Here is a 46208-nt window from a genome sequence, read left to right as displayed (position 1 = left end):
CTGATGATCGTTTTTGGTGTCTATTTTGTTCGCGAACGCACCCGGGCCGTTGAAAGTCTGCTGTTGACCAAGGCACGCAATCTGGTTCTGGTTGGTGCGACAACCATGGAGAAGCTTCTTTCCGAGGCGGTTAAAAACGGCGAACTGACCCATGACCAATTGTTTGATACCGATTATCAGCAGATTACTGAAGGTCCTTTGGCCTACACCGATCCTCCCAAGTTTCATACCCGCTATGATCGCTACTTTGATGAACATTTCCAGGAGATTCTTGATCGCTTTGCCATGGAAGACCCCTCCGTGGTATTTGCCATTCTGGCTGATCGCAATGGGTATGTGCCGACCCACAACCAACGTTATTCGCAACCGCTCAATGGTGAGGAGATCCATGACCGTGACAATAATCGCACCAAGCGGATTTTTGACGATCCTGTGGGATTGAAAGCGGTACGCTTCCTTGGCAGTGACCAGCAACCGGTGTTGCGGCAGATCTATGAGCGTGATACCGGAGAAGTGATGTGGGATCTCTCAGCCCCGGTGATGGTTGACGGACAGCATTGGGGGGCGTTTCGCCTCGGCCTGTTGCTGGCGGAGACGGAACAGTCCATTATTCGTATGCGTGAAACGATTTTCGTTTCAACGCTGCTGATGTTGCTGGTGTCGTCTTTGACCATTGTGCTGGTAGTGCGGCGCATTCTGCAGCCGCTGGTGAGTATGACTCAAAGCGTTGAACACCTTGCCGACGGCAAGATTTATCAGGGATTTCAGATGGATTCCAATGATGAGATCGGCAAGTTGATCAAAGCGTTCAACAAAATGTCGAGCCAGTTGCAGCAGACAACTGTGTCGCGTGATTACTACGATTGCATTGTTGAGTCGATGCGTGAAGCGATGATGATTATCTCCAGCGAAGGGTTGATTAAGAGTGCCAACCAGTCTACCTGCGCTCTGTTGGGTTATAGTTGTGAAGAGTTGGTGGACCAACCGGTCGAGGTGATCTTGCCGAGCAACTGGCAAAAAGGGGCATTCAATATCAACGATTTCAGCAAACCCACTTTGCTGATGGATAAGAATGATCGGGGATGTTTTTTTCTTATCGCCAAGAGCGGCAAGAAAATAGCGGTTTCACTGTCAAGTTCGCCGATGCTGGATGATGACGGCGGGGTTTTGTCGTTGATCTGGGTGGCTCAGGACATTACGCAGCGCCGTGAAATGGAGCGGCGTCTGCAGCAGGCGTTCGAGGAGTCCTGGGCGATGGCGGAGAACCTTGAGGAGCAGAATCTTGTCTTGTCGAAAAGTCAGCAGAAGCTCGAAGAGGCTTATGCGGAGCTGAAGGCGTCACAGTTGATTATCCTTCAACAGGAAAAAATGGCTTCAGTCGGTTTGCTGGCTGCCGGCATGGCTCACGAAGTTAATAACCCGATCGGCTTCATCAACAGCAACTTGAACTCATTGAAGAAATATCTCGAAAAGATGTTGTCTTTCATTGAGGCCCAGGAAAAAGCATTGAACGAATTCCCTGACAGTGAGGGGAAACAGGAAGTGGCTGTGCTGCGCAAAAAACTCAAACTCGACTTTTTGCTTGAGGATTGTCGCGAGCTGATTGATGAATCACTTAATGGCGCTGAACGGGTGCGCAACCTGGTGCAGAATTTAAAAACATTCTCGCGTGCCGACCAGGCTGAGGAGGCCAAGGTTGATCTGAATGACTGCCTGGAGAGCACCATCAGCATTATCTGGAATGAACTGAAATACAAGGTCACTCTCAATCGTGATTACGGCGAGCTGCCCTTGACGTTGTGTTATGCACAAAAGATGAATCAGGTGTTTATGAATATCCTCGTCAATGCGGCCCATTCCATTGACAAGAAAGGTGAAATTACCATCAAGACCCGTCATGAGGATGATCATATCCGTATCTGGATAACGGATACCGGCTGCGGAATTCCCGAAGAGAATCTCAAAAAGATCTTTGAACCGTTCTATACCACCAAAGAGGTGGGGACCGGCACCGGCCTGGGTATGAGTATTGCCTATGAAATTATTGAGCAGCACCAGGGTAAGATCTATGTGACCAGTGAGGTGGGGGGTGGCACCACATTTATGATTGATCTACCGGTGGCTGAGTAGTTGCCGGTGCGGTAAAACGGACCGTGAAAACGTAAAAAGCCGGATCGGGGAGGCAACCGATCCGGCTTTTTTGTGCTTCGTAGGAAGAAAGGAGGTCAACACCTGCCTGCCACAACAGGTCTTGATGGTTATGACTTTAGCAACAGGCGTCGACAAAAAACACCGTACAACACGCATTTAATTGACTGATATGTCACAGACGGCAACTGTGCATATACACAGTTGCCGTCTGAAGCGGTTTATTCCGCAATATCGGCCTGGAGAATTTTTACGCCCAGGGCTTTGCGTTGTTTGTCCGTGGTAACCGGGCCGATGCCGGTACTCAGTGTGCGACTCGCGTCGCGCTCTATGGTGCCGGGAATGCTGGTCTGAACCCGACGTAAGCGGGAACTGTTATCCAAAAACTGGATCTGTACCACCACAGTGTCAACCGGCAGCCCGCTGTTGTTGGTTAACGCCATTGCCAGGTAACCGCTGCGATCCAGTGCCAGGTCGATATCCAGATACTTTTCGGGATGTTCACTCAGATCAAGGCGAACAAAGTCGAGGCGCGCCTGCTGACCAACCGCTGAGCTGGATTGGGCGGCTGAGGCAAACAGTTTCTTGGCCAGGTTGCGGTCGCCACGCTGCAAGGCGAATTGTCCGAGCGCCGCCTGGGCCGGTGCCGTAGGCAGAAATGCGTTACTTTTTTCCAGATCTGCACGGGCTTCATTGGTTTGGCCCAACTGTTTTTTTGCCAGCCCTCGTTGCAGGTAATAATGGAAATAGCTGTCATTGCGGGTGATGGCGCGGTCGTAGTTGATGATGGCGTCGTCGTAACGTTGCTGTTTGAAGCGAATGTCGCCGCGCAACGAATGGAACAGCGCTTCCGCCGGCTGCAGGCGCAGGGCTTTTTCAGCTAATGCCAGGGCCAAGGGCGTGTCGCCATCGCTCAGGGCTTTGCGTCCTTCATCGTAGGCCTGGTAGGCCTCGCGGTCAGCCAACAGAGGTGCCATGGCCTGTTGGTAGCTTTTGATGCCAAGGGTGCCTCCTTGGGGCAGGGTTGCTGCCGTCTGCCGGTTAGCATCGACTCGCTCCTGTGACGGGGGATGACTGGCAAAAAGACCCGTGAGCCAGTTGCTCTCGCGTCCCTCGGAAAGACGGACAAATGTCTGTTGCAGTTTAATCGCTGCACTGGGGTCATAACCTGCCCGCGCCATATAGTGCATGCCGTAATAATCGGATTCACGTTCGGCGTCACGACCGTATTTCTGGTTGACAAGTTGTGCGGCAATCGATGCGCCACTGGTGGCCAAGGCCGAATATTCGCTGTTTTCTGAGGCGATGGATGCCGCCAGTACCGCACCCTGCAGCAACATGCCGCGTTCCATCCCTTTGGCACCGTGACGGGCAGCGGCATGGACGATTTCATGACCTAAAACCGCAGCGAGTTCCGCTTCGTTGTCCAATTCCACCAACAACCCGCGATTGATGGCAATCTTGCCGCCGGGCAGCGCCCAGGCGTTGGGCGTCGAGTCGTTGATCACGTTGAATTCATACGGCAACTGTCGATCACTGACTGCCGCAAGTTTCTGACCGACCTGCTGTACGTAGCGGGTTACCTGAGGATGGGTGGTATAATCACCACCCTGCATTTGTCGACTGGGCTGATAGTTTTGCACGCCGGTATTGATTTCGGTGGATTCGCCGATCAGAGCGAATTCATTCTTGCCGGTAACCGGATTAACGGTGCAACCTGTCAGTGTGAAAAGTGCAGCAATCAAAAAAAACGCGAGCCAGCGCATCATAACGGGTCCTTTGTGAAAAACGAACGATGGCGAGAGGTGATCCCGCTATCGACAAAAGATTGGAAACTTGTTACAAACGGGAAGGTTTTTTAATTTTTCTACAAATGTTCCCCGCCGTCAAGGGGCCAGGGGAGAATAAACCCTGTCAAGGAGAGAGCACAGATGCGTACCAGTAATCCCATTCTCAAAGAGCGTGCCTTTGCCGCAGCAACGACGGATCAGGTCATGACCATTCAGGGGGCGGTCAATAAGACCATCGTGCTGTTGGCCCTGTTGGTGATTGGTGCCGGTTGGACCTGGAATCTGTTTTACAATCAGGGCCATGAGGCGATGATGCCCTGGATGATGGGCGGCGTTATCGGAGCGTTTGTCGTTGCCATGATTACGGCGTTTGTTCCCAAGTTCAGTCCGGTTTGCGGTCCGATCTATTCCGTTTTGGAAGGTTTTGCCCTTGGTGGAATCTCCGCTTTTCTGGAGCAGCGTTATCCGGGCATCGTGATTCAAGCGGTTGGTTTGACGTTTGGCGTGCTGTTCAGCTTGCTGGCGGTGTACAAATTACGCCTAGTGCGGGTAACGCAAAACTTCCGCAGTGGTGTGCTGGCTGCAACCGGCGGCATTGCCCTGGTTTATCTGGTCGGCCTCGTTGGGCGCTTCTTTGGCTGGCAAATCCCCTACATCCATGATTCCGGACCGATTGGTATTGGTTTCAGCGTGGTCGTGGTGGTGATTGCTGCGCTCAATCTGGTGCTGGATTTTGATTTTATTGAAAAAGGTGACGGACGGGCTGCCAAATACATGGAGTGGTATGCGGCGTTCGGCCTGATTGTGACCCTGGCCTGGCTCTATCTGGAAATTTTGCGACTGTTGTCCAAATTGCGCAGTCGCTAATTTTTACTGTTTTTTTTATTAAGTAATTGCAGAGGCTTGCCGGTTTTGTCGCCTTCGCCCTTTGACAAAGGGCTTTTCCGGGGGTACTCTTTTTCTAACAACGGCAAAACAGCGTTGGAGTCAGGAGGGGTGTCATGGATGTCAACGCAACAAATAACGCCACCGGCGGTCTGGCGATACTGAATCGGGCCAACGATCAGCCCAAGCTGGCGATCGAGGTTCTGGAAAAATCGATTGAAGGGACCAGTCAATTGAAGGTCGATGAGAGTGCGCAATCCGAAATGGCCGCTTTCACCGGCAAAGGGCAACGAATCAACATAACAGCTTAACCACTAACCCTTTCGTTTTGGCCCCGTACTTGATGTACGGGGCTTTTTTTGTGCCTGTTTGGCAGGGGAGGACGGCAACGGATTGGGAAAAAGGTTGTGAGAGTTGATCTCGATTTGTTTTAATAGTTTTAATGTTGCTGGATTGCTCTCATGCACCTTTTCGGCAGCGGTAGTCATTTTTTGATGTTTTTCTTTTGCGATGAAATGGGGTGCCGATGTCTTTTCCCTCCCTGTCAGATACAGTCCGCCATTGGCTGCGAACGGTTCAAGGTGGTACCGGCTTTCGCCTATTGCTGCTGTCGGCGCTGGTGGGGGCGGTGGCCGGTTGTGGTGCCCTGGCGTTTTATTTTGCCACCAATGCCGTCGATCATTACCTTCTCGGCCAGACGGCGCATTTTCATCCTCCCATTGAAGGGCATCTGGCCACTCAAGAGATGAGGCCTGTCAATACGCTGCAGATGGATGTCTCCTGGCTGTTGTATTTGATGCCGATGGTTGGCGGACTGATCAGTGGCTGGCTGGTTTATCGTTATGCACCGGAGGCGGAAGGGCACGGCACCGATGGCGCTTTGGAAGCGTTTCATCGTCGCGGTGGTCAGATTCGTGGCCGGGTCCCGTTGGTTAAAACATTGGCCTCTATTGCCACCATCGGTACGGGAGGTTCGGCCGGACGCGAGGGCCCCATTGCTCAGATCGGAGCCGGATTCGGCTCGTTTGTTGCCACGCGGCTCGGGTTGACGGTGTCGACCCGACGTATTCTGCTGCTGGCCGGTATGGCCGGAGGGATTGGCGCCACCTTTCGTTCACCTCTTGGGGGCGCCCTGTTCGCCGTTGAAGTGCTTTACCGCGATCCCGAATTCGAACATGAAGGGCTGATCCCGTCGATCATCGCGTCGATCACGGCCTATTCCCTGTTTGGTGCCGTCACTGGCTGGGAGCCATTACTGGCAACACCGCACTTTAAATTTGAGCATCCAGGGGAATTGATTCTGTATTGTGCCCTCGGCCTGGTCTGTGCGTTGTTTGGAGCGGGCTATGTTAAGGTTTTCTACGGCTTACGCGACTATTTCAAACGATTGAGGTGTCCGGCCTGGCTGAAGCCGGCACTGGGTGGTCTGTTGCTCGGTGGTCTGGCCATGATGGTTCCCCAAGTGTTGGGTTCCGGTTATGGTTGGGTGCAGGCTGCCCTGTACGGAAAGATGGCTCTGTCGGTCATGTTGGTTGTGGCCGTTGCCAAGATTGTTGCGACCAGTCTGACCATCTCTTCCGGAGGGTCGGGTGGGGTGTTTGCACCCAGTCTGGTGATTGGGGCCATGTTGGGTGGTGCGTTTGGTGCCTTGGCGGAACAGTTGTTTCCGGCATTGACGCAGGACCCTCAGGCCTACGTGCTGGTGGGGATGGCTGTTTTTTTTGCCGGGGTGGCCAATGCGCCGATTGCCACGTTGATTATGGTCAGCGAGCTGACCGGTAATTACGGTTTGCTGGCGCCCTTAATGCTGGTATGCGTGGTGGCGATGATCGCCATGCGCCGTAATGGGATCTATGAGAAGCAGGTCAATGGTCGGATTGATTCCCCGGCGCATTTTGGTGATTTCGTCATTGATGTCCTTGAAGGGGCGCGTGTCGGGGAGCTGGAAAGTAAAGGACGTGAAGCCACCTTGATTCCTGTCGGTATGACCCTGCCGGATGTGCTGCAGGCGATTTCGACGGCAAAAAGTGCTTATTTTCCGGTGGTTGATGACGATGACCGTATGTTGGGAATCTTTTCCCTTAACGATATTCGCCGTATTCTCAACGAAGAGATTCCACCCGGACTGGTGGTTGCCGGGGATATGGCAACACGCCAGGTGATTTATGCGACACCGAATGAAGCGCTGACAGAGGTGATGAAAAAAATTACCTCGCGCAACCTCGAAGAGATCCCCGTGGTTAACAGTGCGCAGCCCGATCGGGTGCTGTACATGTTGTCGCGGCGCTCGGTGTTGGCGTATTACGCTGAACAGGTGGAAAAAACGCGGGGGCAATATCAACAATAACGCAAGGAGAAAAACATGGACTCTTTGAGCAAACAACAAGGGCTGTTGTCCGAGATGATGGTCTCCGCTGGTTTTAGTCTCACTGGCACTCTCCATGAATAAATCACAGAGGCAACGGATTAAGCGGAGGATTGAAGCACAGTTGACGTGCTTTGAACGCCAGGCCCGGCAGGGACAGTTGTCGCGCGGCGATCTGCTGCGCAGTTTTCGTTTGCGAAGTGCCTTGGCCCGCGTTGACAGTGAAAGCTTTGGCCGCTGTCTACGCTGCGAGCAGCCGCTTAATTTCGATCTTTTGCAAAACCATCCTGAACGGATGATCTGTGGTGAGTGCCTGAACCGATCATAACAAACTCAAATTCTCACGACAAAAGCCCCTTCTGCAGTGATTGCAGGAGGGGCTTTTGTCTTTTAGAGGACACCGTGCGAAAATTTAGCAGGGCTGCTTGGTCAGCATTTCGTCGTATTCGTCCAACACATCGATGCCCTCGCCACAGACAGATCTCATATGTTCAAAAAACTCTACGATCTCTTCTGAATCGCGTTGTCTGCGTTAAAAAATTTGTACAATTTATGGAGGCTTCTTAGGAAAAAACTCGTCTTTTCAGCGTGTTGACTCTTGGCTTTGTTTTTGCTCAACAAAATGACGGTTTGTTTATCTCTGTCATGCGTAATGTGCTGTTGATAACGCATTTTTTGCGAAGGAGTTTTTTGCTGTGGCGTTCTTGCTGAAATTTTTCCCTTTCCCTCGCTACAATAGCCGTTTTGTCCTGTTAACCCGGTTGTTGCAACTTCTGTTGGTGGTATTTTTTCTGTTACGCCTCTATCTGACCTGGGTCAGTTGGGTGGATATCCCTAAATCGCCAGTGACCTTGCTGTTGATTTTTGGCGGTGGTCTCGTACAGGATCTGGCTTTTTCGCTCTTTGCCATTCTGCCTGCGGCTTTGCTGTTGCTGGTGATCCCGCAACGTTTGTTGGCGTCGCGCCCACTCACTCTGCTCAGCCGTCTGGTCGTGTTCTTCAGCATGACAGGGCTGGCGTTTGTGGTTGCGGCGGAAGTGCTTTTCTGGCAGGAGTTTTCCACCCGTTTTAACTTCATTGCCGTCGATTATCTGATTTATCGTCGTGAAGTGACGCAGAACATCTATGAATCTTATCCGATGGCGATTATCATTCTGTATTTGGTGGTTGCCTCGTTGATTCTGTTTAAAGTGCTGTCCGCTGCATTGACATGCTCCTTAACCGCGACGGAACCCGTCAGCCACCGCATCACCCGGTTTTCGGGCTTGGTGATTCTGGCTCTTATTGCCGGGGTCGCCTTGCCGCATGGGCTCCTCAAACGTTCGACCAATAACTATGTCAATGAACTTGCCACCAACGGGCCGTATCAGTTTGTGGCGGCTTTTCGTAACAATACTCTCAACTACCGAACGTTTTACCACCTTGGCGACGACAAGGCCCTGTCACGACAGTTACGTCGGCAATTACATGCCACCTCACCGGCGCACAATCTGTACGATATTACCCGAACGGTTGATGGTGACGGGCAAGCCCAGCCTCTCAATGTGATTCTGGTGACCGTGGAAAGCCTCAGTGCAAAATATCTTGATCATCTGCCGGATTCTTCCTCCCACTACCTGGGGCGGACCCCGTTTCTGGACCGGTTGGCGACCCAAAGTTTGTTCTTTACCAATCTCTATGCGACCGGCACCCGCACCGCCCGCGGGCTCGAAGCCATTACCCTGTCGCTGCCGCCGACGCCAGGGCGTTCCTTGGTCAAGCGACCCGATAACGGTCCTTTTTACAGCCTCGGCGGTGTGCTGAAACAGCATGGTTACGACACCGCGTTTTTGTATGGTGGCCGCGGTTTCTTTGACAATATGAATGCTTTTTTTTCCGGTAATGGTTACCGAATTGTTGACGAAGGGGATTTTTCGGACAATGAAATCACCTTTAAAAATGCCTGGGGTGTGTGTGATGAAGACCTCTATGCCAAAACCCTCCAACAAGCGGATAAGGTGTCCGGCGAGCATCGTCCTTTTTTCTTCCACTTGATGACCACCAGTAATCATCGTCCTTATACCTATCCCGATGGGAAAATTGATATCCCTTCGGGCACGGGGCGTGAAGGGGCGGTGCGCTATACGGATTATGCTCTGGAAAACTTTTTCCGCAATGCCCGTCATCACGATTGGTTTGAAAATACCATCTTCGTTGTGGTTGCCGATCACTGTGCCGGAAGTGCCGGCAAGGTTGGTTTGCCCGTCGCCCGTTACCATATCCCGCTGTTTATTTATGCGCCGAACCACATTGCCGCGGCACGTTACACGAAGATTGCCAGCCAGATCGATCTGGCTCCGACCCTGCTCGGTTTGCTGGGGATCGACTATACCAGTCACTTTTTTGGCGAAGATGTTCTGGCGCCGGGATATCAGCCGCGAGCCCTTATCGGCAACTATCAGAAATTGGGACTTTACCACAATAACCGGCTGGTGATTCTTGAGCCGCAACAGGTGATCTCGCAGATTGACGATCCCTGGCACAGTGAATCTCTTGAACCGGGCGATCCGCACGCCGCAGATGTTGAGCTTGCCGAAGCGTATTATCAGGGGGCCGACTATCTGATTCAGCGCAATTTGCATCATCGTGACCATAAATCCCGGCCCATCCCAGCGCCACGATCAACAGCTCGCAGCACATCCGTTTCGAAGCTGAATGTCAAAGGTGTGTTGGGCCATCTGTTGTTCAAGGCGGTCTGTTGCGGCAAAAAGTAACGCCCATGAGAAAGAGCGTTCTCAATCAGCTTTTCGGCACCAGTATCGCAACTGGTGTTGGTGTACTGGGCAAAGAAGGCTCCCGCGAGTCGTCTCAACAACGTTTAAAGAGCGGGGCGTGATAACAGAGCGTTGATTTAAAACTCCGGGGCCGGTGTTTTGGAGAACAAAAAAAGCCCCTGTCGCTTGATGGCGTCAGGGGCTTTGTGGTGTGATACCGACACGGTTTTGTGTCGTGTGGACAAAACAAGAAACAGTGAATTAGCTGGCCTGTTTGTCCAGCTCTTCGCGGCGCTCGTCCATCACTTTGACGGCGCACAGATCGCCGCACATGGTGCAGGCACCGTGCTCGTCGGCGGCCTTGTTGGACTCACGGCGTTCACGGGCTTTCACCGGATCGAGTGACAGCTCAAACTGTTTTTCCCAATCAAGATCCTTACGTGCCTGAGCCATGGCGTGGTCTTTTTCAATCGCGCCGGGAACCTGCTTGACGATATCTGCCGCGTGGGCGGCAATGCGGCTGGCAATGACCCCTTCATGAACATCCTGAACGTTGGGCAGGCACAGGTGCTCGCTGGGGGTGACATAACACAGAAAGTCGGCACCTGAGGAGGCGGCAAGGGCACCACCAATGGCACAGGTGATGTGGTCGTAACCGGCAGCGAGGTCGGTGACCAGGGGGCCGAGGACGTAAAACGGTGCGCCGTGACAGACCTGCTTCTGCAGCTCGATGTTGGCTTTGACCTGATCCAGAGGCACATGGCCGGGACCTTCGATCATCACCTGAATGCCGGCATCCCAGGCGCGGTTGGTCAACTCGCCGAGGATCAGCAGCTCCTGAATTTGGGCACGGTCTGTTGCATCGTGCAGGCAGCCGGGGCGAAAACCGTCGCCGAGAGACAGCACGGCATCGTAGGGGCGTACCAGCTCAAGCAGACGATCAAAATGCTCATACAGCGGGTTTTCCGCTTTGTTGAACGCCATCCACTTGGCCGTGAACGAACCACCACGCGAGACAACATCCATCATGCGCCCCTCGCGGTCCATGCGGTCCAGGGTAATCTGGGTGACGCCGCAGTGAACGGTGATGAAATCAACACCATCATCAAGGTGCTTCTTGATGCCGTCAAAAATTTCATCCACGGTCATCTGGACCATGGCTTTTTTCTTTTTGGCAATGGTGTCAACCGCGGCCTGGTACAACGGAACGCTGCCGATACAGGCGTCGGTTTCGGCAATGATGGCGGCGCGTATTTCGTCAATGGGACCACCGGTGGACAGGTCCATCAGAGCGTGGGCTCCGGCGGCAACCGCGACGCGCGCTTTTTCCATCTCATTATCGATGCTGGTGTCGTCTTTGCTGGTGCCGATATTGGCGTTGACTTTGGTGCTCATGCCTTTGCCGACGGCAAGAGGCTTGCCGTTTTTGCGTTTCACATTATGGCAGATGCAGGCGGTGCCTTCGGCGACGCGGGCGCGCAGCCATTCGGCATCAACGCCTTCAATCTCGGCAGCCTGGCGCAGCGTGTCTGTAATGATGCCCTGACGGGCGGATTCCATAAGAGTCATAGTGGTGTCCTCACATAAATGGCGTTGGTTCAACGATCACCAACGAGGGTCAATGCAGCCGTATAATGATTTACCGGGCCATGTCCGTGGCCGATGTGCGGCGCGTCGGCAATGGCGTTGGTAATAAATTGTTTGGCCTGGGTCACGGCCTGCGGTAATGAAACGCCCTGAGCCAGCAATGTGGCAATAACCGAGGCGGTGGTGCAGCCGGTGCCGTGGGTGTGCGGCGTGTCGAGCCGTTTGCCCGGCAGGGTGATGGTGGTGGTGCCGTATTGGAGTAGATCGATCGGATCCCCTTCCAGGTGACCGCCTTTGATCAGGACATTGCGCGCACCCATGGTTTGCAGGGCTTTGGCCGCCTGCTCCATGTCCGAGACCGTGGCAATCGATAGCCCGGTCAGCGTTTCTGCTTCGGGGATGTTGGGGGTCAGCAGATAAGCCTGAGGGAGCAGATCGCGGATAAACGTGTCAATCGCCTCTTGCTGTAACAGAGCCGAGCCGCCCTTGGCGATCATCACCGGATCGATGACGCACAGGGCGCCGTAACTGCGAAAGCGTTCGGCCACGGTGGCGATGATTTCGGCACTGTAAAGCATGCCGGTTTTGATGATATCGGTACCGATATCGCAGAGAACTGCGTCCAGTTGTTGCTGGACAAAGTCAATCGGAGGAGCATGGATGGCCGTGACACCAAGGGTGTTCTGGGCGGTCAGGGCGGTGAGCACGCTGCTACCGTAACTGCCGAGCAGGGTGATGGCTTTGAGATCCGCCTGAATCCCGGCGCCGCCACCGCTGTCCGATCCGGCCACGGTCAGTACCCGACCATGGGGCAGGGGCTGGTTGCGCTGAAATTGCAGGGCCAGCTCTCGGCTGGCCACCTCGGGCTGCGCATCGGACATGATGGCGGAAACAACTGCGACACTGTCGGCCCCGGCGTCAAGTACATCAGGCAGACGCGCGGCAGTGATGCCGCCGATGGCGACAACGGGCAGCGAGACGCCGGTGGCAATGGTTTTTAAATCATCAAGTCCGATATGGACGGCATCCTGTTTGGTGCCGGTGGGGTAGACACTGCCGACACCGATGTAGTCGGCTCCGTCTTGCTCGGCCTGACGGGCTAACTCAAGGGTTTGGGTGGACACGCCGATGATGGCCTTGTCGCCAAGCAGTTGACGTGCTTCGCGAATATGACCATCGGACTGGCCGAGATGAACACCGTCAGCACAAACCTCGGCAGCCAGGCGGGCGCTGTCGTTGATGATGAACAGGGCTTGAAACTCATGACACAGGGTCCTGAGTCTTTTTGCCAGTTGTTGTTGCTCGTTCAGTGGACGGATTTTGTCTCGGTATTGGACAATGCGTGTGCCGCCGCGCAGCGCCAGTTTAACGTTTTCAAGCAAAACGTTTTCCGGGCTGTCATCGGTGATTAAATAAACGCCGCGCAAAGGGATGTGTTGTGGTGTTGTCTGTAGTGATGAAATCATAAAAAAACCGCAGCCGGATAGGGCGCGGTCGAACACCATACGGTGTTGTCAGGTCGCTTCCCTACGCCGGTATAATCCGGATCAGGTTCCAAGGGTCGCTCCAATCTAACAGAGCTCTCAGTGAATCACTCCCCCAGCAGCCATCTTCGTTGTGTTTATCAAACTTTGTTCGTGTCGAGTTTGAGCCTAGTGGATTCGTATACTCCTGTCAATGCCTTCTTTAGCCGGATGTTTCGCCGATGTTATTGTGTGTAAATCACATAAAGAGCAACCGTGCTTGCACTTTTGTAACGAATGAATAAAATTAGCTCTTTGCGCGTTATCATGAGTGTCTAGATGATTTTCATTGTGTCCTTTATTTAGATTAGTGTAGTGTTGACAGGTGGCTATATATACATATAGTGTTTTTTTTACCTCCCCACGCCACATCTCGTGGTTGTGGTTTTCTCCATTCTGAACAGGGTGGTTCTCACGGAGGGCAAAGTGCAATACGCAGATCTGTTAGAGAATAGTAACGATCTGATTCAGGTCGTCGGCTTTGACGGCCGTATTATTTATGCGAACCGCATGTGGCAGGAAACGTTGGGGTATGGCAAAAATGACCTGACTCAACTGAATTTCTTTGACCTGTTGCATGCGGATTTTCATTGTGACTGCCAGGACCGCATTCAGCGCCTGATGTCTGGTGAGACAGTCCCGCGCTTTGAAGTGGAATACAAAACACGCTACGGCCATAAAATTATTGCCGAAGGCAGTATCTCTTTGTATAAGGAAAATGGCGAACCCTGTGGCATTCAGGGGTTCTTTCGTGACATAACCGCACGTAAGAAGACTGAAAAAGCGCTGCAGACGTCTGAAGAACGCTTTCGGACGATTTATGAATCGTCCGTGGCCGGTATTGCCATGCTGGCTCCTGATGGTCATTTTCTTCAGGCCAACTCCGCATTCTGTAATTTTCTCGGTTACAACGAGGAGGAGTTGCTGCAGATGAAGATCACTGATGTCACCCATCCGGATGACATCGAAGATACCTTGAGCCGGCGCAATATCGCTCGTGCCAACCGCCTTCACTCCATCGTCTGTGAAAAACGCTATATTCGCAAAGATGGCAGTGTGTTCTGGGCTCAGCTCTCCTCAACCTGGTTTTTTGATGCCAACGGCAATCCACTCTATACAGTGCCGGTGATTCAGGACATCACCCGTCGCAAAGAGGCCGAAGAGCGTATTCGTGAATTGGCTTATTACGACAGCCTGACCGGGTTGGCCAATCGGACGCTGTTTAATGATCGCCTGGATCAGGTAATGGCTCGCTCACGGCGTCGTCAGAGTCGTTTTGCCCTGATGTTCCTTGATCTCGATCGCTTTAAAGGGGTCAACGACACACTCGGTCATGCTGTTGGTGATGCCATGTTGCGCCAGGCGGCCGAGCGGTTGAACGAATGTTTGCGTGAAAATGATACAGTGGCCCGCCTGGGCGGGGATGAGTTTGTCATCATCCTTTCCGATTATAAAGAGGATGCCAATCTGCCGCGCGTTGCCGACAAAATTCTCAAAGCCCTGTCGAGTCCCTTTGATCTTGGCGTCCGGGAAGTGTATAGCTCGACCAGTGTTGGGATCGCCATCTATCCTGATGATGGTGATGAGGCAACAGATCTGTTGCGTCATGCGGATATGGCCATGTATGCGGCGAAAGAGTCCGGTGGCGACACGTTCCGTTTCTACTCGTCTGAAATGAATGCCCGGGCCGTGTCGCGTATGGATATGGAAGCCAATCTGCGCCGCGCCTTGGAACAGGAAGAATTTTTTATCGAGTATCAGCCGCAGATTGATCTGATCACCAACAAGGTAGCCGGTGTTGAGGCGCTGCTGCGCTGGCAACACCCTCAGTTGGGCGTGATTCCACCAACCCAGTTTATCGGCTTGGCGGAAGAAACCAATCTGATTCTGCCGTTGGGTGAATGGGTAATGCGGCGGGTGTTCGAGCAATGTGTCATGTGGAAACAGGAGGGCTACCTGCCGTTCCGGGTCGGCATCAATGTTTCCGGGCGTCAATTTGTCCAACCGGATTTTGTGGATATGGTCTGCCGGTTGCTCGATGAGACCGGTGCCGCTCCCGAGTTGCTGGAATTTGAAATCACTGAAAGTGTGGTGATGAAAGATGTCGATGCCGCTGTGCTGACCCTCGAAGCACTCAAAAAGCTGGGGATCAACATGGCCATTGATGATTTTGGCACCGGTTACTCGTCCTTGAGTTGTTTAAAACATCTGCCGTTGAATCGATTGAAAATCGATAAATCATTTATCTCCGATCTGCAGGACAATGCTGATGACCGGGCGATTGTCGAAGCGACTATTGCCATGGCCAAGCGCCTGGAGCTCGGCGTGACCGCCGAAGGGGTCGAGACCGAAGGGCAGTATGGTTTCGTGCAGAAACGGGAGTGTGATGAAGTGCAGGGATTCTACTTCAGTCGTCCGCTGTCACCCAGCGAAGTAGCGGATGCCTGGCTGATTAAACGCTAGGGCGTTTGGTTCGTTGTTTGTATAGATTCTGAGTCACTTTTTCTGCTGTTAAGGCCTGCGGCGGCACGCGTTCCTTGGCCCGGTAAAGCTCTTTACAGCCGGGCGGCGGCGTGGTAAAACCGCTTCATCGGATTTCAGTTCAGAAACAGGTCGCCATAGCGGCCTGTTTTCATTTCCTGCTTAGTGCACGCAACCCGTTTTACATCATTGCTGGTCGTTATGAAAGCTTATCGCCCGACTCACGTTGCTATTGACCTGGATGCCTTGCGTCACAATTACCATGTGTTGCGCGAGACCATGCGCCCTGACTGGCGCATGCTTGCCGTGGTTAAAGCTGATGCTTATGGCCATGGCGCTGTTCCCGTAGCTCGCACTCTGGAAGAGGCTGGTGCTGATCTGTTTGGCGTCGCCATTGTTGAAGAGGGTCTGGAGTTGCGTGCTGCCGGGATCACCCGGCCGATCCTTATGCTGGGTGGACCGTGGCCCGGTCAGGAGCCTGTTGTCATTGAGCACGACCTGCATGTGGCCGTTTTTGAAATAGAGCAATTGCAACGCCTTGAACACGCGGCCCGTCAAGCGGGGAAAAGCTGTTTCTGTCATCTCAAAATTGACAGCGGCATGGGCCGCCTCGGTGTTCGTGATGAACAGCTTGATGAGGTGCTTCGCTTTTTTCTCGCTTCAGAAGCGTTGCAGCTTGTCGGTATTATGACCCACTTTGCTCTGGCCGACTGCCCGGACCATCCTCTGACTGCGCAGCAGCAGGCACATTTCAAGCGTGCGCTGGCTAAGGTGCGTGATGCCGGCCTCATTCCGGAATACATCCACTCCTCCAACAGTGCCGCCACCTTCAGCGATGTCAACGGTGGCTGCAATCTGGTTCGCCCGGGGATTGCATTGTATGGTGGTCAACCCTTTGAAGATCGTACGTTGCCGCTGGAGCCGGTGATGGCTTTACGTACCGAAATCGCCCATCTGAAACAGTTGCCGACGGGCAGCGGGGTTTCCTACGGACACCGCTTTATTGCTCAGCGTCCAACGTTGATTGCGGCGATTCCTGTTGGTTATGCCGATGGCTATAATCGTCTGTTGTCCAATTGCGGTACGGCTCTGGTTCGTGGCCAGAAGGTTGCTGTTGCCGGAACCGTGTGCATGGACTGGACCCTGCTTGATGTGACCGATGTTGCCAATGTGCAATGCGGTGATCGCGTTACCTTGTTGGGTTGTGATGGCGACGAGTGTGTGCTTGCGGAGCAGTGGGCGGAAAAAGTTGGTACAATCAGCTATGAGGTGTTCTGTCAGATCAGTAAACGGGTGCCGCGCCATTATCAGCCCTAACGATCCGAATGGGATTTTTTTCAACCCTCTGGTTATCCCTCATCTTTGCAGCGGGAGTTGATTATGTCATCATCTCTGTCTTTGGCTCTGGACCTTGGAACTACCACCCTGTGTGGTCGTCTGCTTGATGGCGAAGGCCGGGTGATGGCCGAGCAGACACTGTTTAATCCCCAGATTGCATTCGGCAGCGATGTGATCCGCCGCCTTGAAGTTGCCCACGATGGCGGCGGCGAAGCGCTGGCCCGGGCGTTATTAGATGGTATTGGCCAGGTCATTGACCTGCTGCTTCAGCAGACCGGGGCTTCACGTCAGGATATTGTTCATGCCGCCGCTGCCGGTAATTCCGCCATCAGCTTGTTGCTGCAGCAACAACCGGTTGAATCCCTGCTTTTCCCTCCCCATCGCCCAGCTCAGAAAACTGGTGTCTGCCTCCCCTTGGCTGACCTTCCGGTCCCGCTTTATCTGTTTCCTCTGGTCAGTGGGTACGTTGGTGGCGACCTGGTGGCGGTGTTGTACAATCATCCCAACCCCGCGCCCGGGACTTTTTTTATTGATGTCGGCACCAATGGCGAAATGGCCCTCTATACCGGCACGCAGTGGTGGGTCAGTTCCGTTGCCGCAGGACCGGCTTTTGAAGGGGGTAACATTGCCAGTGGGATGCCCGCCGGACCGGGTGCGATCTGCCGGGTCGGGTTGGAAGATGATCGGTTGGTGTTGCACACCTGTGATGGTGGTCGACCGCAGGGGTTGTGTGGCAGCGGATTGGTGGAATTGATTGCCGTGGCTCGGCATGGCGGCTTGATTGATGCCCATGGAACCATTGTTGATGCCGATGAGGTTGAGACCAACCTGATGCGCTACCTTGTCACGGTGGAAGGGCAAGCTGCCTTGCAGTTGTATCGCGATGCGCAGCATCGTGTGCTGGTGACTCAGGAGGATATCCGTCATTTTCAATTGGCTAAAGCTGCTGTGCATGCCGGAGCTGAATGCCTGTTGGCTCGTGCGCAGATGACGGTCGATGCCTTGGACGCCGTGGTGATGACTGGGGCGTTGGGTTTTTCCTTGACGGCAGATTGTCTCAGAACTGTGGGGCTGTTGCCGGCGGCCATGATCGATAACGTGGTCTTTGAACAGGGCGGGGTGCTGAACGGTTTGGCCCGTTATCTGTGTTTGCCACAGCACGAAGATAATGTAGAGGCGTTGGCAGGTTGTTTGCGCCCTTATCCGTTGTCCGGCACCCCCCATTTCGAACGTGCATTCGTTGCGGCGATGGATTTCCCGAACTCGCCAAATGCTGGATCCAAAAAATGTTGAGCGTCGGGCCGGCTGTTGAAATAAATATTTAAGTTAATGAGTTAACAGGGTTTTTCTTGGTATGTGATGCAGGCGTTTGTTTCCGGACGTCAAAGAGATCGGAGGGCCAAGGGCGCTCTTTCAGGGAATTTTCACTTGTATCTTGGAGCGGAACCGCGTAGAAATAGGCGTTCTAAAAGGATAAATTTTGCTAGCGACTCCAAGTGTCGTATTGCTTAATCTGCTTTTTGTTTTGTGAAAGGAAGAATCATGGCCGTGATCAAACGTGCTCTTGTCAGTGTTTCCGACAAAACCGGTGTTGTCGACTTTGCCCGGGAACTCAGTTCGTATGGTGTTGAAATCCTCTCAACCGGCGGAACCGCTAAGTTGTTACGTGAAGAGGGGTTGAACGTCAAAGATGTTTCCGATTATACCGGGTTTCCAGAAATGCTCGATGGTCGGGTGAAAACACTGCATCCCAAAGTGCATGGCGGCCTGCTTGGCTTACGTGACAATGAAGATCATGTGGCGAAGATGGCAGAGCACGGCATTGAGCCGATCGATATGGTCGTGGTGAATCTCTACCCGTTTGAAGCCACGGTGGCCAAATCGGATTGTACACTGGTGGACGCCATTGAGAATATTGACATTGGTGGCCCGACCATGCTGCGCAGCGCCGCAAAAAACAACCGTTTTGTCACTGTCGTCGTGAATCATACCGACTATGCCACGGTGCTTGATGAGATGCGCCAGAATGAGGGGGCTGTTTCCGAACAGACCAACTTCAAGTTGGCGGTCAAGGTCTATCAGCATACGGCAGCCTATGATGGTGCCATTTCCAACTGGCTGGGCAACCGTATTGAGGAGGAGGTCACCACCTTCCCCAGCGCCCTGACATTGCAATTTCAGCAGAGCCAGGTGATGCGATACGGTGAAAACCCCCATCAGAATGCGGCATTCTATGTTGAGAAAAATGTGGCCGAAGCGTCCATTGCCACGGCCAAGCAGTTGCAGGGCAAGGAATTGTCCTATAACAATATCGGTGACACTGATGCCGCATTGGAGTGCGTCAAGCAATTCAGCGATGGTCCGGCCTGTGTCATTGTTAAACATGCCAATCCCTGTGGTGTGGCTGTTGGCAAAACTGCGCTGGAAGCCTATGAGCGTGCGTTCAGCACCGATCCTGAGTCGGCATTTGGCGGCATCATCGCGCTGAACTGCGCTCTGGATGGTGAAACTGCCAAAGCAATTGTTGATCATCAGTTCGTCGAGGTGATCATTGCCCCGACAGTGAGTGCTGAAGCCATCGAAATCGTCAAGGCCAAGAAAAATGTCCGTCTGCTTGAGTGTGGCCAATGGCCGGAAACTCCAGCAGATCGTTTTGAGTACAAGCGCGTCAATGGCGGACTGCTGGTGCAGGATGCCGACCATGCCCTGTATGATGATCTCAAGGTGGTGACCAAGCGTCAGCCCACTGAGCAGGAGATGAAGGACCTGCTGTTCACCTGGCGGGTGGCGAAATTCGTCAAGTCCAATGCCATTGTTTACGGCAAGGACGCCATGACCATCGGCGTCGGTGCCGGTCAGATGAGCCGGGTTAACTCGGCGCGCATTGCTGCCATCAAGGCGGACCATGCCGGGCTCGATGTCAAAGGCTCGGCTATGGCCTCGGACGCCTTCTTCCCGTTTCGTGACGGATTGGACAATGCCGCGGCCGTTGGTGTCACTGCGGTGATCCAGCCGGGTGGCTCGATCCGTGATGAAGAGGTGATTGCCGCAGCGGATGAGCATGGTATTGCCATGGTGTTTACCGGTATGCGTCATTTCCGTCACTAATTTTATTGTTCAGTAATGACCTCCGGAGGGGTAGCCCTTCCGGAGGTCTCATGTATCGGGCTCCCGTTGTCGGGGGCCCAAGTGGTATTTAGGACCCGGTCAAGTCGGGCGATAAAACACAAAGGATTGGATCGTTATGAAAATTCTCGTCGTTGGTGGGGGCGGTCGTGAACACGCTCTGGTGTGGAAAATAGCCCAATCTCCTCTGGTTGAAAAAGTTTACTGCGCCCCGGGGAATCCCGGTATGAAGGAACTGGCCGAAACTGTGCATTTGGCGGTTGATAATATCGACGGCCTGTGTGATTTTGCCATAAAAGAGCAGATTGACCTGACGGTTGTCGGGCCGGAGTTGCCACTGACGCTGGGAATTGTCGACCGCTTCAAAGCGCAGGGGCTGGCGATCTTTGGTCCGAGCAAGGCTGCAGCACAGATTGAGGGCAGCAAGGGTTTCTCCAAGGATCTGATGGCCAAGTACGGTATCAAGACAGCGGCCTATGAATCCTTTACCGATCGCGATGCCGCCGCAGCCTATATTCGTCAACAGGGTGCTCCTATTGTGGTTAAGGTTGATGGCCTGGCAGCGGGTAAAGGTGTCATTCTGGCGCAGACTGTCGATGAAGCCATTGCCGCTGTGGATGACATCCTGGTGAAGAAGACATTTGGCGATGCCGGTGATGCCGTGGTCGTGGAAGAGTTTCTGACTGGCGAAGAAGCGTCCTTCTTTGCCTTTACCGATGGCAAAAATATCCTGCCTTTGGCGTCGTCTCAAGATCACAAGCAGATCTTTGATGGCGATAAAGGCCCCAACACCGGTGGTATGGGAGCGTACTCCCCGGCTCCGGTTGTTACGGACGCGCTGTATCAGCGTATTGTCGATGAAGTGGTGCAACCTACTATTGACGGTATGGCTGCCGAAGGTTGTCCGTATTGCGGAATCCTGTTTGTCGGCTTGATGATTGAAAACGACGACTTCAAGGTGCTCGAATTTAATGCTCGTTTTGGTGATCCTGAGTGTCAGCCACTGTTGTCACGGATGAAATCGGATGTGGTGCCGGTGCTGCTTGATTGTGCGCGTGGCGAACTAACCACCAAGGCGCTGGAATGGTATGACCGTGCTGCGGTGTGTGTGGTTCTGGCGGCCGGTGGTTATCCCGCCAGCTACAGCAAGGGCGATGTAATCGAAGGGATCGACGCCGCCAATGCCGTTGATGGTGTTCGGGTGTTCCATGCCGGCACTGCGGAACAGGATGGCCGAATTGTCACTGCTGGTGGCCGGGTGCTCGGTGTCACCGGTTGGGGCGAGACCGTCGCTGTGGCCATCGACAAAGCATACGAAGGTGCAGACAAAATTCAGTGGAACGGCATGCAGATGCGCCGTGATATCGGCCAGAAGGCCCTGAAACGATAACAACAGAAACGTAACAATAACAAGGATCGACAGACACATGACGCAACAACCCGCAATTGGTATTTTGATGGGCAGTGATTCCGACTATGACGTGATGGTCGAGGCTGCCAAGGTTCTCAAGTCGTTTGATGTCCCTTTTGAGATGATTGTCAGCAGTGCCCACCGTTCACCAGAGCGCACCGCTGATTATGCCTCAACAGCGATGTCCCGTGGTGTCAAGGCACTGATTGTCGGTGCCGGTGCTGCTGCACATCTGGCCGGAGTGGTTGCTTCGGAAACCACCCTGCCGATCATTGGTGTACCCATCGACAGTTCGGCGCTCAAGGGGTTGGATGCTCTACTAGCGACAGTGCAGATGCCGGGTGGCATTCCCGTGGCGACCATGGCTATTGGTAAGGCCGGTGCCAAAAATGCCGGGATCTTCGCTGTGCAGCTATTGGCCCTTTCCGACAGCGATCTGGCGGAAAAACTGGTCACGTCACGTCAGGAGATGGCTCAAGGTGTAGCGAACAAGAGTGACAAACTGCAACAGCGGCTTGCCGCTGACGGGCTGTAATCATTCAGCCACAATAGGCGATTCATTTTCCGCCATTTTTTTAACGTAAAGGAGACACGACTTGAGTGTAAAGCAGCGTGGCTTTTTCGGTAGGTTGTGGGACTTTTTCTGCTCCCTCAAGCTGACCATTTTTATTCTGATTGCCCTGGCAATCACCTCAATCATCGGTACGGTGATTCAGCAGAATCTGTCCCGTCAGGAATACCTGCGGGTGTTCAGTGAAGACACCTATCGGGTGTTGGACAGCCTGCAGTTTTTTGATATGTACCACTCCTGGTGGTTTATCGGTTTGTTGCTGCTGTTTTGTGTCAACCTGACCTGTTGCTCGATTAAGCGTCTCCCTCGGGTATGGCGTCTGGTGCATAATCCCTCCGTGACGCCCAGCGAACAGATGCTCAAAGCGTTTTCGAACGTGGATGAGAAGTTGGTCAAAGGGGATCTGCCGACACTGCTTGATCGTATGAAGGCATTTGTTGGTGCTGAGTTTGCTACGGCGCAGGTGAATGAAAAGGACGGCAGCACGTATCTGTATGCTGAAAAAGCAAAATATGCCCGCTTTGGTGTCTATGTTACCCACCTGTCGATCCTGATCATCTTTCTTGGTGCGATTATCGGCAACCTCTACGGCTATAAGGCGTTTGTCAATATCCCTGAAGGGGGTGAATCGGATCGGGTGTGGATGCGCAACGGTCAGACCTCAATCCCTCTTGGTTTCTCAGTGCGCTGTGAAGACTTCTCCGTGGAATTTTACGGTAATTCACAACGGCCCAAAGAATACGAAAGTATCCTGACCGTCATCGATCAAGGTGAAACGGTGATCGAAAACCGTCACATTGAGGTCAATGATCCCTTAAGCTATAAGGGGATTACCTTCTACCAGTCGAGCTACGGCCCGGCCGGTGATGAAGTGATCTCCATCAAGGTCAAGGTTCGCGGAGAGGATAAAGTCGATGCTTTTTCACTGCATCGGGGCCAATTGGTCGAGTTGCCCAGCGGAGATCGCCTGCGTATTGCCGATTTTACTCCCATGTTTCGTAATTTTGGCCCTGCTGCACGTCTCGAAGTGCTGCCCAAGGAGGGGGAAGCACGTGTGGTGACTCTCTTCAAAAACTTCCCCAAATTCGATGAAGAGCGTGGCGGTGACTATATTTTCACTCTGGTTGATTTTGACCAGTTATACTATACCGGCTTGCAGGTCACCAAAGATCCTGGTGTCTGGGTTGTCTGGGTGGGTTGCACTCTGATGATTGTCGGTTGTCTGGTGGCGTTTTTCATTTCGCACCGTCGTATGTGGGTGGTGCTGACCCCTCAGGATAACGGCAAAATTGGTGTACGCCTGGTCGGTTCGGCGCATCGCAATCAGCCGGCCTTTGAGCTGTACTTTGACGAATTAAAAAAGAAATTTCGTGACGCGCTTTCTGCCTAACAAGCGGTCGCGAGGAGGATTAAATTTATGACAAGTGGTCAGTTGTTCAATATGGTAACCATTGGCTATTTTGCCGCCATGGTGCTGTTCATCGCTTATCTGGCAACCCGTAGTGATATGGTGGCGAAGCTGGCCACTCTGTTGTCGCTGGTCGGGTTCGTTGCTCAGACGTGTGCGATTGGTCTGCGCTGGTATGAAACCTACCAGATCCCTGGTGGTGCCGGTTATGCGCCGTTGTCCAATCTGTATGAGTCGGTGGTGTTCTTTTCTTGGACGATTCTGCTGATTTATCTGTTGATTGATTGGAAATATAAGCAGCGTTCTGTCGGAGCGTTTGTTCTGCCGTTTGCTTTTTTGGCCATGACCTGGGCGCAACTGCGACTCGATTCCACCATTTCACCGCTGGTTCCGGCGTTGCAGAGTAACTGGTTAACCTATCATGTTATTACCTGCTTTCTCGGTTATGCCGCTTTTGCCGTAGCTTGCGGTGTGTCGATCATGTACCTGATCAAAGTGGGTAAGGAATCTCCCGACTCGGATGCGCCTGCTGGCGGCATTGTTGGTCTGTTCCCCAGTGCCAAGATTCTTGATGACCTTAACTACAAGGCCATCATGATCGGCTTTCCCCTGCTGTCTCTCGGGATTATTACTGGGGCGGCTTGGGCAAACTACGCTTGGGGTACCTATTGGAGCTGGGACCCCAAGGAGACCTGGAGTCTGATTGTTTGGTTTATTTACGCTGCGTTTCTGCATGCCCGCATTACTCGCGGCTGGGCTGGTCGCAAGGCGGCGATTCTGTCGATTGTTGGTTTTGCCGCAACAATTTTCTGCTATCTTGGCGTCAATCTGTTGCTGGCCGGACTTCATTCTTACGGTTCGTAACCGTTGGCAATACAGTGATTCACAAGGAGAGCGGTGTCCCGCTCTCCTTTTTTTATCTTGGATTTTCCGATGACACACCTGGTTTTGGCTGACAATGAAACCCTGGATCGACTTGATGGTCTCGGTGTGGACATTGTTCAGCACCGCGATGGCTATCGCTTCTCCATTGATCCGGTGTTGCTGACTGATTTCTGCCGACCGCGTCAGCGCGAACGGGTTGTTGATCTTGGTTGTGGCAGTGCCGTGATGGCCCTGATTCTGGCACGTGCTTTCCCCTCGCTGTCCGTGGTTGCACTGGAGTTACAGGCTGCACAGGTGGCACGCGCCCGTAAGAGTGTCGTTCTGAATGGCCTTGAAGGCCGGATAGACGTTCAGCAGACCGATGTGCGAGAGGTGCCGTCGGCATGGCATGGTGATTTTGATCTGGTGGTGTGTAACCCGCCGTTTCGACCCTTGGGGCAGGGACGCTGCTCACAGGGAGATGAACGCGCAGTCTCGCGCCACGAAGTTTCCGGCGGATTGGATGCGTTTGTGCGGGGGGCAGCCGTGTTGCTTAAACATGGCGGACGTCTGTCCATGGTTCATCTGGCTGAACGCAGTGCCGAACTGATGGTCGCTCTAAGCTGCCACGGGCTTGCCGTCAAGCGGTTGCGTTATGTTCACAGTCGTCAGGGCAGCCCGGCCCGATTGGTTCTGGTTGAGGGGCGTAAGGGGGGGCAGCCTGGTGTCACTATTGAAGCGCCACTCTATCTGTATCGCGACCGCAAGTCGCAGTCGCCAGAAACCGGGCAACGTGATCGCTATAGTGAAGAAGTGGAGCAGATCTATGCGGGACGTATGTGTTCAGGATAATTTGTCGCGTGCGTTGTCGAGCTGACGTTGGCGGGTGAAAAAATCACGCATGGCTTGACGGGTTTCGTCGTCGTTGATGGCGGCGACCAGTTGGTCAATCTCTTGCAGTTCTGACGCATCAAGTTCCGGCAGGATGATTTTTTCTGTGGTCTTGATCTCCTGTTGGGCCGGTTTGCCGCGGCGGAAAAACATGTCTTTGAGGGGTGTGTCGCCCAGTTCGGCGTTAAGCCGTTCCAGCAGCCGTGGTTTGAGGAGTTGCAACTGTTGCATCCACACCGGATGGCTGACGCGCACTTCAAGGATGTTGTCTCGGATTCGCAGTGGGCTGGCCTGGGCGGCGATCTGTGGGCCGACACACTCTTTCCAGATCAGCCATACCCGGTGTTGCTCGATTTTGTCGGCGATGCCGAGTTGGGAGAACAGTCCTTCGATAATGTTGCGTGCCGTGGACAGGGATTTTTTTCCGGAAGATCGTTTTGCCATGGGTCAAACGCGGTCAGCCCGTTTGCGCAGACGTCCCCCCACCAGTTGACCAATCACGGCACAACTCAGGGTGAACGGGATGACGCGCCAGCTGAACCCGTAATGATGGCGCAGGGTAAAAAGAAATGGGATCGACAGATGGATATACAGCATCCATAATGCGGAGCGTTTAGCCACACCTTGGCGCAGATAGCCCAGCGGAATATTGCTGAACAGGGCAACGCTGAGCAGGATTATCATTGAACTGGTCGTTTCGGTCATCATTGAGCCTGAAAAAAGGGAAGAAACAAATTGTTAGGGCCACCATAGCCAGTTGTGGCGAGACTGTCAATTTAAGTCAAAGGGTTTACATATATGAAAATGGTTGAAGAGCATCACCGGCTCATCATATTTAATTCCATTCACCGGGTGATGCTGGCGGAGATACGTCTTCAGGAAAAGTTTGATATTCTTCTTATTCCGGTGCCGCGGGCTCTGTCAAGTGATTGTGGTATGGTGATTCGCTTTGATTGTAAAGATCAGGAAGGCATTGTTCTGTTGCTCACCCAACTTGGTCTGAAGCCGTTCACCATCTATGCGCCACAACATGAGGATGACGCCTTTGTTGAGGTCGGTGAATTTTCTTGACAACCCTTGACCGGGTAACTATAGTCCACTATTTGCGACTTTAGCAGACGCAGGGATAGCTATGTTCGATAACCTGACAGATAAATTTGACGCCGTTTTCAAGAAACTCAGTGGTAAAGGTCGCCTGACCGAGAGCCATGTTGATGAGGCCATGCGCGAAGTGCGTCTGGTGCTTCTTGAAGCGGATGTCAATTTCAAAGTAGTCAAAGATTTCGTCGCCGCCGTGCGTGAGCGGGCGGTCGGCACCGATGTGCTCAAAAGCCTGACCCCGGCACAACAGGTCATCAAGATTGTTCGTGACGAACTGGGTCGTCTGATGGGCGAGGGCGACAACGCAGCGCTTGACCTGGCTGCGCAACCACCGGTGCCGATTATGCTGTGCGGTCTGCAGGGGGCGGGTAAAACGACCACCTGTGGTAAGCTGGCGTTACAGCTGCGTCGTGATAAGCGCGATCCATTGTTGGTGCCGGCGGATATCTACCGTCCGGCCGCGATTGAGCAATTGAAAACTCTCGGCCGCCAACTCGGCGTTGCCGTGTTTGATACCCAGCCCGGTGACGATCCGGTGTCCATTTGTGAACAGGCGCGTGAGTTTGCCCGTCTCAATGGCCATGACACCCTGATTCTCGATACTGCCGGCCGTCTGCATATCGACAGCGAGTTGATGGATGAGCTGGGTCGGATCAACGACGCATTGCAGCCGCGCGAGATTCTGTTTGTGGCTGATGCCATGACTGGTCAGGATGCGGTCAATGTCGTCAAAAGTTTTGACGAGAAGCTCGACATTACCGGTGTGGTTCTCACCAAACTTGATGGTGATGCGCGTGGTGGTGCCGCGCTGTCTGTGCGTGCTGTTACCGGCAAGCCGATTAAATTCGTTGGTATGGGGGAGAAAATGGATGCCCTTGAGGTATTCCATCCCGACCGTATGGCTCAACGGATTCTCGGCATGGGTGATGTGCTGTCCCTGATCGAAAAGGCTGAGGCCGCCATCGATAAAGACGACGCCGCGCGCATGGAAAAGAAAATGCGTAAAGAGGGTTTCACGCTGGAAACCTTCCGCGATCAGTTGCAGATGGTCAAAAAAATGGGTTCCATGGAATCGTTGATGAAAATGATTCCCGGTGCCGGAAAAGCGATGAAAAAAGCCGGTGGTATGCAATTGCCGGATAAAGAGCTTAAACGCATTGAGGCGATTATCGGTTCGATGACACCGGCTGAGCGTAACAACCATAAAATGATTAATGGTTCACGTCGTCTGCGTATTGCCAAAGGCAGTGGCACCCGTATTCAGGATGTCAATCAACTGCTTAAGCGCTTTACCGAAGCGCAGAAGATGATGAAAAAAATGCAGAAAATGGGTCCCAAAGGTCTTAAAGGGCTCATGGGCGGCGGTGGCAACGGTCTGCCCTTTTAAGGGACGCCCGATTTGCCCTTAGTCAAACGTTTTAAGATGCCTGATGAGCAGGCATCCATTCATAGAGAGGAACAAGAAACATGTCCGTAAAAATCAGATTGGCCCGTGGTGGTGCTAAGAAGAAACCTTTTTACCAGATTGTTGTCGCGGACGAGCGTTGTCCCCGTGACGGTCGTTACATCGAAAACCTTGGTCAGTACAATCCCCTCGTTGAGCCGAAAATGGTGGCTCTCAACGAAGAACGCGCACTGGCTTGGCTGAACAAGGGGGCGCAACCCTCTGAAACTGTTCGCCAAATTCTGCGCCAGGAAGGTGTCTGGGAAAAATTCACCCAAAAGCCGGTTGCATAAGCTGGTAAACACGGTGAGCGCAACATCCCAACACCTGTTTCATGCTGGAACGATTATTGGGACCCACGGATTGCGTGGGGATATGAAAATACGACCTGTGACTTCCGGGTCGCAGGCATTGCTTGAAGCAACGCAGGTTGAACTGGTCTGCCGGGACAATCGCCGTGTTGTTGCCGATGTGACGAAAAGCTCCTGGCACAAACAGCAGATTCTGCTGGTGCTCAAGGGGTTTGAACACATCAATAAGATTGAGTCGTTTGTCGGGGCTGAGGTGTATATGGCTGTGGATGAACTTCCCGATCTGGACGAAGACAGCCATTACTGGCACCAACTGGAAGGGTTGCAGGTGGTGGACAAGCGGGCTGGAAAGCTTGGAGTTCTGACGTCACTTCTCGAAACCGGGGCACATGATGTGTATGTTGTTGAAGGTCCCCATGGTGAAGTGATGTTTCCGGCAGTGGCCGCCCTGATCACGGAGATTGATCTGGATCGGGGGGTGATTCAAGTCGATTTGCCGGATGGCCTGGTTGAGGTCAACGAATGAAATTCGAGGTTGTGACATTATTTCCGGAGATGTTTGATTCTCCGTTTGCCGGTAGTATTATCGGTAAAGCTGTTGCAAAAGGACTGGTTCAAATCACGGCGCATCCGTTGCGTGATTGGGCCGAAGGCCGTCATCAGGTCACTGATGATACCCCGTATGGGGGTGGCGATGGAATGGTGATGAAGCCCGAGCCTTTATGTCGCGCCATCCAGAGTCTTAAACAACAGCACCCTCGAGCACGTGTGCTGATGATGTCCCCACAGGGACAGCGATTCACTCAGCAGCGGGCGGCTCAATTGGCTGAAGAGGAAAGTCTGATTTTTCTCTGTGGTCGTTATGAAGGGTTCGACGAGCGTGTGCGCAGCTACGTTGATGAGGAATATTCCATCGGTGACTTTGTATTGACCGGTGGTGAATTACCCGCCATGGTGATTATTGATGCTGTGGCACGATTGGTACCTGGGGTTCTGGGGAGTCAGGGCAGTGCCGAAGCGGATTCGTTTTCGGATGGCCTGTTGGAACATCCCCACTATACGCGCCCGGCTGAATTTGAGGGGCGCAAGGTTCCCGAGGTGCTGTTGTCTGGCGATCATGCACGGATCGCCGCCTGGCGACGCAGCCAGCAGTTGCTCAGAACACTGCAGCGGCGGCCGGATTTGCTGGAACATGTCTCGTTGACGGAACAGGATCGGGTGGAGTTGGAACAGCACCGCCAGATGTTGCGTCAGGAGAAAAAAGATAAATAACGAATTTGACAGATAAACAAGGAGGCAATGATGAACATTGTTGAACAGATTGGCAACGAGCAGATGAAACAGGATATCCCCCAATTCAAGGCGGGTGATACTCTGCGCGTTCACGTAAAAATTGTTGAAGGTGACAAACAGCGTATCCAGGTTTTTCAGGGGATGTGCATCAAACGTGTCAACCGTGGTATCGGTTCCACCTTTACCGTTCGCAAGATCTCCAGCGGCATGGGCGTTGAGCGGATTTTCCCGCTGCATTCACCGATGCTCGATAAGATCGAGGTTGTTACGGTAGGTCGCGTACGTCGCGCCAAGCTTTACTACCTGCGTCAACTGCAAGGTAAAGCGGCTCGTATTCGCGAGATCCGTCAGAACTAATTCAAAAGAGTCCCGCAGAGCACTGCTCTGCGGGACTCTTTTGCGTCTCTCTGAGTTTTGCAAAAAGCCGTCCGTTGCTTTTTACGAATAGCTCTTTTCCCTCGGGATTTATCCTTAGCGGTTTTGCTCCGCCTGCCCTATACTGGTGACCACGAAGTTGTTGAACAGTGATCACGATGACAGGGTGTTGTGCCAAGGAGTTGAAACGTGACTTTATCCTTGTTCGATGATGATCTCATCGATCCGACCTATTTTGAACGTCAGTTGCGCCGCCAGGGAACCACTCTGGTCGCCGGTATTGATGAAGCCGGACGAGGTCCGTTGGCCGGGCCTGTTGTGGCCGCTGCCGTTATTCTTCCTGAGCACTTTGATCTTCCCGGTCTGAACGACTCAAAAAAACTCACCGAAAAAAAACGCGAACAGTTGTTTGGTCCCATACGTCAGCAGGCCCTCGCCGTCGGCGTTGGCTTTGCTCATGCCGAAGAGATTGATGAGATCAATATCCTGCAGGCCACAGTACAGTCCATGTGCCGGGCTGTTGCGCGCCTTAAAGTGACGCCGCAACACCTGCTGATTGACGGTATCACGCCGTTGCCGTTATCCATCGACCAGCAAACCATCAAAAAAGGTGACTCACGCTCGCTTTCTGTGGCGGCGGCTTCAGTCATTGCCAAAGTGGTGCGTGACCGGATGATGAAGGTGTATGCGCGGCACTATCCTGACTACGGTTTTGAAGGTCATAAAGGTTACGGCAGTGCCCGTCATCGCCAGTTGATCGCTGAGCACGGCCCCTGTCCGCTTCATCGCAAGACCTTTGGCGGAGTACGGGAGCATCTGTGACTCAGCAGCGGTTGACATTGGGCCGCTGGGGAGAACAGCAGGCCGCTGATTATTTGCGCCGCCGTCTCTACCGGATTGTTACCTGTAACTATCGCTGTCATTACGGTGAGATTGATCTGATTGTCCGACGTGGAAAAACATTGGCTTTTGTTGAGGTGAAAACCCGCAAAAGTCGCTGCTATGGAACCCCACAGGAAGCGGTGACACCACGTAAACAGCAGCAAATTATTGCCACGGCCCAGCATTATTTGACAACCCAGCAACCGTCAACGCAGACGGTGCGATTCGATGTGATTGCCATCAATGTGGATGGCGACAAAACGCAGATTAATCATATTGTTGATGCGTTTGAGCTCCATTGAACCAATGGCATTGATCCGTTGCTGAGCTTCACTGGCTTTTTCGCAGCCCGTTAACCATCTCGCAGGAAATGAGTATGAACAAAACACAGATTGCCCGTTTTGGCTATTTTCGACTGGCCGTGGCGTCGGTTGAGCACCGTATCGCCGACCTCGAATTTAATGCTGAACAGATTACATCAGCGGCATTGCGCGCCAAAAAACAGGGCTGCCATTGCGTGGTTTTCCCTGAATTGAGTTTGACCGGTTACGGTTGTGGTGACCTGTTTTTTCAGTCCATTTTGCTTGAGCGCACCCGCCAGGTGTTGGGCGATCTGAAAAAGATGACCCGCCATGAGCAGATGATCCTCATTGTCGGAGCGCCCATTGCTCAAGGGGGCCGACTGTTCAATTGTGCTGTGGTGATCAGTGGTGGCGAGATCCTCGGCGTGGTGCCGAAAAACTTTCTGCCCAACACCCAGGAATTTTATGAGGAGCGCTGGTTTTCTGCGGCGGCTGATCGCACTGCCGATGAGATCTCTTTGTGTGGTGCGATGGTGCCGTTTGGCGATGATCTGCTGTTTCGCCAGAAGGAGTTGCCGGGCTGTGTTCTTGGTGTCGAAATCTGTGAAGACGGCTGGGTGGCTAATCCCCCCAGTGGCCAGATGGCGGTGGCCGGAGCCACGGTTTTGGTCAATCTATCGGCCAGTCCGGAAATTCTTGGCAAGCAGGATTATCGGCGGCAACTGGTGCAGTCACAATCGGCCCGGTGCCTGGCGGCCTATGCCTATGCTTCGGCTGGACCCGGCGAATCGAGCACCGATCTGGTGTTTTCCGGTCATTCGTTGATTGCTGAGAACGGCCAACTGCTGGCAGAAACCGAACGTTTCAGTTTTGCCACGCAATTGGCGATTGGTGATGTGGATATTGACCGACTGTACAATGAGCGCCATAAGAATAACAGTTTTGCCGCCAGTTCCGCCCAGAACGCGTATCGCAAGATTGAATTCAATTGCGCAGAGCATGCACATACGCCGTTGCACCGGCCGTTGCCGTGCCATCCGTTTGTGCCGGCCAATCTGAATGAACGCGATCAGCGCTGTGAAGAGATCTTTGCTCTGCAGACAACGGCGTTGGCTAAGCGGCTTAACCATATCGGTGTTCGCAATGTGGTGATCGGAATTTCCGGTGGCCTGGACTCAACCCTGGCCTTGCTGGTCACGGTCAAAGCCTTTGAAAAGCTTGATCTTGACCCTCAAGGGATTACGGCGGTCACCATGCCCGGTTTTGGCACGACAACGCGCACCCGGGGTAATGCTGAGTCGCTGATTGACCTGTTGGGGGCCCAGTGTCGGATTATCTCCATTGATGCGGCAGTGCGTCAGCACTTCGCCGATATTGGCCACGATGAGTCGGTCCACAACATCACCTATGAAAACAGCCAGGCGCGGGAACGCACTCAGTTGCTGATGGATATCGCCAATCAGGTGGGTGGTATTGTTATCGGTACTGGGGATCTGTCGGAGTTGGCCTTGGGTTGGTGCACCTATAATGCTGACCATATGTCCATGTATGGGGTGAACTGCGGGGTGCCGAAAACCCTGGTGCGTTACCTGGTGTCTTGGTGTGCGCAGGCCAGCTTTTGCGGTGAAACCCGTCGCGTGCTTGAAGATATCTGTGCAACGCCGGTGTCGCCGGAATTGCTACCGCCGGATGAAGCCGGGGAGATCAGTCAGGTGACTGAGGATCATGTCGGCCCATATGAGTTGCACGATTTTTACCTGTTCCAGGTGGTGCGCCATCAGTTCGCACCGCGTAAGGTGTTCTTCCTTGCCCGCCAGGCCTTTGCTGAGCGCTACGACGATGCGACATTGCTGAAGTGGCTGCAGGTATTTTTCCGGCGCTTCTTCTCGCAGCAGTTCAAGCGCTCCTGTTTGCCTGACGGGCCCAAGGTCGGTAGTGTCGCCTTGTCGCCACGCGGTGACTGGCGTATGCCCAGCGATGCCTGTGTGCAACTGTGGTTGGATGAATTGGAGGGCTTGCATGTCGGATAGTGTACCTTTCGGGGCACTTTATGTGGTGGCAACGCCCATTGGCAATCTGGAGGATATGACTTTTCGCGCTATCCGGGTACTTAAGGACGTTTCGCTGATCGCGGCTGAGGATACCCGCCATAGTCGTCGGTTATGCACCCACTTCGGTATTGAGACCCCTTTGACCTCATGTTTTGAACATAATGAGGCACGCAAGGGGGATTATCTGATCCAACGGTTGCAGCGTGGTGAAGATATTGCTCTGATCAGTGATGCCGGAACTCCGGCGATTTCCGACCCCGGCAGTCTGTTGGTGCAGCGGTGTTGCGAGGCCGGCATTGTTGTTCATCCCGTACCGGGGGCCAGTGCCTGTGTTGCGGCTCTGTCCATGGCCGGGCTGCCGACGGATCGGTTTTGCTTCGAAGGATTTCTGCCGGCTAAGCAACAGGCGCGACGCCAGGCTTTGCAATGCTTTGTCGCAGAACAACGCACCATGGTGTTTTATGAAGCGCCGCACCGTCTGATTAACTTTCTCGGCGATGTCATTGAAGTGTTGGGTGAAGAGCGGCAACTGGTGGTGGTACGTGAGCTGACCAAATTGCATGAAGAACGGGTTGGCGGAACGGCCCGTGAGGTGCTGGAGTATTTTTCACAGGGTAAAGTGCGTGGCGAGATTGTTGTCTTGTTGGCTCCGGCTGAGCCGCAGCCCATTGAAGAGAGTGTCGAAGAGTCCTTGTTGCGTGAGTTGAGGGACACCGACCAGCCGATGAAGGTGGTAGCCAAACAGGTGGCTAAGCTGCATGGCCTCAGTGGCAGCGAGGTCTATGCGCTGGCCGTCCAGCTTAGAGAGAAGGGCCAACTCGACCCTCAATAGCGAATCGAAAAGCTGCCGAATTCGCCGGTGTGCGCGGACAGGCTCATGTTGACTTTATCGACCTGGGCGCGTGATGGCCCCTGCTGACAGCAGTTGATCAGGTGGCGGATATCCCCTTCTTCCCCTTCAACAACCACCTCGACATCGCCATCCGTGCAATTGCGAGCCCAACCGGTCAGGGCAAAAGAGGTGGCGCTTTGTTGGACAAAATTGCGGTAACCCACACCTTGAACCCGTCCGGAAATGCGTAGCGTTGCGCGAATCAGATTCATGACTGCTCCTTAGCTGAAGAGATGGTTGTGCCGATTAGTTTAAGGTACTGCTCTTCGGTGAGAATTTCCACCCCTTTACTCGTTGCGGCGTTCAGTTTGCTGGCGCCGACCTTGTCTCCGGTGACCAAGTAGTCGGTTTTACCCGTCACAGAAGCTCCCACCTTGGCGCCAAGCTTTTTGGCTTCGGCCTTCATGTCGTCACGGCTGCCGTGGGTCATGGTGCCGGTGAAAACCAGCAGTTTTCCGGCGATCGGGTTCAATGCACCACTGGCCTGCAACTCGCTGACCAGAGGCGTGCGCTGCAGATTGAACCCGAGGGCCTGCAATTTGTCAAAGAGTGGACGGATGCGGGCGAACCCTTTGACCACCACCTCCGCAGTTCTCTCGGCAAAACCTTCGATGGCGACAATCTGTTCCTCGCTGAGTTCGAAGATCTCCTCCAGACGATGATGGCCGAGCAGGCGTTCACAGTTGCCGCCACCCATGCGAAAGACGCCAAAGGCAGCGAGAAAGCGCCAGTCCTCTATGACTTCATGGCGACTGCGTTGCAGTTCGTTGACCAGGTTTTCCGACTGTTTTGGGCCGAAGCCCATCCCTTCAAGCTGATCAGCCTGTAGGCCATACACCGCATCGATGGTGCGGATATTGTTGGTATACAGTTTTTCGATGGTCGCCGGACCAAAGCCGTCGATGTTGCCTAATGTACGGAAAAAATGCTCAATTGTGTGGCTGATCTGCGCCGGACAACCGGTGTTGTTGGGACAGTACAGGTAGTCGCTGTCCCAGAACAGCTCCGTATCGCAACTGGGGCAGGAGGCCGGGATCTGCGGTTCAACCGCCTTGACCACGTCAATGATCTTGGGGATCACTTCGCCGCTGCGGGTTAGCTCAATGACGGCATCGGGCCCGATCCCCTTGTCACGGACCATGCCGTAATGATGAGCGGTAGCGCGTTGGATCAGGGCACCACTGAGCCGGGTCGGTTCCACTTCGGCCACAGGGTTGACCCGCCCAGAGCGCGATGTCTGTGGCACCACCTGGAGGACTTTGACCTCGGCTTTTTCCTGATTCTGTTTGTAGGCGATCTGCCAGCGGTGATGATGGCGGGTGGCGCCCATGTAGGTTTTTAGTTCGTCATCGGTAATCTCAATAACGATGCCGTCCATGTCGTAATCGAGGCTGGCGCGCAGTTCTCGGCTTAGGGCGGCAACAGAATCGATCAGATCATCACTACGGCGCACACGGTACGGCAGGGTGGAAAAGGGGTAGAAAACCACCGCCTGGTTGCCAAGGGCTTGTTCTACGGCGGGCTCCAACGCCTTTTCTTTGACAACACTGGCCTGAAAGTTACGTGGGTTTTCATAGTCCTGAGCCAGATTGGCGGCAAAATAACTGCGCTGGACAACAATCTCCCCGGCGCCCAATCCACGTGGCTGATTGTTGGCGACGACCAGGCCGCGCTCAAACGCCCGGGTGATATCGGTGCCGCGGCGACCATCGCCACGTGTGTAGAGTCGGTCACCGTCATCGAAAGCTGCAAAGCCATCCAGCTTAGGGGTGATGCGAAACTGCAGCCCCGCTGGGTCGCGGCCAATCTCGTTTGCCGCTTTATGGATGCGTTTCAACCAATCGCTTAACTCCTTGTCCGTGTAGGCTTTTTCCGTCGAGAGCATGCGTGCAGGAAGCTCAACGGTTTTGCCCGTGAACTTTGGTTCCGGTTCAACGGTGTGGAGAAACGGATGACTTGGTTGGCGCGTCTTCAGTTCAGCCAAGGCAATATGGTCGTAATCGTGGTCGGAGATCAATGGTTGACCATCGCGGTAGAAGCTGTTGGCAATGGTCAGGAACTCGACAAGCTCAGCATCGTCCAGTTGTGTGATTGTTTGTGGTTGTTGCTGCAGGGTAAACAGGCGTTGCAGGCTCAGGTGTTCAAAGGTGAGCTGCTTCAGGGCATCTTTCTGGGCTTGTGTCAGCATGTGGCCGTGATCGTCTAAAAAAGGGTTGGGGTGATGAAACTTGGTTGAAGGCGAATTTGCCGATATTGTTGAGGTTCGTCTGACGTATGTCAATTGTTTTTCCCGCAGGGCTGAGCTAAGATGCTCCGCAGTGATGTGTCCTGCAGATTTTGATGGAATGACGGGGCCTGCTAAGAGGGCCGATATGGGGAAAATATGACGGAAGACCAGTGGTACCGCCTGGCAACGATGGGCGTGTTGTTTATTATGTCGGCATTTTTTTCTGGGTCGGAGACCGCGCTTCTGGCGATTGATCGGTTGCGGGTTAAATACCTGGTAGAAAAAAAACGCCGCGGTGCCCAGGAGTTGGAGAAGCTCCTCGACAATCCCGAATGGTTGTTGGGTGGCATTCTGGTGGGGAATAACCTGGTCAATATCGCCTTGTCGGTATTTGCTACCACTTTTTTTGTGGAACTCTATGGGGATTATGGCGATCTGTTGACCATCCTTGTGCTCACCCCGCTGTTGCTGATTGTTTCCGAGGTGTGTCCAAAAACCTATGCTGCCCGCCGTGCCGAACAGGTGTCGTTTCGTGTGTTGCGGCCTATTCGAGGGATTTTGTGGGTTCTGTCGCCGGTGATCTGGTTGGTCACTGGTCTGTCCAGTCTGGTCACGCGACTGTTCAAGGTAGATTCTTCAGCCAGTATCCTGTCGGCCGATGAGATTAAAACCATGATTGCCATCGGTGCTAAGTCTGGCACTCTGGCTGGTGAACAACGGCGCATGCTCGACGGTGTGTTTGAGTTGTCGCAATTGCGGGTGCGCGATCTGATGATTCCACGCACTGAAGTGAAGGGGGTCGAGGTGGATGCCCCGTTTCAGGACTTGCTCGACGAAGTCAAACGATCGACTCATTCGCGCTTTCCCGTCTATAAGGACACCCTCGACAACATTATGGGGGTGATTCACTCCAAGGATGTGTTGCGCTTTGTTGACTGTCCGCACAACTTCAATATGCGCGAGGTGATGCGTCGTCCCTACTTTGTCCCCGAAGCCAAGCAGGTCGAAGCTTTATTGCTGGCGTTTCGCCGCCGTCGCATTCATCTGGCCGTGGTGCTGGACGAATATGGCGGCGTGGAGGGGATTGTGACTCTGGAGGATGTTCTTGAAGAGATCGTCGGCGAGATCCGTGATGAGTATGATCAGGAAGAATCCGGCATCACCCCGATCACACCGCAGCGTTTTCTGGTGGAAGGTGGTGTCGGTCTGCGTCAGGTTAATCGTCATGTCGGACTGCATTTGTCGGAAGAGGATGCTACAACTCTGGCCGGTCTGATGCTGCGTTGTCTTGGTCAAATTCCCCAAGAGGGCGATCAGTGTGTCATCGGTGACGTAACCTTAATTGCCAGGAAGGTGGATCAGCGACGGATTGATCAAATTGAACTCTGTTTGCCTGCTGCGGAGAAGTGATGGCCGTTTGATTCTCTGTGGTTCGCGTATTGTCACAAATTGCTCTGGCAAACATCATTCGCCCGCGATGTCGGCAAAACTCGCCCAGTCTGCATCAGTCCTCAAACAGGTTGCCGACAACCATCGCGCTGACGTTCATTGCATTCGGTGCTGCTGAACGGGAGAGCTGGGTTGCTCAATAACAAACCCAGACAGGGTGGGCACTGCCCACCCGTTTAATCGGTGCCACGGAAGAAATAGAGTGCAACGTCAAACCGTTATCAACGTTTTACGCCAAAAATGATAAGTTGCACGATTCGTCGACCTAAAGGGCGGCGAGCCGAATCCGTGAAGCATCACGGAAACAGATGCATTGTCGGTTAATCCAGGTCCAGGAGGTGTTCAAGCTGGCTTTTGCATACTTTTGAGCGGCCAGTCAAAAGTATGTCGGCTGCCGGGACGAAACCCGGCGACCTTGACTTTAATCTTGATCTTTAGTGGTTCGTTATACGGAACTGATCGCGCTGGCAAACTTCATCCGCTCGTAATGTTGGTACCCACGTGACGTGGGCTTCCGCGCCCACACCTCGGGCCACATTTTGCGTCGACAAAAGTGGCGCAAAATCGACTCCCGACCATTGCACCCTACGGGTTCCCTCTCTCCATTCTCTTACACCGCGATGTCGGCAAAACTCGCTAGCGCTCAAACAGGTTGCCGACAACCATCGCGCTGACGTTCATTGCATTCGGTGCTGCTGAACGGGAGAGCTTGGTTGCAAAATAACAAACCCAGGCAGGGTGGGCACTGCCCAACCGCTTTCTCGGACCCCTGGGAAGACTAGAGAGTAGCGTTACCTCGTTATAGGATGATGAGTTGCATGATTTGCCGAGCTCAAGGGAGGTGAGCCGAATCTGTAAAGCATCGCGCAAAAAGAACTTATTGTCGGCTGCCGGGACGAGACCCGGCGGTTTTGACTTTTGTCTTGATCCTCTGTGGTCCGTTTATCTCATTTTCAAAAAGCAGATGAACCTTTGGGCTGAAACACCATCTGGCAGGGCGGTGTTTTTTTTACGTCTTTTTTCTGTCGAAATCCCGTCTTTCTCCGCCGAAACTGCATTCTTTTTCAGACTGTTTTCCTCGAAAAATCAACTATTAGCACCCAGTGTCAAACTTTTTATAAAAAACTTTGAATTTCTTGACAGTGTTGTAGTGAGGGGGTATATTTTGCCCTGTATGTGTAAAAAGGTGTGGAAACGGGACACAAAAGGGGCGTTATGAGTTTTTCCGGGACATTCTTCAACAACATCGATCCGAAAGGACGTTTGAGCATCCCCGCCAAAATGCGTGGACTGCTGGCGGACGTCTACGGCGATGAAGAGTTGGTGGTGACCCGGCGTAAAGATGCCCTGGTAGCATACCCCACATCGGAATGGACCAAAATCAAGGCTCGGGTGGATGCCATGCCCAATGGTGACGCTAAGGACCTGATTTACCGTAACCGGATCAGTCCCGCGATTGACTGTGGTTTTGACCGCCAGGGACGCATTGCCATACCGCCGTCACTGCGCAGTCTGGCCATGTTTGAAAAAGAGATCGTTGTCGTCGGCATGGCTAACAAAATCGAATTGTGGAGCCAGGCTCGCTTCAACGAACAGATGCAGGAATCTGAGGCTCAACTTGAAACCTTGAAAGCCGAACTCGGCGATCTGGGCTTCTAATGGCTGATAACGATTTTGTCCATCAGTCGGTATTGCCGACGGAAACCTTGGAGTTGCTTGACCTGCATGCCGGTGACACGGTGCTTGATGGCACCTTGGGCGGGGCGGGTCATTCCCGCTTGATCCTCGAAGCCACAGCGCCCAACGGTGTGTTGATCGGTCTGGACCGGGACCATGATGCCCTGGCCAATGGAGCTGAAGTGCTGGCAGCGTATGGAGATCGGGTCATCCTACGCCATGCCAATTTCGCAGATGCGAATCAGGTGGTTGAAGAGCTGGGGCTCGATGGATTAAACGGCATGTTGCTCGATCTCGGTGTTTCCTCCTATCAGTTGGATCAGGCCGAGCGGGGGTTCTCGTTCCGGGCGGATGCACCGCTGGATATGCGCATGGACCAGCAGGGTGATGAAACTGCCGCCGACGTTGTCAATACAGCAACGGTGGAAGAGCTGACCCTGATCTTTAAAAAATACGGTGAGGAACGCTGGGCCGGAAGAATTGCCCGACGCATTGAGCGGATCCGCCAGCAGACACCGATCACCACAACGTTTCAATTGGCCGAATTGGTCAAGGAGACGGTTCCCGGTGGGCGGGTGCCGGCGCGAATCCACCCGGCGACCCGTGTATTTCAGGCGTTGCGGATTCGGGTGAACGATGAACTTGACAGTGTTGCCAAAGGTGTTGAACAGGGCATCGGTCTGCTGAAACCCGGCGGGGTTTTGGCGGTGATCAGCTTTCATTCGCTCGAAGACCGGATTGTTAAAAATATTTTCAGACATCGTGCTTCACCGTGTGTGTGCCCACCGCGGTTGCCGATGTGTGCATGTGGCAAGAAAGCTGACGTCGAAGTGTTGACGCGGCGAGGCGTTCGCGCCAGCGAGACGGAGATTGCGGAGAATCCCCGTTCACGCAGCGCAGTTTTAAGAGCGGTTCGCCGGCTGGATGTAACCGGATAGGGAGTAAACCATGATTGATATTGCCTGGCCAAGAAGTGGGGTGAGTTTCACCCGTCCCAGGGTATCGACGATTCTGGCAGCGATTGCCATTCTCATGGTTGTCGGAGTATTCCACGTCTGGTTGCGGATGGAAGTGACACGCTGTGAGTACGAGGTGTCGACGTTGGAAAAGAACATTCGTGCCGAGGAGTACGAATTCAAGACACTGGAAGTTGCTTTGGGCAAGCTGACCAATCCCCGACAATTGCAGAGAGTTGCCACCTCTCGTCTGGGATTGCACGAACCACAGGCCAACCAGGTTGTTACTGTTAAGTAGGGAGTAAGGAGTAGGGAGATGAACAGAGACTACGCGGAAAAACAGGATTTGTGGGCAGAGATGAGTGAGTTGTGGACTGTACGCCAGACCCGCAAGCGCAAAGCGCGTCTTGGTGTCATGGCAGCTGTTTCCGTGCTGATTATGGCCGGAGCGTTTGTCTACAACGTTTCCACAACATCTCAGGACCCAATGTATCTGCAGGTACAGGGGAACCAATTAGGGATGGAGAAGTCCGTCAACGCATCGTCCGCACCGGACGTCGACCAGCGGGAAAAGCGCGTTGAGTTCACGGAAACGCTCTCTATCTGATAACGCTCCCCGACGTAAACCAGCACATCCACATCAGGAAGCCAAAGCGGTTCGCCGCCGGATTCTTTTGGTGGGCGGCTGTTTTGTCGCAGTTTTTTTTATGCTCCTGGGGCGTGCCTTCTATCTGCAGGTATGGACTGCAGAACAGTGGCAGAAGCGCGCCTCCAGTCAGCACACGAAAACCATCTCTCTTACACCCCAGCGTGGTGCGATCTATGACCGCAACGGGGAGCCTCTGGCGATTAGCCTCGAAGCTGATTCCGTCTATGTTAATCCGACCGAAACCACCAAGCTGTTTAAAGAGCAGCGGCAACGGTTGGCGGAAAATCCCGATTCTGATGAAACACCCTATTCGTATGATGTGATTGCCAAAAAACTTGCAGAGATCCTTGCTTTGAAACCTGCGGTCATTCGAGGCAAGCTGGAACGGGATAAAAAATTTATCTGGATCAAACGGCGGATCTCTGCCAGAGAAAGCCAGCTGCTTGATGAAGTGTCGTTGCCGGGCATTCACACCATCAAAGAACATGTGCGCTCCTATCCTCAGGGGCGGGTGGCCGGTCAAGTCCTGGGTTTTTCCGGGACGGACAACGAAGGGTTGGAGGGGATCGAGCGGCGCTACAATGGTCTGGTTGCCGGCGATGGCAGCTACCTGACGGTTCAGGCCGATGGTGGGCGTCGCGGAATTGGAAGTGGCCAGCAGGTGTTCAAAGGGCGTCAGGGTAAAGATCTGTATCTGACTATTGATACCCAGTTGCAGTTTATTGTTGAAAAAGAACTCCAGGCCGCAGTTAAAGAAGCCAATGCCCGAGCGGGCAGCGCGATCATGATGGATCCGCACAGCGGTGAGATTCTCGCCATGTCGAGTGTGCCCGATTACGATCCCAATCATTTCCGTCACTCGCGGCCGGCGGCACGGCGCAACCGAGTGGTATGCGATACCTTTGAGCCGGGGTCGACGTTTAAACTGTTTTTGCTGGCATCGGCCCTTGATACCGGGACAATTTCAACAAAAGACGTGATTGACTGTGGTCCTGGCGCTTACAGGGTCGGCGGCAAAGTTATTCATGACCACCGTGCCATGGGCCATCTGACGGTGAGTGACGTGCTCAAGTACAGCTCGAATATCGGCTGTGCCAAAATTGCTCAAAGGCTGGGTAAAGAGACGTTTTACGATTATCTGCGCTCGTTTGGTTTTGGTGAGCGTACCGGCATTGATTTTGACGGTGAAGGCAGTGGGATTCTGCGTTCACCGCAACGCTGGTTTGAGATTGACCTGGCAGCCATCTCCTTTGGTCAAGGCGTCACGGCAACGGCTTTGCAGCTGGTGACAGCTGCGAGTGCCATTGTCAATGGCGGTGAATTGATGCATCCCTATCTGGTGCGCCGGATTCGTGATGCCCGCAATGATATTAGCGAAGAGCAGAAACCGACAGTGGTACGCCGGGTGATTGGACGTGATGTTGCGCTGGCCATGCGCAACATGATGATTACGGTCACCGATAGCGACGGCACCGGTTCCCGTGCCCAGGTGCCGGGTTTTGAAGTAGGTGGAAAAACCGGTACAGCCCAAAAGGTGGATCCGGTGACCGGAACCTACTCCGTGGATAAACGGGTTTCGTCGTTTATCGGTTTTGCTCCGGCCCGCAATCCGCAAATTGTGGTATTGGTGGCATTGGATGAGCCTGAAGGCAAAGCCTATGGGGGGTTGCTGGCGGCACCGGTGTTTTCCCGCATTGTCGAACAATCGATGCAGTATCTGCATGTCCCGGCTACGCGGAGCGTGGTTGCCAAAGAGGACGCACCGCAGGTTGAAGCACCAATCGAGATTCCCCATGTCCCGGTGCTGGTATCCGAACAGGTGGGCCGGGTGGTTGGGGCCAGGGTAATGCCGGATTGCCGCGGTCTTACGGCCCGCCAGATTCTCGAATTGATGGAAAACAGCGGATTGAATATCAAGATTATCGGCGAGGGGCGCGTCGTCAAACAATCGCCCCGTCCCGGATCGGCCATTTCAGCGAAAGTGGCCATCTGGGTTCGTTTGCAATCTCCAGAGCAGGAGGGGAACCAATGAAGTTATCGCAGATTGTTGCCGATGTCACTTCTCAGGGGGAGCTGGCTGCGGACGTTGAAATTTCCCATCTGGCTTACGATTCGCGTTGCGTGAGACCCGGCACCCTGTTTTTTGCCTTGCGTGGTGTGCTGGTGGATGGGCACGATTATGCCAAAAGTGCCGTTGAACGTGGTGCGGTGGCCGTTGTTGTCGAACAACCTGTTGACCTGCCCGATGAGATTGTTCAGGTGGTGGTTGACGACAGTCGTTACGCCATGGCCCGCTGTGCTGCGTGTTTTTACGATTACCCCGCACAGGGGATGCTGATCGTCGGTGTTACCGGTACCAATGGCAAGACCACCATGACCTATCTGCTCGAATCGGTTCTCAAGCAGGCCGGTTATACCCCGGCTGTTGTCGGGACAATCAGTAATCGCATGGGTGACGATGCCGTTGAAGCAGAGCACACCACGCCCGAATCACTTGACCTGCAACGAATCCTTGCCGAGTTTAAATCCCAGGGCGCCGATGCTCTGGTGATTGAAGTGTCCTCGCACGCCCTGATGCAGAGTCGGGTGGTTGGACTGACCTTCGATGTGGCGGTGTTTACCAATCTCACCCCGGAGCATCTCGATTACCACAAAAACATGGAAAGTTATTTTGCCGCGAAAACCCGCCTGTTCAAAGAGCCGCAGATCTATGGTGATTTTACTGCAGTGGTGAATACCGATGATCCGTATGGGGCCAAGCTGGTGCGAGAACTGAATGAACCACTCAGTGTCGGCATGCATCGCGGTGCCGATGTGCGGGTGTGTGATGTTGAGCAGACCATGCAGGGAACAGTGGCAACACTGGAGACCCCGCAGGGGGAGATCACCGTGCGCTCACCCCTGGTCGGGCCGTTTAATCTGGAAAACCTGTTGTGTGCCGTTGGTGCCGGACTGGTGTTGGACCTGCCCATTACTACCATTGAACAGGGCTTGGCAGCGGCGAATCGGGTGCCGGGACGGCTGGAGCCGGTGGACAATACCCTTGGGGCCTTGATTGTTGTCGACTATGCTCACACCGGCGATGCCCTGGCCAAAGCCCTTGAGGCGATGGCGGCGCTAAAACCGCAACGCATTATCACCGTGTTCGGCTGTGGTGGTGATCGCGACACTCTGAAGCGCCCTGCCATGGGCGAAGTGGCCGGACGGTACTCAGATTTGAGTATTGTTACATCGGACAATCCCCGTACCGAAAATCCGGCCAAGATTATTGATGATATCAAGGTTGGTATTGAGCGGATCTGCCCTAATCTTGCGGTTGATGGCGACCCGGATAGTGTCGGGAAGTGTTATGTGGTGATCGAAGATCGCCATGAGGCCATTGTGTATGCCGTTAATCAGTTACGGGCCGGCGATCTGTTGTTAATTGCCGGAAAGGGCCATGAAGATTATCAGGTGATCGGTACACAAAAGATCCATTTTGATGACCGTGAGCAAGTGCGTCTGGCACTTGAGCAGCGTGCTCGACGGGAGGATGGCCATGAATCTGACCAGTGATCAGGTGGCAACCATTGTCGGTGGCCGCCGTCTTGCCGCGGCTACGGATCCTGAAATCAACGGTCTGTCCACCGATAGCCGCACCCTGCAGTCCGGCGATCTGTTTGTGCCTCTCAAGGGCCCCAATTACGACGGTCACGATTATCTGCGTCAAGCGGTCGAACACGGTGCTGCTGCCTGTCTGAGTGAAGAAGTGGTTGGCGGTCTTCCGGTCCCGGTGATTCAGGTGGAGGATACCCTGCAGGCGCTCGGCGAACTGGCCCGCACCATCCGCAGCGGGTTTGATGGGCCGGTGTTGGCGGTCACCGGGACAACCGGGAAAACCTCAACTAAGGAGATGCTCGCATCGATTCTGGCTCAGGGCAGCGACGGGTTAAAGACCGAGGGGAATTTCAATAACCTTATCGGTCTGCCGCTGACTCTGGCCCGCCTCAGTGATGAACATCGTTGGATGGTGCTGGAGTTGGGCATGAGTCAACATGGCGAGATTGAACGGTTGACGGAAATTGCCCAGCCGGATGTGGCTTTGATTACCAATGTCGGTGCCGGACATCTCGCCGGAGTTGGTAATATCGAGGGCGTTGCGCGCGCCAAAGGGGAGCTGTTTTCCGGTTTGAAAGCCGGAGCAACTGCCGTCGTCAATCGTGATGATGCTTTGATTGCCGCGTTGCCGATTCCGGATGGTGTCCGGGTGATCGATTTCTCTCTTACATACCAGACTCAGGTACGGGCAACCTCAATTGACAGCGGCCAGCAGGCCAGTTTTACCCTGCATGTCGGAGAAAGTCAGGTGCGGGTGGAATTACCTTTACCCGGCCGTCATCAAGTCTATAATGCACTGGCCGCAGCGGCGGCAGCTCATGCTGTGGGTTGTTCGCTGGAGCAGATTGCCACCGGACTGGGCTGTGTCAAAATGGCTGCCGGGCGACTCGAAGTGCGCACCTTACCTCATGGCGCAACGGTGTTAGATGATAGCTACAATGCCAACCCGCAGTCCATGCAGGCTGCACTGAGCGTGTTGAGCGATTGGCCGTGTCAGGGGACGAAGATCGCTGTGCTTGGCGATATGCTCGAATTGGGCGACGTCTCGCAGGCCTGTCACGAAGAACTCGGCCGTTTGGCGGCTCAGCGTGCCGAGCAAGTCTTGTGTTATGGCGATTGGGCGGCCGCTGTACTTAAAGGGGTGGTTGAGCAGGGTGGCCAGGGTGCTATTTGCACCAGCCATGATGAAATTCTCGACTGGCTGGAGCGGCAGGTTCGTGAAGACGATTGTATTTTAGTGAAGGGATCGCGGGGAATGCGCATGGAAAAAGTTGTTCATGCGCTGCTGGCTCAGGACGACTTGAACCAATAAGACTGTCGGGCGGGAGCCTGTCGGGAGGAATCATGCTGTACCATCTGCTTTATCCGTTACATACTGAGTTTTCCGCGCTCTATGTGTTTCGCTTTATCACCTTTCGCACCATCTATGCGACCATTACCGCCCTGGTATTGTCGTTTCTGCTTGGTCCGTGGGTCATTGAACGGTTGAGCTCGTTGCAGATTGGTCAGACCATTCGCAAAGTTGGTCCTGAATCCCACTTTAAAAAAGAGGGCACGCCCACCATGGGCGGCACGTTGATCCTTATTGCCATTGTGTTGCCGACGCTGCTATGGGCGGATCTGCGCAACGGCTATGTGTGGGTGGCGCTGCTGGTGACGGTGGGCTATGGAGCCATCGGTTTTGTCGACGATTATAAAAAGGTCAAATTGAAGAGCAGTGACGGTCTCTCCGCGCGCCACAAGATGCTCGGCCAGTTGCTGATTGCCGGGATAGCCGGGTATCTGCTGTTTACGGTGACACCGTTTGAACCGGTGTTAACGGTCCCGTTTTTCAAAGGATTTCAGCCAAATATCGGTTTGT

41 protein-coding genes and 1 riboswitch (1 of these 42 only partly in view) are annotated in these 46208 nt (G+C 53.7%); of the genes, 34 read left to right on the top strand and 7 right to left on the bottom strand.

Features of this window, described 5'->3' with window-relative positions; genetic code table 11:
* Positions 1-2130 (top strand): ATP-binding protein (locus DACE_RS17510; protein WP_155809130.1); only part of this gene is annotated, 2130 nt, incomplete at its 5' end.
* A gap of 239 nt (positions 2131-2369) precedes the next feature.
* Here the strand turns inward: DACE_RS17510 and DACE_RS13185 are convergent.
* Complete coding sequence (locus tag DACE_RS13185; protein WP_006002025.1) at positions 2370-3917, bottom strand: M48 family metalloprotease; 1548 nt, start codon at positions 3915-3917, stop codon at positions 2370-2372.
* Positions 3918-4079: 162 nt separating this feature from the next.
* Here DACE_RS13185 and DACE_RS13180 point away from each other — a divergent pair, with 162 nt between their 5' ends.
* The 5 genes from DACE_RS13180 to DACE_RS13160 all read left to right on the top strand — a co-directional run bounded on the left by DACE_RS13180 (position 4080) and on the right by DACE_RS13160 (position 9941).
* Entirely contained in the window at positions 4080-4805 is a 726-nt protein-coding gene (locus tag DACE_RS13180; protein WP_006002024.1) for a Bax inhibitor-1/YccA family protein, read from the top strand.
* Positions 4806-4939: 134 nt separating this feature from the next.
* Positions 4940-5134: a hypothetical protein gene (locus DACE_RS13175; protein ID WP_040367451.1), complete on the top strand. Its 195-nt coding sequence runs from the start codon at positions 4940-4942 to the stop codon at positions 5132-5134.
* Between the two features lie 215 nt (positions 5135-5349).
* Positions 5350-7170, top strand: a complete 1821-nt coding sequence (locus DACE_RS13170) for a chloride channel protein (protein WP_006002022.1) — start codon at positions 5350-5352, stop codon at positions 7168-7170.
* 94 nt (positions 7171-7264) lie between these two features.
* Positions 7265-7516 carry a hypothetical protein gene (locus DACE_RS13165; protein ID WP_006002021.1) on the top strand — a complete coding sequence of 84 codons (252 nt, stop codon included), beginning with the start codon at positions 7265-7267 and terminating at the stop codon, positions 7514-7516.
* Positions 7517-7883: 367 nt separating this feature from the next.
* The gene (locus DACE_RS13160) at positions 7884-9941 is read left to right on the top strand and encodes an LTA synthase family protein (RefSeq protein ID WP_006002020.1); all 2058 of its coding nucleotides are present in this window, start codon (positions 7884-7886) and stop codon (positions 9939-9941) included.
* 261 nt (positions 9942-10202) lie between these two features.
* Here the strand turns inward: DACE_RS13160 and thiC are convergent, their stop codons facing one another.
* Positions 10203-11510: a phosphomethylpyrimidine synthase ThiC gene (gene thiC / locus DACE_RS13155; protein WP_006002019.1), complete on the bottom strand. Its 1308-nt coding sequence runs from the start codon at positions 11508-11510 to the stop codon at positions 10203-10205.
* A 29-nt stretch (positions 11511-11539) separates the two neighbouring features.
* Positions 11540-12994, bottom strand: a complete 1455-nt coding sequence (gene thiD / locus DACE_RS13150; protein WP_050770032.1) for a bifunctional hydroxymethylpyrimidine kinase/phosphomethylpyrimidine kinase — start codon at positions 12992-12994, stop codon at positions 11540-11542.
* 41 nt (positions 12995-13035) lie between these two features.
* Positions 13036-13139: riboswitch (TPP riboswitch) on the bottom strand.
* Between the two features lie 338 nt (positions 13140-13477).
* Here thiD and DACE_RS13145 point away from each other — a divergent pair.
* The 9 genes from DACE_RS13145 (at position 13478) to DACE_RS13105 (ending at position 25102) form a co-directional block, all read left to right on the top strand.
* Positions 13478-15514 carry an EAL domain-containing protein gene (locus DACE_RS13145; RefSeq protein ID WP_006002017.1) on the top strand — a complete coding sequence of 679 codons (2037 nt, stop codon included), beginning with the start codon at positions 13478-13480 and terminating at the stop codon, positions 15512-15514.
* A gap of 219 nt (positions 15515-15733) precedes the next feature.
* Positions 15734-16849: an alanine racemase gene (gene alr / locus DACE_RS13140; RefSeq protein ID WP_006002016.1), complete on the top strand. Its 1116-nt coding sequence runs from the start codon at positions 15734-15736 to the stop codon at positions 16847-16849.
* Positions 16850-16912: 63 nt separating this feature from the next.
* Positions 16913-18163, top strand: a complete 1251-nt coding sequence (locus tag DACE_RS13135; protein WP_006002015.1) for an ASKHA domain-containing protein — start codon at positions 16913-16915, stop codon at positions 18161-18163.
* Positions 18164-18412: 249 nt separating this feature from the next.
* Complete coding sequence (gene purH, locus DACE_RS13130; RefSeq protein WP_006002013.1) at positions 18413-19978, top strand: bifunctional phosphoribosylaminoimidazolecarboxamide formyltransferase/IMP cyclohydrolase; 1566 nt, start codon at positions 18413-18415, stop codon at positions 19976-19978.
* Between the two features lie 136 nt (positions 19979-20114).
* Complete coding sequence (purD, locus tag DACE_RS13125; RefSeq protein WP_006002011.1) at positions 20115-21386, top strand: phosphoribosylamine--glycine ligase; 1272 nt, start codon at positions 20115-20117, stop codon at positions 21384-21386.
* A gap of 37 nt (positions 21387-21423) precedes the next feature.
* Positions 21424-21942, top strand: coding sequence for a 5-(carboxyamino)imidazole ribonucleotide mutase (gene purE, locus DACE_RS13120; RefSeq protein ID WP_006002009.1), 519 nt, complete (start codon positions 21424-21426; stop codon positions 21940-21942).
* A 61-nt stretch (positions 21943-22003) separates the two neighbouring features.
* A complete protein-coding gene (gene resB / locus DACE_RS13115; protein WP_006002007.1) occupies positions 22004-23368 on the top strand; it encodes a cytochrome c biogenesis protein ResB in 1365 nt (454 codons plus the stop codon).
* A gap of 27 nt (positions 23369-23395) precedes the next feature.
* Positions 23396-24250, top strand: a complete 855-nt coding sequence (ccsB, locus tag DACE_RS13110) for a c-type cytochrome biogenesis protein CcsB (RefSeq protein WP_006002005.1) — start codon at positions 23396-23398, stop codon at positions 24248-24250.
* Between the two features lie 69 nt (positions 24251-24319).
* The gene (locus DACE_RS13105; RefSeq protein ID WP_155809129.1) at positions 24320-25102 is read left to right on the top strand and encodes a tRNA1(Val) (adenine(37)-N6)-methyltransferase; all 783 of its coding nucleotides are present in this window, start codon (positions 24320-24322) and stop codon (positions 25100-25102) included.
* On the opposite strand, the gene DACE_RS13100 is transcribed toward DACE_RS13105, so the two are convergent.
* Positions 25094-25585 carry a DciA family protein gene (locus DACE_RS13100; protein WP_006002001.1) on the bottom strand — a complete coding sequence of 164 codons (492 nt, stop codon included), beginning with the start codon at positions 25583-25585 and terminating at the stop codon, positions 25094-25096. The two genes, DACE_RS13105 and DACE_RS13100, sit on opposite strands and share 9 nt — an antisense overlap.
* Positions 25586-25588: 3 nt before the next feature.
* Positions 25589-25849: a hypothetical protein gene (locus tag DACE_RS13095; RefSeq protein ID WP_006001999.1), complete on the bottom strand. Its 261-nt coding sequence runs from the start codon at positions 25847-25849 to the stop codon at positions 25589-25591.
* A 90-nt stretch (positions 25850-25939) separates the two neighbouring features.
* On the opposite strand from DACE_RS13095, the gene DACE_RS13090 reads away from it, so the two are divergent.
* From DACE_RS13090 to rsmI, 10 genes are all read left to right on the top strand, one after another.
* Positions 25940-26212 (top strand): putative Se/S carrier protein, encoded by a 273-nt coding sequence (locus tag DACE_RS13090; protein WP_006001997.1) that lies wholly within the window; start codon positions 25940-25942, stop codon positions 26210-26212.
* 61 nt (positions 26213-26273) lie between these two features.
* Positions 26274-27629, top strand: coding sequence for a signal recognition particle protein (ffh, locus tag DACE_RS13085; RefSeq protein WP_006001996.1), 1356 nt, complete (start codon positions 26274-26276; stop codon positions 27627-27629).
* Positions 27630-27709: 80 nt separating this feature from the next.
* Positions 27710-27979 (top strand): 30S ribosomal protein S16, encoded by a 270-nt coding sequence (gene rpsP, locus DACE_RS13080; protein WP_006001995.1) that lies wholly within the window; start codon positions 27710-27712, stop codon positions 27977-27979.
* Positions 27942-28523, top strand: a complete 582-nt coding sequence (rimM, locus tag DACE_RS13075) for a ribosome maturation factor RimM (RefSeq protein WP_337442375.1) — start codon at positions 27942-27944, stop codon at positions 28521-28523. The genes rpsP and rimM overlap by 38 nt, the downstream gene beginning before the upstream one ends.
* A complete protein-coding gene (gene trmD / locus DACE_RS13070; protein ID WP_006001993.1) occupies positions 28520-29269 on the top strand; it encodes a tRNA (guanosine(37)-N1)-methyltransferase TrmD in 750 nt (249 codons plus the stop codon). Before rimM ends, trmD begins: the two co-directional genes overlap by 4 nt.
* Positions 29270-29296: 27 nt before the next feature.
* Positions 29297-29647, top strand: a complete 351-nt coding sequence (gene rplS / locus DACE_RS13065; protein WP_040367444.1) for a 50S ribosomal protein L19 — start codon at positions 29297-29299, stop codon at positions 29645-29647.
* A 207-nt stretch (positions 29648-29854) separates the two neighbouring features.
* Positions 29855-30487, top strand: coding sequence for a ribonuclease HII (locus DACE_RS13060; RefSeq protein WP_006001991.1), 633 nt, complete (start codon positions 29855-29857; stop codon positions 30485-30487).
* A complete protein-coding gene (locus DACE_RS13055; RefSeq protein WP_006001990.1) occupies positions 30484-30849 on the top strand; it encodes a YraN family protein in 366 nt (121 codons plus the stop codon). The genes DACE_RS13060 and DACE_RS13055 overlap by 4 nt, the downstream gene beginning before the upstream one ends.
* A gap of 74 nt (positions 30850-30923) precedes the next feature.
* Positions 30924-32879, top strand: coding sequence for an NAD(+) synthase (locus tag DACE_RS13050; RefSeq protein WP_006001989.1), 1956 nt, complete (start codon positions 30924-30926; stop codon positions 32877-32879).
* Positions 32869-33732: a 16S rRNA (cytidine(1402)-2'-O)-methyltransferase gene (rsmI, locus tag DACE_RS13045; RefSeq protein ID WP_006001988.1), complete on the top strand. Its 864-nt coding sequence runs from the start codon at positions 32869-32871 to the stop codon at positions 33730-33732. The genes DACE_RS13050 and rsmI overlap by 11 nt, the downstream gene beginning before the upstream one ends.
* Here rsmI and DACE_RS13040 read toward each other — a convergent pair.
* Entirely contained in the window at positions 33726-34004 is a 279-nt protein-coding gene (locus DACE_RS13040) for an acylphosphatase (protein WP_006001987.1), read from the bottom strand. The two genes, rsmI and DACE_RS13040, sit on opposite strands and share 7 nt — an antisense overlap.
* Positions 34001-35980 (bottom strand): helix-hairpin-helix domain-containing protein, encoded by a 1980-nt coding sequence (locus DACE_RS13035; protein ID WP_040367430.1) that lies wholly within the window; start codon positions 35978-35980, stop codon positions 34001-34003. Before DACE_RS13035 ends, DACE_RS13040 begins: the two co-directional genes overlap by 4 nt.
* Positions 35981-36175: 195 nt before the next feature.
* On the opposite strand from DACE_RS13035, the gene DACE_RS13030 reads away from it, so the two are divergent.
* From DACE_RS13030 to mraY, 9 genes are all read left to right on the top strand, one after another.
* Complete coding sequence (locus DACE_RS13030) at positions 36176-37429, top strand: HlyC/CorC family transporter (RefSeq protein WP_006001985.1); 1254 nt, start codon at positions 36176-36178, stop codon at positions 37427-37429.
* A gap of 1254 nt (positions 37430-38683) precedes the next feature.
* Complete coding sequence (gene mraZ / locus DACE_RS13020) at positions 38684-39127, top strand: division/cell wall cluster transcriptional repressor MraZ (protein WP_006001983.1); 444 nt, start codon at positions 38684-38686, stop codon at positions 39125-39127.
* The gene (gene rsmH / locus DACE_RS13015) at positions 39127-40083 is read left to right on the top strand and encodes a 16S rRNA (cytosine(1402)-N(4))-methyltransferase RsmH (protein ID WP_006001982.1); all 957 of its coding nucleotides are present in this window, start codon (positions 39127-39129) and stop codon (positions 40081-40083) included. The genes mraZ and rsmH overlap by 1 nt, the downstream gene beginning before the upstream one ends.
* A gap of 10 nt (positions 40084-40093) precedes the next feature.
* Positions 40094-40399, top strand: coding sequence for an FtsB/FtsL family cell division protein (locus DACE_RS13010; RefSeq protein ID WP_006001981.1), 306 nt, complete (start codon positions 40094-40096; stop codon positions 40397-40399).
* 18 nt (positions 40400-40417) lie between these two features.
* Positions 40418-40708 carry a hypothetical protein gene (locus DACE_RS13005; protein WP_006001980.1) on the top strand — a complete coding sequence of 97 codons (291 nt, stop codon included), beginning with the start codon at positions 40418-40420 and terminating at the stop codon, positions 40706-40708.
* A gap of 100 nt (positions 40709-40808) precedes the next feature.
* The gene (locus tag DACE_RS13000; RefSeq protein WP_155809127.1) at positions 40809-42782 is read left to right on the top strand and encodes a penicillin-binding protein; all 1974 of its coding nucleotides are present in this window, start codon (positions 40809-40811) and stop codon (positions 42780-42782) included.
* Positions 42779-44305 carry a UDP-N-acetylmuramoyl-L-alanyl-D-glutamate--2,6-diaminopimelate ligase gene (locus tag DACE_RS12995; protein WP_006001978.1) on the top strand — a complete coding sequence of 509 codons (1527 nt, stop codon included), beginning with the start codon at positions 42779-42781 and terminating at the stop codon, positions 44303-44305. The genes DACE_RS13000 and DACE_RS12995 overlap by 4 nt, the downstream gene beginning before the upstream one ends.
* Complete coding sequence (locus tag DACE_RS12990) at positions 44289-45659, top strand: UDP-N-acetylmuramoyl-tripeptide--D-alanyl-D-alanine ligase (protein ID WP_006001977.1); 1371 nt, start codon at positions 44289-44291, stop codon at positions 45657-45659. Before DACE_RS12995 ends, DACE_RS12990 begins: the two co-directional genes overlap by 17 nt.
* 32 nt (positions 45660-45691) lie before the next feature.
* Positions 45692-46208, top strand: partial view of a phospho-N-acetylmuramoyl-pentapeptide-transferase gene (mraY, locus tag DACE_RS12985; protein ID WP_006001976.1) — the start only. It continues 560 nt past the right edge of the window; only the first 517 of its 1077 coding nucleotides appear in the window; it begins with the start codon at positions 45692-45694; its stop codon lies off the right edge, out of view.

This window comes from Desulfuromonas acetoxidans DSM 684 (genome assembly GCF_000167355.1).
GTDB classification, from domain to species: domain Bacteria; phylum Desulfobacterota; class Desulfuromonadia; order Desulfuromonadales; family Desulfuromonadaceae; genus Desulfuromonas; species Desulfuromonas acetoxidans.
This window is presented reverse-complemented; position numbering and strand designations above follow the sequence as displayed.

Coding starts and splice junctions, on each gene's coding strand:
- DACE_RS13185 (WP_006002025.1), bottom strand. CDS start 3,917: ATGATGCGCTGGCTCGCGTTTTTTTTGATTGCTGCACTTTTCACACTG.
- DACE_RS13180 (WP_006002024.1), top strand. CDS start 4,080: ATGCGTACCAGTAATCCCATTCTCAAAGAGCGTGCCTTTGCCGCAGCA.
- DACE_RS13175 (WP_040367451.1), top strand. CDS start 4,940: ATGGATGTCAACGCAACAAATAACGCCACCGGCGGTCTGGCGATACTG.
- DACE_RS13170 (WP_006002022.1), top strand. CDS start 5,350: ATGTCTTTTCCCTCCCTGTCAGATACAGTCCGCCATTGGCTGCGAACG.
- DACE_RS13165 (WP_006002021.1), top strand. CDS start 7,265: ATGAATAAATCACAGAGGCAACGGATTAAGCGGAGGATTGAAGCACAG.
- thiC (WP_006002019.1), bottom strand. CDS start 11,510: ATGACTCTTATGGAATCCGCCCGTCAGGGCATCATTACAGACACGCTG.
- thiD (WP_050770032.1), bottom strand. CDS start 12,994: ATGATTTCATCACTACAGACAACACCACAACACATCCCTTTGCGCGGC.
- alr (WP_006002016.1), top strand. CDS start 15,734: ATGAAAGCTTATCGCCCGACTCACGTTGCTATTGACCTGGATGCCTTG.
- DACE_RS13135 (WP_006002015.1), top strand. CDS start 16,913: ATGTCATCATCTCTGTCTTTGGCTCTGGACCTTGGAACTACCACCCTG.
- purH (WP_006002013.1), top strand. CDS start 18,413: ATGGCCGTGATCAAACGTGCTCTTGTCAGTGTTTCCGACAAAACCGGT.
- purD (WP_006002011.1), top strand. CDS start 20,115: ATGAAAATTCTCGTCGTTGGTGGGGGCGGTCGTGAACACGCTCTGGTG.
- purE (WP_006002009.1), top strand. CDS start 21,424: ATGACGCAACAACCCGCAATTGGTATTTTGATGGGCAGTGATTCCGAC.
- ccsB (WP_006002005.1), top strand. CDS start 23,396: ATGACAAGTGGTCAGTTGTTCAATATGGTAACCATTGGCTATTTTGCC.
- DACE_RS13105 (WP_155809129.1), top strand. CDS start 24,320: ATGACACACCTGGTTTTGGCTGACAATGAAACCCTGGATCGACTTGAT.
- DACE_RS13100 (WP_006002001.1), bottom strand. CDS start 25,585: ATGGCAAAACGATCTTCCGGAAAAAAATCCCTGTCCACGGCACGCAAC.
- DACE_RS13095 (WP_006001999.1), bottom strand. CDS start 25,849: ATGATGACCGAAACGACCAGTTCAATGATAATCCTGCTCAGCGTTGCC.
- DACE_RS13090 (WP_006001997.1), top strand. CDS start 25,940: ATGAAAATGGTTGAAGAGCATCACCGGCTCATCATATTTAATTCCATT.
- ffh (WP_006001996.1), top strand. CDS start 26,274: ATGTTCGATAACCTGACAGATAAATTTGACGCCGTTTTCAAGAAACTC.
- rpsP (WP_006001995.1), top strand. CDS start 27,710: ATGTCCGTAAAAATCAGATTGGCCCGTGGTGGTGCTAAGAAGAAACCT.
- trmD (WP_006001993.1), top strand. CDS start 28,520: ATGAAATTCGAGGTTGTGACATTATTTCCGGAGATGTTTGATTCTCCG.
- rplS (WP_040367444.1), top strand. CDS start 29,297: ATGATGAACATTGTTGAACAGATTGGCAACGAGCAGATGAAACAGGAT.
- DACE_RS13050 (WP_006001989.1), top strand. CDS start 30,924: ATGAACAAAACACAGATTGCCCGTTTTGGCTATTTTCGACTGGCCGTG.
- rsmI (WP_006001988.1), top strand. CDS start 32,869: ATGTCGGATAGTGTACCTTTCGGGGCACTTTATGTGGTGGCAACGCCC.
- DACE_RS13040 (WP_006001987.1), bottom strand. CDS start 34,004: ATGAATCTGATTCGCGCAACGCTACGCATTTCCGGACGGGTTCAAGGT.
- DACE_RS13035 (WP_040367430.1), bottom strand. CDS start 35,980: ATGCTGACACAAGCCCAGAAAGATGCCCTGAAGCAGCTCACCTTTGAA.
- DACE_RS13030 (WP_006001985.1), top strand. CDS start 36,176: ATGACGGAAGACCAGTGGTACCGCCTGGCAACGATGGGCGTGTTGTTT.
- mraZ (WP_006001983.1), top strand. CDS start 38,684: ATGAGTTTTTCCGGGACATTCTTCAACAACATCGATCCGAAAGGACGT.
- rsmH (WP_006001982.1), top strand. CDS start 39,127: ATGGCTGATAACGATTTTGTCCATCAGTCGGTATTGCCGACGGAAACC.
- DACE_RS13010 (WP_006001981.1), top strand. CDS start 40,094: ATGATTGATATTGCCTGGCCAAGAAGTGGGGTGAGTTTCACCCGTCCC.
- DACE_RS13005 (WP_006001980.1), top strand. CDS start 40,418: ATGAACAGAGACTACGCGGAAAAACAGGATTTGTGGGCAGAGATGAGT.
- DACE_RS13000 (WP_155809127.1), top strand. CDS start 40,809: ATGCTCCTGGGGCGTGCCTTCTATCTGCAGGTATGGACTGCAGAACAG.
- DACE_RS12995 (WP_006001978.1), top strand. CDS start 42,779: ATGAAGTTATCGCAGATTGTTGCCGATGTCACTTCTCAGGGGGAGCTG.
- DACE_RS12990 (WP_006001977.1), top strand. CDS start 44,289: ATGAATCTGACCAGTGATCAGGTGGCAACCATTGTCGGTGGCCGCCGT.